Raw genomic sequence first — 44237 nt, forward strand, 5'->3', positions numbered from 1 at the left:
ATCAATTTGATTGTCTTTTTTTTATTTTATATCAATTTCAGTATGGTTATTCAACCAATCTTTTGCCATTTCGAATGCAGACAAATTTTTGCTCAATTCTAATGGTTGCTTCTTAAGTAATTTTAAAAACTGTTGATTAATCAAATCAATTGTGTAGCGTTCTGCTTGTTTTAACTGTTGTTTTTCTCTGTTTGATAGGTAATAATTATTTTCATTAATAAATTTGAAATAATCATTGACCAATTCCCAAAGTTCAGGAATTCCTTTTCCGATTAATCCAGAACCGATAATTGATTTTCTTTTCCATTGAGAAGATTTGGTTGGTAAAAATTGCAACGAACGAACAATGTCCAATTTTGCATCTTTCACTAATTTTTCTTGAAACGAATCTGATTTATTAACGAAAATCAAATCAGCCATTTCCATAATTCCGCGTTTTATTCCTTGTAAATCATCTCCAGAACCCGGAAGTTGAAGAAATAGGAAGAGATCTGAAATTTCATTTACTAAGGTCTCAGATTGTCCAACACCAACAGTTTCAATCAAAATATTTTCAAATCCTGCTGCTTCGCATAATAAAATTGCTTCATATGTGCGCGATGTAACACCGCCTAAAGAGCCATTAGAAGCGCTTGGACGTATATAAGCATTCTCTTCTCGCGATAAGTCCTCCATGCGCGTTTTGTCACCTAAAATACTTCCTTTGGAAAGTGAACTACTCGGGTCAATTGCTAAAATTGCTACTTTTTCATCTTTACTCAGAATATATTTCCCCAGAGATTCGATAAAAGTACTTTTCCCAACACCAGGAATTCCAGTAATGGCAATTCTTTTTGAAGTTTTGGAAACAGGTAATAAACTAATGATATGTTGCGCTAATTTTAAATCGTCTAAACGATTGCTTTCGGCAAGTGTAATAGCTCTTGATAAGGCAAAACGATCACCTTCTTTTATTTTTTGAGCAAGTATTTCGGGGTCAATTTTTCGCATAAGACACAATCTTACATTAAAGATAAAGTCTTAATTAAGAATAAAAAAATACAATCGAGATTTATGAAATTATTTTATATAGCTCTTGTATTAATTGGTGTAAAAAATAAAATGAATATAAATGATTATCTATTTAAAATTCAGTTATATAAATTTTATTAATTCGTAATTACGAATTTTTTTGTTCCGCTTTAATTCTTTTTACAAAAGCAGAAGGAGATTCGTTCATGATTTGAGTAAAAGTTGTGGTAAACGTACTATGAGAAGCAAATCCGCAATCGCTTGCTAAATAACTTACTTTCGTATTAATGTATTTTGGCTCATTTTGAAGGCGATTCACAATGTAATTTACTCTCAACTCATTTAAATAGGAATTAAATTGTTTTTGGCGATGCGTTTTAATGATTTCGGAAAGATATTTTGTATTCGTCTCAAATTGTTTGGATAATAAAGCAAGGTTAACATCTTTCTTTATAAATCCTTTATTTTTCTCGAACAATTCTAATTTTCGAAGTAAATCATTTTCGGTTTTAGATGAAATGCTAAGGTTATTCATTGGTTTTTCTTCAATGATGACCTCTGTTGATGGAGTTGGAGGAATTATTTTATTTGTAACCTCTTCTTTGATTGGTTCAGAAGGAATTTCTTTAATTTCTTTTACAGAATTAATTTTTTCAGTAGAAATCTCAGTTGATTGTTTAGTTTTTTTGGAAACAAAGTAAATAATTAATCCTAAGATAATTATAGCTAAAACTATTAATAAAATGATTAACCAAGTTTCCATTTTTGTAAAATTTATATTCCGAATTAATAAAATAAAACTAATTGATAATCATTAAAATAATTAATTTTTACTGATTATACTATTGTAAAAATAGTCCGAAATTTTGAAATAAAAAAGGCTAACTTTTAAGAGTTAGCCTTTTTTTGAAATTCATCTTTGCTTGGAGAACAACCACAGCCTTTTGAGCATCCGCCTCCTTTTGAGCTAAATGAGTTTCTAATTAATTTTACAACATACCAAACTGCAAATCCGAAAAGGAAAGCGATAAAAATATATTGTATCCAAATATTGTCCATACTACTATTTTAAAAAATGATATGCAATAAATGCAACTACATATGCCAAACCTGTCATAAACCCTGTCTGAATCAATGTCCATTTCCAAGAATTTGTTTCGCGTTTTACGATCGCAATTGTACTCATACATTGCATTGCGAATGCATAAAATAACAATAACGAAACTCCTGTAGCAAGGTTATATGCTGGTTCTCCTGTGTTTTGGTTAATCTCATTTTTCATACGATGAAGTAAACGATCTTTTTGACCATTGTCTTCAACATCAACTTCTCCTAAGCTGTAAACCGTTGACATTGTTCCAACAAAAACTTCACGCGCAGCGAATGATGAAATTAAACCAATTCCCATCTTCCAATCATATCCTAATGGCTCTACAACTGGCTCTATAACTGAACCTAATCTCCCTAAATATGAATGTTCTAATTTGTAAGAAGCAATTTCATTTGCTAAATCTTCTTCATTCATTTTTGGGTGATGAGCAGTTACAATTTCTTCTGCATTTTTGAATTGTTCTCCAGGTCCAAAAGTTCCTAAAACCCATAGAATAATCGAAATTGCAAATATGATTTTACCCGCATCAACTAAAAATCCTAACGTTTTTTCCCAAACATTAATTCCAACATTTTTCCAATCAGGAAGTTTGTACGTTGGCATTTCTAAAATTAGGTAACTTTTATGTTTTGCTTTAATGATTAAATTCAATAAAATAGCACTTCCCAATGCGCCTAAAACACCTAAAATGTACATCACAAATAACGCCAAAGCTTGGTAACTTAATCCAAAAATATGTTCGTCGGGAATTACCAAAGCGATCAAAACGATGTAAATTGGTAAACGAGCCGAACACGTCATAAAAGGTGTTACAAGTATCGTTAATAGACGTTCTTTATCATTTTCGATATTACGCACAGACATGATTGCAGGAACGGCGCAGGCAACACCAGAAATCAATGGAACGACACTTTTTCCGCTTAATCCAAACGGTTTTAACCATCTGTCCATTAAATAAACCACGCGGCTCATGTAGCCCGTTTCTTCCATTATTGAAATGAATAAAAACAAAATGGCAATTTGCGGAACGAAAACGGCAATTCCTTCTATACCTGGGATTATTGCGCCTCCAATAATTTCGTTGATAGGACCTTCTGGAATTAAACTAATTGCTTTTTCGTCGATCCAACCAAATAAATCTTCGACCATTGTCATTAATGGTGCAGACCATGCGTAAACAGCTTGAAAGATTAATAATAAAATTCCTAAAAAGATGATGTATCCAAAAACTGGATGAATCAATGTTTTATCAATTTTATCGGTTAACGTTTCATTTCCTTCAAAATTATACGAAATAATATCGTTTAATTTATCCTCTAAAATTTTATTTCGATCTAATGCTTCTTTAACTTGTAATCGTTTCGAAACAATAGAATTTTCTTTCTTAATTGTATCTAATTTACTTAGATTTTCTTTCGATTCGAACGGAACTTCTTTCTGAGAAAGATATTGCCAAGCTAAATAATCAGATTTAAGATTAAATTCATTCTTGATTTTTTCTACAATAGAAAGATGCTCTTTCGGAATTTCGTAATGACAATTATATGGAGTTGCTTCTTTTGTAAAAGCTTCTACCAATTCATCAATTCCTTCGCTTGTACGCGCGTTTGTTAAGTATATTTTTGTTTGAAGAAAATCTTCTAACTTTTTCAAATCAATATTTAATCCCTTGCTTTTGATTTCATCTTTCATATTGATGACAAAAATCGCAGGAACGTCTAAATCTCGAACTTGTTGGTACAACAAAATCGATCGTTTTAGATTAGATGGTTCACCAACAACAATCGCCAAATTTGGGTAATGGTTATTGGTTTTGTCTCCTAAAGTTTTGAAAACAATTTCTTCATCCAAAGAGCTTGGATAAATTGTATACGTTCCGGGAAAATCTGTAATTTGGAATTTATTTCCATTTCGTTCTATTTTACCTTCGCGTTTTTCTACCGTCACACCTGGATAATTCCCAACTTTTTGACGAAGATTTGTTAATTTATTAAATAACGAAGTTTTACCAACATTTGGGTTACCAATTAAGGCAATTTTATAATGATTCATTATTTTTTTGTTATCAAAATTTTATCGGCTTCGTTTCTTCTTAAAGCTAAAACAGACTTGTTAGAGATGATACTAATGCAAATAGGACCACCAAACGGAGCCTTATTTTTTACCAATAAACTTGTTCCCGGAATAAAGCCCATTTCGTAAAACTTAGCAGGTATATCTTCTGTACTAAATCCAGTTACAACTGCTTGTTCACCAATTTTTAAATCTTTTAAAGAATAATTTTCAACCATTTCTACCAATCTATCTATGATTTTACTATATGCAAAGATATTTATTTTTAATTAATCCAAATAGAAGATATGTCATAGTTTTTTTATCTTTCTAATTAAATTTCAATGAATTCAAGTATCTAAATTCAAAATTTTGATTATCTTTGCACTCAATTTTCATTTATAAACATTAATTTATGTACGCAATTGTAGAGATAGCAGGGCTTCAATACAAAGTTGAAAAAGACCAACAATTGTTTGTAAACCGTTTAGCTGGTGAAGCAGGTGATGAAGTAAAATTCGACCGTGTTTTATTAACAGATAACGGAGCAATCACTGTCGGCGCCCCAGTTATAGACGGAGTTACCGTAGTAGCTAAAATCGTTGAACACGTGAAAGGAGACAAAGTAATCGTTTTCAAAAAGAAAAGAAGAAAAGGTTACCAAAAGTCTAACGGTCATCGTCAACAATTCACTAAAATTGAAGTAGCTTCAATCGGTTAAGATTGAGCTGAGATTAATTATTAACTCTTAAAAACAAAACGAAATGGCACATAAGAAAGGGGTCGGAAGTTCGAAAAATGGTCGTGAATCACATTCGAAACGTTTAGGTGTTAAAATTTTTGGTGGACAAGCAGCAATCGCTGGTAACATTATTGTTCGTCAAAGAGGTACTCAACATCATCCTGGTGATAATGTAGGAATCGGTAAAGATCACACATTATTCGCTTTAATTGACGGAAAAGTAGTTTTCACTAAAAAACGTAACGATAGATCTTACGTTTCAGTTGAACCATTATCTTAATTGATAATTCGACAGCGAAAATGCTAACAATATAAAAGCTCGAACTTATTGGTTCGAGCTTTTTTTGTTTTTATAGTTTTTTAATACAGCAACAAGTATAAAAATAATGACACCAATAATTAAAGTTGGAAACCAAAAAACTAGACATATTTCAGAAATTTTCACAGAGAACTTACTGAAATTTCCTCTTGCTGTAAACATACTCATTGCATAAATAAACATTATGAATGATAATGATATCAAAACAATTCCTGTTGAGAATAACGTATTTTTTATTGAAAATTTTCTAGACATAATTTAAAAAATAAACTAAAATACAACTTATTTCAACTAAAAAAGCACTCAATTCCTTGAATGCTTTTGATTTTATATTTGATGAGAAACTGAAATAAATTCAGTCTAAAACTACTTCTTCGTCTTCTGTTTCAATTCCCCAACCTTGTGCTGTTAATGGAACCATTTGTTCGCTTCCACGTGTAATCAAATAGTTTTCTTCGTTTTTACCAGTTACATGACCAATCACCGTTAAATGCGGATTTCCTTTGATTTTTTCAAAATCTTTTTGATCAATTGTAAACAGCAATTCATAATCTTCTCCACCGCTTAATGCACATGTGATTGGATTAATTTTGAATTCTTCGGCTGTGCGAATCACAATAGAATCTAATGGAATTTTTTCTTCGTAAATATTAATTCCAACACCACTTTCTTTCGAAAGATGAATAATTTCCGAAGATAATCCGTCCGAAATATCAATCATAGAAGTTGGTTTAACTTTCAATTCTTTCAAGAGATTGATAATATCCAAACGTGCCTCAGGTTTTAATTGGCGTTCAATTAAATATGAATAGTTTTCGAAATCTGGTTGATTATTAGGATTTACTTTTGATACTTGCGCTTCGCGTTCTAAAACTTGCAAACCAAGAAAAGAAGCACCTAAATCACCAGAAAGAACAACCAAATCATTTTCTTTCGCACCATTTCTATAAGCCAAATCTTTTTCTGGAGCCGAACCAATCGCCGTCATACTTAGTACAAGTCCGCTAACAGAAGAAGTTGTATCGCCGCCTACAATATCAATATTGTATTTGTCGCAAGCGTATTTCATTCCGTTGTAAATTTCGTCCACAGCTTCTATCGTAAAACGATTCGAAATTGCCATCGAAACCAACAATTGTTTTGGAATAGCATTCATCGCCAAAATATCACTAATCGCTGTCACAACTGCTTTATAACCCAAATGGCGCAAAGGCATATACGACCAGCTAAAATTTACACCTTCTACCAACATATCAGTAGAAACGACAATTTTATCTTTTTTATAATCAAGAACAGCCGCATCGTCGCCAATTCCTTTGATAGAGCTTTCTAATTTGATCGGAAAACCTTCTTTGATTTGATTAATTAAACCAAATTCTCCAATTTCGGCTAAACTTGTTTTTGAAACGTTTTTATCTTCTAACATGATTTTATTTTTGAGTAAAGATTGAAGGATCTATATTTTCTGAACGAAAAGGTAAATTGATAATGTCTTGTTTCGACATTGTTTTCACGGTTTGTCCTTCAAATGATTTTTTAATGTTTTCTAACATTTCTGTTGGTGGTGCTTGCATTTTTCTTTTCGACATCGAAAACCAAACGCCTGTCAGTTCAGAATGGCAAAGATGTACACCATCTTGATTATATAGATTATGAATAAATTGATAAATCATTCCATCTTCCGACATTCCACCAATTTCTACCGAAATATAAATTTCTTCACCTTCCATTGCTTCCTTAAAAAAAGAAAATTGTTCGTGCAAAATAGCTGGTCCAATTCCGTATTCAGCCAAATTTTTCATCGAAATGCCATAATCTCTCAAAAAAGCAATACGTGCAAAACTTGTAAAATTCATATACGAAGCATTCGCTAAATGGCGATTAGCATCCAAATCTGACCATCGAACAATGGTTTTTTGAAAATATTTATTATTCATGAATTGAAAAATTATTTAAGGTACAAAGTTACGGATTACTATTTACACGAAAATGATAATATTTTTAATCATCGTAAATAATAAAAAAACAATAAGATTTAACATCAAATTAAAATATAAATAATTTTATAATTCGTATCTTTAAAGAGCTATTAAACAGACAGATTATGAAAAAAATATTATTTCCAACAGACTTTTCAGAAACAGCAAATAATGCGTTTTTGTATGCGTTAAATTTAGCCGAAAATCAGAATGCAGAATTGTATGTTTTGCACGCTTTTCAGTATCCAATGGTAAGTGGAGGAATCGATGCTGGTATTTTGCAAGATGTTTATAATACAATTGAATTAAATAATTTCGAGAATTTAAAAGATCATATTCCGTTCTTGAGAAAAATGGCTGAGGACAATGGTTTTGCAAATGTTGATTTGAAATTTTTCGTAAAAGAAGGAATGCTTTCGTTTGTGTTGCCAACATTTATCGAAGATGAAAAAGTAGATTTTGTGGTAATGGGAACGACTGGAAATACAGGATTTGATAAAGTTCTTTTTGGTTCGAATACGATGAATGCAATCAAACATCTTAAAATTCCGGTATTGAGCGTGCCAAATGGTTATAAATTCAAAGGAATAAATAACATCGGATTTACGACAATTTTCCAAGATAAAGACCGCAAAGCCTTAGATTATTTAACAGAAATCGCTTATCGTTACAAAGCAAAAGTGCATTGTTTACACGTTTCGAAAGATGGAAATTATGATATTCCGACGCTTAATCATTGGAAAGAATATTATAAAGACGAACCTGTAGATTTTTCTATTTATACTGCGGATGAATCTGTTGATGCAGTTTTGGAATTTATCAAAGAAGAAAAAATTGATTTGTTGACAGTAGTCAGCCGTAACAAAGGCTTCTTCGAGAAATTATTTTCACCAAGTTTTACAAAGAAAATTTTGACGCAACACAACGTGCCTTTGTTTGTTTTCCACGAATAAGATAATTTATACTGAATATACAAAGCTCAATCTGTAGAAATAGATTGAGCTTTTTTCGTGTTGAAATGAAATTATTCGTAACTTTTGAGTACAAAACACGAAAAGATGAAAAAAATATTGTTCCCAACAGATTTCTCAGAAACTGCCAATAACGCCTTCTTATATGCACTAAATCTTGCAAAAAGTATCGATGCACAAGTTTATGTGTTGCATGTTTATGAATTGCCAATGATTACTGGAAGTTTGAGTGCTGGATTGATTCAGAATGTATATGAAACGGTAGAATTAGGAAGTTTCGATAACTTTAAAGATAATATTCCGCAACTAAGACAAATTGCTGATGATAATGGTTTGAATGAAATTCCAATCAAATTTATTTTAGAAGAAGGAAATTTCTTATACATTCTACGCGAAATTATTGGTGAAGAAAGCGTTGATTTTGTAGTGATGGGAACGGATGGAAATTCAGGAATTGAGAAAATGCTTTTCGGTTCGAATACGATAAATGCGATTACATCGATGAAAGTTCCGATTCTTAGTGTTCCGCACGGAATGTCTTTCAAAGGATTTAAAAATATTGGTTTTACGACTGTTTTTGATCAAAAAGATAAAGATGCGTTAAAGTATTTGATTGAAATTGCAAATCGTCATCAGGCAAAAATTCATTGTATGCACGTTTCGAAAGATGGAAAATTTAATCAACAAGCAATGAAAGATTGGCAAGATCAGTTTGCTGGAGATCCAATTGTTTTTGAAATTTATCATGATTCTGATCCTGTAAATGCGGTGTTGGATTTTATTAATGAAAAACAAATTGATTTGTTGACGGTTGTGAGTCGCAATAAAGGGTTTTTTGATAAGATTTTTTCGCCAGGATTTACAAAGAAAATTGCAAATAAAAATATTACACCTTTGTTCGTTTTTCATGAACAAAAGTCTTAAAAGGAAATGTGAAAACATTTCCTTTTTTTGTCAAAAATTCTGTTAAAAATAAAACTTTACCTTTGCCCCGTGAAAAAAATAGCCATAGTAGGAGGTGGTGCCGCAGGATATTTTGTTGCAGCAAACCTTGGAAAAACTGTAGGACAACAAACTATATTGTTTGAACAAGCAAATCTGCCGCTTCAAAAAGTACGCATTTCGGGTGGAGGAAGATGTAATGTGACGCATGCATGTTTTGATCCGCTTGATTTGGTCGAGTTTTATCCACGCGGAAAAAAGGAATTATTAAGCGTTTTTTACACGTTTCAACCAGGTGATACAATGGCTTGGTTTGATGAGCGCGGAGTAGAATTGAAAATAGAAGACGATAACCGTATTTTTCCAGTTAGCGATTCTTCACTTTCGATTATAGAGGCTTTGACAAAAGCGGTTGATCAAAATAAAGTTCAGCTTAATTTCTCAGATGGTGTGCAAGAAATTAATAAAGTTGATGGTGGTTATGAATTGATAACAAAATCAGGAAAACATTTTTTCGAAACGGTGATTGTGACAACAGGAAGTACGCCTAAATTTTGGAAAAGTTTGAAAAATATAGGTTTGAAAATCGTTCAACCAGTTCCTTCTTTATTCACGTTTAATTGCAAAGATCCTCGAATTGAAGGATTGATGGGAATTTCTTTCGATAATGCTGAAGTCAAAATCAATCAACAAAAATTAGAAGAAGAAGGTCCGTTACTAATTACGCATTGGGGATTTAGTGGACCAGCGATTTTGAGATTATCGGCTTGGGGTGCTTTAAAATTGAATGAAAGCAATTATAAATTCGAAACTGAAATCAATTTTGTAAATCAATCTAAAGACGAAATCATTTCATTTTTGAATGATAAAAAACAAGTTGATGCTAAGAAAAATGTGCATAAAAATAATCCATTCGATTTTCCGAAGCGTTTTTGGTTTAGTATTCTGAGCTATTGTAATATAGATGAAAACAAGGTTTATGCAGATTTATCGAAAAAACACATCGAAGCAATTGCAATAGAATTGACGCAAGGAAAATACCAAATTAATGGAAAAAGTACGTTCAAAGATGAGTTTGTGACGGCTGGCGGTGTCGATTTGAAAGAGATTGATTTTCATTCGATGCAAGCAAAAAAAATCCCACAATTGTTTATGGCCGGTGAGGTTTTAAATATTGATGCCATAACAGGTGGGTTCAATTTTCAGGCGTGTTGGTCTGAAGGATATATTATATCTGAAAAAATCAAAGAAATTTATCAATAGTGTATATTTTACACAAATATTATTCTGGCTGAAAGCCTTAAGAATAAAGATTTTTTCAAGATTTATTATGTTAACATAACATTATTATAAAATTATGTTATTTTTGTTTAAAGGAATTATTAAAAACGAACAAAAAATATGAAGAAAATTTTCTTAACCTTAGCATTAATCGGCTTATCTTCTTCTGCATTCGCAGGTGGATACCGAGTTGCTTTACAAGGAGTTCGCCAAGCGGCATTGGGAGGGACTTCTGCAACACAAACTCACGATGCGAGTGTTGCGTTTTATAATCCTGCAGGTTTAGCTTTTGTTGATAGTAAATTGAGTATTGCTGTCGGAGGTTTTGGTGTAAAAACTGACGTAAAATGGCAAGATCCAATGACGTTACAAAAAGCAGAAACAGATAGTAAATTAGGAACACCAATGTATTTGGCAGTTAGTTACAAGCCTGTAGATGATTTAGCAATTGGATTGAGTGTTACGACGCCTTTTGGTAGTTCGGTTACGTGGCCAGAAGATTGGCAAAACAAAGCAAATATTACACATATTGACTTGAAAGCATTCAATATTCAGCCAACGGTTGCATATCGTTTTTCTGATTGGTTTAGTTTGGGTGTAGGTTTCATTTATACACACGGAACAGCTAAATTAGAGAAAGTACAAACAGTTGCTGGAAATGATATTAAACTTAAATTAGAGGATAAAGATGCTCATGGTTTAGGATTTAATGTTGGAGCAATGTTCAAGCCAACAGATAAATTTGGAGTTGGAATTGCGTACCGTTCTAATGTAGATGTTTCTGCAAACAAAGGTGATGTTACATGGTCGAATGTTCCTTCTGGAATTGCATCTAATGTGCCTTTTAATACAGATAAATGGAATACAACTTTACCATTACCATCAGAGTTTACATTTGGAATGTCTTACAAAGTTTTACCACAATTAGAACTTTTTGGAGATGTAGTTTGGCAAAACTGGACACGTTACAAAAGTTTAGATATCAATTTATATAATGATGCTTCTAATACTTTTTACACATCATCTTCTACGAAAAACTGGAAAGACAATACATTATTCCGTTTTGGAGCAGAGTATACTTTCAGCGAGATGATTGTTGGACGTGTTGGTTATTATCATGATAAATCACCAGTTCCATCAGCTTATTGGTCATCAGAAACACCAAGTTCTAACTTGAATTCAGTTTCAGCTGGATTAGGATTTAGATTTGAGTCAGGTTTTCATGTTGATTTATTTGGATCATATGTAAAAGGAGACGAAAGACATATTGATAATATTCAACAAAACTTCTCTGGAGATGTTAAAATGCGTGCTATAAACTTTGGTTTAGGCGTATCGTACAACCTAAAATAAGACAAAAATGAAACACTTAAATAAAATAGTATTAGTTGCATTAGCTGCTACGATGTTTAACTGTAGCGAAGATTTTGATCATCCAATTGAAGATATTCAAGTTTCTGCAGGTGAAGCTAATTTTAAAACATATATCGCATTAGGAAACTCGTTAACTTCTGGTTATAGAGATAATGCATTGTACAAATCTGGACAAGAAAATTCTTACCCAAACATGTTAGCTGGATTGATGAAAGCTGCAGGAGGAGGAGAATTTAAAATTCCTTATATGCAAAATGATACAGGTGGATTTACTGATTTACCAGGTTTTCCAGGTAAATTGAATTTACAAATTGTAAATGGAGCTTTAACACCAGTTCCAAGTCCTGCGGGTGGGGCTTTAGATATCTTAGCAGATAAAGGAAAGTTTCAAAATATGGGAGTTCCAGGTGCTAAGTCTTATCATTTAGTTGCGCCAGGTTATGGAAATCCAGCAGGATTAAAAACAGATCCAGTAACTGCGAATCCTTATTTTGTACGTTTCGCAAGTAATGCGACAACTTCTGTAGTTGGAGATGCAGTTGCGCAAAAACCAACATTCTTCTCTTATTGGATTGGAAATAATGATGTTTTAGGTTATGCAACATCTGGTGGAGTTGGAGTAGATCATAATGAAACAAATAATGTTGATCCAAGAACTTATGGAAGTTCAGATATTTCTAATGTAAATGTGGTAAAATCTACAATTAATGATGGATTAAAAGCATTAACAGCGGTAGGGGCGAAAGGAGTTATTGCAAATATTCCTTCTGTAACATCTATTCCATATTTTACAACGGTTCCATACGCGCCATTATCACCTGCAAACCCAAGTTTTGCATCAATGATTGATGAATTGAATGCAACTTATGCAGGATTAAATCAAGTATTTGATGCGGTTGGAGCTTCAGAAAGAAAAATCTTTTTTTCTAAGAATGCTGCAAGTGCTGTAGTAATTAAAGATAAAGATTTAGCAGATTTATCAGCTACAATCACTGCTGCACTTACTCCTAAAATTGGAGCTGCAAAAGCAACTTTATTTGGGATGATTTATGGTCAAGCTCGTCAAGCAACAGCGAAAGATTTATTGGTTTTAACTTCTTCTTCTGTAATTGGAAAAGTTGATACAAATCAAGTTGCAGCGTTAATGAAATTAGGATTAACTCAAGAAGAAGCTGGTAAATTAGCAGTAGTAGGTGTTAGTTATCCAATGACAGATAATTATGTATTAACAGCAAAAGAAACTGCGAAAGCAGAAGCAGCTGTAATTAAATACAATGCAGCAATTGCTGAATTAGCAACTGCTTATAATTTAGCTTTAGTTGATACATATTCTGAAATGAAAAAATTAAGTTCTCAATCAGGAATTAAATATTACGGACAAACATATACAACAACTTTCGTTTCTGGTGGAGCGTTCTCATTAGATGGAGTTCACTTAACAGGAACTGGATATGCAATTGTCGCAAATATGTTTGCTGATGCAATCAATAAAAAATATCATTCAACTTTAAGACATGTTTACCCAGGGAATTATCCAGGTATTGCAATTCCTTAATTGGATGTTTAGATAATAAAAAATCCGCTCATCGAGCGGATTTTTTTATTTGATTATTTTTTTAGAAATAATTATTTCAATTCTTCATTTCGCATAAATTCTTCTGCTTTTTCGACCATATTTTTCGATCCACAAAAGAAAGGAATGCGCTGGTGTAATTCTGTAGGTTCAATATCCATAATGCGTTGGAAACCGTCAGAAGCTTTTCCTCCAGCTTGTTCTGCAATAAAAGCCATTGGATTACATTCGTACAATAAACGTAATTTTCCGTTCGGATTATTTGTTCCAGAAGGATAAATATAAATTCCTCCTTTCAACATGTTTCGGTGAAAATCTGAACATAAAGAACCGATGTAACGAGAAGTGTACGGACGATCTTCTTCATCTGCCTGACAGTATTTGATGTAATTTTTAACTCCTTGAGGGAATTTCACGTAATTACCTTCGTTAACTGAATAAATGTGTCCATCTTCTGGAATACACATATTTGGATGAGACAAATAAAACGTTCCAATTCCTGGGTTCAAGGTAAATCCATTTACACCATTTCCTGTTGTGTAAACTAACATTGTAGATGTTCCATAAATTACATATCCTGCAGCAACTTGCTTGTTACCTGGTTGTAAAAAATCTTCTTTTGTAACAGGTGTTCCAGGTTCAGAAACACGGTGGTAGATAGAGAAAATTGTTCCAACAGAAACATTTACGTCGATGTTTGATGAACCATCAAGTGGATCAATCAACACAACATATTTACTGTTTTTTGAATTTATTGAAGGTTGAATTGCAATAAAATCTTCGTTTTCTTCCGAAGCAATACCACAAACAACTTCGCGTTGCGATAACGTTTCAATAAACGTATCGTTTGCGAAAACATCTAATTTTTGTTGTTTTTCTCCTTGGACATTTTCATTTCCGAATTCGCCTAAAATATTTACAAGTCCTGCTTTGTTTACTTTATAATTAACAACTTTTGTCGCTAATTTAATAGAACTCAGTAATCTAGATAATTCTCCAGATGAGTAAATAAAATCTGCTTGATTTTCTATGATAAACTCTCCAAGAGTTTGATGAGAATTAGTATTCATAATTATGTTTTGCTGGTCAAATATCGGAATAATAACTCAATTTTATATCATTTCAAACGTTTGAAATTAATCTAAATACGTGAAAATCATCACTCAAATTTATTTTTTATTTTAATTAAATTCGGTCAACATATAAAGTGTAGTTTAGTTATATTTGCAAGTTAAATATTTACAAAAAAAAGTTTTTATAGAAATGAAAGTTTTCAAATTCGGTGGTGCTTCGGTGAAAGATGCAGCCGGCGTTAGAAATGTTGCGAGTTTATTGCAATCTGTTGGTTACGAAAATACATGTATCATTGTTTCTGCTATGGGCAAGACAACAAATGCATTGGAAGAGGTAGTCAAACGCTATTTTGAAGAACAAGATTTCGAAAAAACAATTCACAAAGTTAAAGAACAACACATTGCTTTAGCGACGGAATTATTTGATAATCCAGCTGAGGTTTCGAACGAAATTTCGCAATTTTTTGATGATATCGTCTCGTTTTTAAGACGTAACAAATCACCAAATTATAGCTATGTGTACGATCAAGTGGTTTGTTGTGGAGAATTAATTTCGACAAAAATCATCAGTATGTATCTTAATTCGATACAAATTAATAATGAATGGTTAGATGTTCGCGATTATATCAAAACAGATAATACTTACCGCGAAGGGAAAGTTAATTGGGGGTTAACAGAAGAAAGTATTAAACGTTTACCAAACACAGGTTTGTTTATTACACAAGGTTTCTTAGGTTCTGATCCAAACTTTTTCACAACAACTTTAGGACGCGAAGGTTCAGATTATTCTGCGGCGATTTTTGCTTATTGTTTAAATGCGAATAGCATGACGATTTGGAAAGATGTTCCAGGTGTTTTGAATGCTGATCCACGTTATTTTGATAATGCAGAGCTGTTAAATCATATTTCATACGAAGAAGCGATAGAGTTGGCGTATTATGGTGCATCTGTTATTCACCCGAAAACGTTACAGCCGCTTCAACAAAAAGAAATTCCTTTCTTCGTAAAATCATTTATTAATCCTACAGAAGCAGGAACAGAGGTAGCGAAAGGTCAACCATTAGATCCAAAAGTACCATGTTTTATCTTAAAAAGAGAGCAACATTTGATTCGTTTATCAAGTAAAGATTTCTCGTTTATTACAGAAGATAAATTGAGCGGAATTTTCAATAAACTATATGATTATCAAATCAAAGTAAATTTGATGCAAAATTCAGCAATTTCATTATCTTTATGTTTGGAGGATAAATATGACAACTTAGAAAAGTTTGTTGCAGATATGAACGAAGAATATAAAGTGCAAGAAGAAAACAATGTTTTATTGTACACAATTCGCCATTTTGATGCAGATTCTGACAAAGTTGTTTCAAAAGAAAAAGAATTATTGCGACAAACTGTTCGCGAAACATTACAAATAGTTGTTAAAGCTTAAATGAGTTTAATTACGACACAAGATATCTATTCAGCTTCGGGTCTTTCTAAAATTGGTGTTTTAGGAAAGCCTGTGGCTTGGGCATTGAAAAAAGTTTTCAGTATAGATCAGTTAAACGATTTGTACAATCGTGGAAAGCATTTGCAATGCGAACCTTTTTTGGATTATTTGATTGATGATTTAGGAATGGATTACGAAATCCATGAAGAAGATTTGAAACGTATTCCAAAAGAAGGACCTTTTATTATTATTTCTAATCATCCGCTTGGTGCGTTGGACGGAATTATTTTGATGCATTTTATGTCAAAAATTCGTCCTGATTTCAAGGTGATGGGTAATTTTTTATTGCAAAAAATTAAACCATTAGAACCGATGATTATCCCAGTTAATCCTTTCGAAACTCGTAAAGATGCTTACAGTAGCCTTTCAGGAATGCGCGATGCGTTAAAATTGTTAAGAGCTGGAGGTTGTTTAGGAATTTTTCCTGCGGGCGAAGTTTCTTATCGTGATGAAGATAGCAAAATTATCGACAGAGAATGGCAAGAATCAGCGATGAAGTTGATCAAAAAAGCGAAAGTTCCTGTTGTTCCAATGTTTTTCAGAGCACGAAATAGTAATATTTTTTATCGTGTGGCGAAGATTCATCCAGATTTTCAAACGGCAATGTTGCCAGCTGAAATGATGAAGAAAAGAACACGTCCAATTCAGATTCGTATTGGAAAACCAATTTTACAGAAACAACAAGACGAGCATGTGTCTATAGAAGATTATTCTGAGTTTTTGAGAAAGAAAACGTACATGCTTTCGTCATATTACAAACAAAAAAGAAGTTTAACTCAAGTCTTGAAAAACCCTTCGAATATTGAATTGAAAATTCCGAATTTACCAAGCTTATCTTCTTCTAACAAAAAGGTTAAGCCGATTATTTCGGAAACTGCTTTAGGCTTATTAATTCAAGATATTGAGACTTTACGAAAAGATGAACAAGCATTATTATTTACGAATAATAATTACGAATGTTTCTTTTCTACAGCTCAACAAATTCCAAATATATTAAGAGAAATTGGTCGTTTACGCGAGATAACTTTCCGTGCAATTGGTGAAGGTACAAATGATGAAATTGACCTTGATCGCTTCGATAATCATTATCATCATTTATTTTTATGGGATAAGGATACCAATAAAATTGTTGGAGCATATCGTATGGCGATTGGTTCTGAGGTATACGAAAAATATGGAATTAATGGATTTTATGTTCATGAATTATTCAATTTTGATCCAGAAATTCATCCTTTCTTCAAGAAATGTATCGAAATGGGACGTGCTTTCGTTTCAGCTGAGTATCAACAAAAACCTATGCCATTGTTTTTATTATGGAGAGGAATTGTGCATGTCACGTTGAGAAATCCAAATCAGAAATTTATTATTGGAGGAGTGAGTATTAGTAATCAGTTTTCTGATTTCTCAAAATCGTTGATGATCGAATTTATGAAATCTCATTATTATGATTCTACTGTAGCGCAATATGTGAGAGCAAAAAATGAATTTAAAGTTAAGCTGAAAGAGGAAGATAAAGAATTTATTTTCGATGAATCTGAAGCTGATTTGAATAAATTTGATAAGTTAATTGATGAGCTTGAGCCCAATATGTTGAGATTACCTGTTTTGATTAAGAAATACATCAAACAAAACGCAAAAGTGATTGCTTTCAATGTTGATCCAAAATTTAATGATGCAATTGATGGCTTAATGTATATTAGAGTTTCGGATATTCCGGAATCTACTGTTCGTCCTGTTTTAGAGGATATTCAAGCAGAATTGGATAAGAAAATACAATCAGGAAAATTTGACGGAAATCTTATTTAAGATTCATAAAAATATAAATCATAAAAAATGCGCTCAACCTAGTTGAGCGCATTTATATTTTAGCTTCGCTATAAATTATTTAGCAACTGCTGTAGAATCTGCTGCTGGAGCTGCTACTGCTGCTGAATCAGCTACTGGAGCTGCTGCAGAGTCAACTACTGCTGCTGAATCAACTACTGCTGTAGCTGAATCTGTAGCTGGTGCTTCTTCTACTGGTGCTTCTTCAGTTTTCTCTCCACAAGATACTGCTCCTAATGATAAAGCTGCTACTGCAACTACTGCGAAAAATTTTTTCATCTTTTTAAATTTTAATCGATTAATTTGATGTGTCAAAGTTAGAATGATTTTGACCTGATATAATAAAAAATGATTGTAATTATTTTGTAAAACATGTTTTATTTTACAAAATACACTTAATCAATTTTTTAAACGTTGATATTTTCCGAAATTATAAAATTTATAAAATAAAAAAATCCTCAAATTCTATAAATTTGAGGATGATTTTTGATGTATTACAAGCGATTATTTTAAAACTTGTGCTTCTAATTTGAATTTTTCGATTTTATTTGAAATTAAATCCAATCTCAAATTATGAATACTTCCGATATGCGAAGTCTGAAATTCTTTGTGTGGTACATACGTTCCATTTTCTACAGACAAACCAACTTCTCTGTAAGCATCGCGGAATGGCGTTCCATTTTTAATCGCTTCATTAATATTTTCAACGGTATAAATCGGATCATATTTATCCTGATTCATATAGTTGTCTTTAATCTGAAGTTGAGGAATCGCAAATGTTAAGATGTCAATAATATTATCAAATTGAATCATTGGTTCGAATAATATTTCTTTCAATATTTGATAATCGCGGTGATATCCACTTGGAAGATTATTAATTGTCATCATAATATCATTCGGCAACGCCTGAATTCTATTGCAATGCGCACGTGTTAACTCAAAAACATCTGGATTTTTCTTGTGTGGCATAATCGATGAGCCTGTTGTCATTTCGTTTGGTAACTTGACAAAAGCTAAATCTTGAGAATTGTATAAAACCAAATCGTATGACATTTTAGACAACGTTCCACAAATCATTGCTAAAGCTGTCGCAACAGATTTTTCTGTTTTTCCTCTAAGCATTTGTGCACCAACAGAAGAAACTAAGATTTCTGAAAAACCTAATTCTTGCGTTGTTTGCAAACGATCAATTGGGAAGCTTGTTCCAAAACCTGCTCCAGAACCCAAAGGATTTTGATCAGAAATTTTATATGCAGCCTCAAAAAAGTATAAATCTGTCAACAAACTTTCTGCATAGGCAGAAAACCACATTCCAAAACTACTTGGCATCGCCGCCTGAAAATGCGTATATCCTGGTAATTGATGATTCTTAAATTCATCTGCTTTTTGTAAGAAAATCTCAATTAAATTGACAATTTTTTCGGTTGTATGTTTTAAATACTCTTTCTCAAAAAGTTGAATTGCAACCAAAACTTGATCGTTTCGTGAACGAGCAACGTGAATTTTTTTACCCGCATCACCCGTTTTCTCAATTAAGAAAGCTTCAATTTTTGAATGTATATCTTCGTAATTTTCGTCGACTTCGAAATTATTTTCCGCAATCAGAACCAAAATTTCATCCAAAGCAATTTGCAACGCATCATTCTCTTCATTGGTAATCAAACCTGTTTTTGCCAGCATATTTGCCTGCGCTTTCGACGCTAATGCATCGTATTTCGCAAGATGAGCATCTAATTCTCTGTCTTTTCCAACAGTAAATTTTTCGATTTTATCATTAATGGTAAAACCTTTGTCCCAAAGTTTCATATCTATAATAATGAATTAAGGGCGCAAAGTTAATGAAAACTTGTATTTTTTTACATAAAATACGTATAATTATAAATATTATTTAATATTTATTCAGAGATAATTTTTCACTTACTCAATAAATAAGTGTTGATTATATATTTTTAGATTCAAAAACAGATGAAGAAGTAAATGTTAAAAAATGTAGTTCAATTCAATTTCGTAAAAAACTATGCCAAAAATTATCAACTTCATATTCTGACTATCTATAATTTTTTAAGTTGAATTTTTTTTGTGTTAAATACTTGTAAAAGTGAAATTTAATACTCTTTTGTAATTAGTCTAAATTATTATATTATAACTAAAATATATCATTCTTTGATGAAAAATTATTAGTATAAACGTATTTTTGTCTACAAAATAAAAAATTAACAAACTCAATAATGAGAACTTGATTTGGTTGTTCGAAGGTGAAAAGTCTTTTGAAAAAATAAATAAAGTGTTATTGTAGTGATTTACAAGTTTATATGATGCTTGTTGAAGCATTAAATGATTTGTAAAATTAAAAAGATTAGAGAATTATGAGCCTTTACAAGGATTACATCAACGAAATTGAAGAAAGAAAAGGTCTTGGATTACATCCAAAACCAATTGATGGTGCAGAATTACTAAGTGAAGTAATTTCACAAATTAAAGATGTTAATAATGAATACCGTGTGGATTCTGTTAACTTTTTTATCTATAACACTTTGCCAGGTACAACACCTGCTGCAGGTGTAAAAGCAAAATTTTTAAAAGAGATTATTTTAGGAGAAGCTACAGTTGCTGAAATTACACCAACTTATGCTTTCGAATTGTTATCTCACATGAAAGGTGGACCATCAATTGAGGTTCTTTTAGATTTAGCTTTAGGAAATGACGAAGCAATTGCAAAGCAAGCTGCAGCAGTTCTTAAAACACAAGTTTTCTTATATGATGCAGATACTGCACGTTTAGCTGATGCTTTTAAAGCAGGAAATACAATCGCAAAAGATATTTTAGAAAGTTATGCAAAAGCGGAGTTCTTTACTGAATTACCAGCTGTTGCTGAAGAAATTAAAGTGGTTACTTACATTGCTGCTGAAGGTGATATCTCTACGGATTTATTATCTCCAGGTAACCAAGCGCACTCTCGTTCTGATAGAGAATTGCACGGTCAATGTATGATTACGCCAGCTGCTCAAGCGGAAATTAAAGCGTTACAAGCGCAACATCCAGATGCTTCTGTGATGTTAATCGCTGAAAAAGGTACAATGGGTGTTGGTTCTTCTCGTATGTCAGGTGTTAACAACGTGGCTTTATGGACAGGAAAACAAGCATCGCCTTATGTTCCTTTCGTAAATATTGCACCAATTGTAGCAGGTACAAACGGAATTTCTCCTATTTTCTTAACTACAGTAGACGTTACTGGTGGTATCGGTATTGATTTACAAAACTGGGTTAAAAAAGTTGATGAAAACGGAAACGTTATACGTGACGTAAACGGTGATGTAGTTTTAGAACAAGTATATTCTGTTGCGACAGGTACAGTTTTAACGATCAATACAAAAACAAAAAAATTATACAATGGAGACCAAGAGTTAATTGATATTTCAAGATCATTGACTCCTCAAAAAATGGAATTTATCAAAGCGGGTGGTTCTTACGCAATCGTTTTTGGTAAAAAAATCCAAACATTTGCTGCTCAAACTTTAGGTATCGAAGCACCAACAGTTTTCGCTCCTTCAAAAGAGATTTCGAATGATGGGCAAGGTTTAACTGCTGTTGAAAAAATCTTCAATAACAATGCAGTTGGATCTACTCCAGGAAAAGTTTTATATGCAGGTTCTGACGTTCGTGTTAAAGTAAATATCGTAGGTTCACAAGATACTACAGGTTTAATGACTGCTCAAGAGTTAGAAGCTATGGCTGCTACAGTTATCGCTCCAACGGTTGACGGTGCATACCAATCAGGATGTCATACAGCTTCTGTTTGGGATAAAAAAGCGCAAGCAAATATTCCTAAATTGATGAAATTTATGAATGATTTCGGTGTAATTACAGCTCGTGACCCTAAAGGTGTTTATCATTCAATGACTGACGTTATCCACAAAGTATTAAATGATATTACTGTTGACGAGTGGGCTATCATTATTGGTGGTGACTCTCATACACGTATGTCTAAAGGTGTAGCTTTTGGTGCTGACTCTGGTACTGTGGCTTTAGCTTTAGCTACTGGTGAGGCTTCTATGCCAATTCCAGAATCTGTAAAAGTAACATTCAAAGGTGAGATGAAACCTCACATGGATTTCCGTGATGTGGTTCATGCTACACAATTACAAATGTTACAACAGTTTGATGGTGAAAACGTATTCCAAGGTCGTATTATTGAGGTTCACATCGGAACATTATTAGCAGACCAAGCGTTTACATTCACAGACTGGACGGCAGAAATGAAAGCAAAAGCATCTATCTGTATTTCTCAAGACGAAACATTAATCGAATCGTTAGAAATTGCAAAATCTCGTATCCAAATCATGATCGAGAAAGGAATGGATAACAAAAATCAAGTGTTAAAAGGGTTAATCGATAAAGCAAACAAACGTATCGAAGAAATTAAATCGGGTGCAAAACCAGCTTTAACTCCAGATGCAAATGCAAAATATTATGCTGAAGTAGTGATTGACTTAGATATTATCGAAGAGCCAATGATTGCCGATCCAGACGTAAACAATGCTGATGTTTCTAAACGTTATACACACGATACAATCCGCGATTTAACTTACTACGGTGGTGATAAACATGTAGATTTAGGTTTCGTAGGATCTTGTATGGTACATAAAGACGATTTAAAAATCGTTTCTCAAATGTTACGTAATGTAGAAAAAGCAAATGGTAAAGTGGAATTCAAAGCTCCTTTAGTTGTTGCTGCACCTACTTACAACATTATCGACGAATTGAAAGCGGAAGGTGATTGGGAAATGTTACAAAAATACTCAGGATTTGAGTTTAGCGATTTATTACCAAAATCTACTGCACGTACAGAATACGAAAACATTATGTACTTAGAGCGTCCTGGTTGTAACTTATGTATGGGTAACCAAGAAAAAGCAGCAAAAGGAGATACAGTAATGGCGACATCTACACGTTTATTCCAAGGTCGTGTGGTTGAAGACCGTGATGGTAAAAAAGGAGAATCTTTATTAGCATCAACTCCAGTAGTTGTTTTATCAGCGATTTTAGGACGTATTCCTTCTATCGAAGAGTACAAAACTGCAGTTGAAGGTATTAACTTAACAAAGTTTAAACCAATTTCAATGAACTAATTGTTTGTAGAAAATGATATAATAAAGGCTAACATTTCGGTGTTAGCCTTTTTTTGTGATAAATATATAATATTGCAAATAAATAAGTTAGAATTGTTTTAAATAAGATTATTAGCACGGTAAAGAGTTAGTAGTTTACAAATAATTCAGTATATTGGGGTATGTTTTTTGATAAATTAAAACCAATTAAATAAATCAATTATTATGGCATTTGATATAAATATGATTAAAGGCGTTTATGCAAAAATGCAAGAACGTGTAGATGCTGCGAAAGCCATCGTAGGTCGCCCTTTGACTTATTCAGAGAAAATTTTATATGCTCACTTGTTTGACGGAAAACCTACACAAGCGTATACAAGAGGAGAATCTTATGTAGATTTTGCGCCAGATCGTGTAGCAATGCAAGATGCAACTGCTCAAATGGCTTTGTTGCAATTTATGCAAGCTGGAAAAACCAAAACGGCTGTTCCTTCTACGGTTCACTGTGATCACTTGATTCAAGCTAAAGTTGGTGCAAAAACCGATCTACAAGAGGCAATCAATAAATCTTCAGAAGTATTTAATTTCTTAGAATCAGTTTCTAATAAATATGGAATTGGATTCTGGAAACCAGGAGCAGGAATTATTCACCAAGTAGTTTTAGAAAACTATGCATTTCCAGGAGGAATGATGATTGGTACCGATTCTCACACGCCAAATGCAGGTGGATTAGGAATGGTAGCAATTGGTGTTGGTGGTGCTGATGCTGTTGATGTAATGTCTGGAATGGCTTGGGAATTAAAAATGCCAAAATTAATCGGAGTTAAATTAACGGGTAAATTATCTGGTTGGGCTGCTCCAAAAGACGTTATTTTAGAAGTTGCTGGACGTTTAACTGTAAAAGGTGGAACAGGAGCAATTGTAGAGTATTTTGGAGAAGGAGCAGAGTCTTTATCTGCAACAGGTAAAGGAACAATTTGTAATATGGGTGCAGAAATTGGAGCAACAACTTCAATCTTCGCTTATGATGATGCTTCAGAAAGATATTTAAGAGCGACTGATCGTAATGATGTTGCTGATGCTGCAAATGCTCACAAATCTTATTTACGTTCTGATGATGAAGTTTATGCAAATCCAGAAAACTTCTATGATCAATTAATTGAAATTAACTTATCTGAATTAGAGCCTCGTTTGAATGGTCCTTTTACGCCAGATTTAATGACACCAGTTTCTAAAATGAAAGAAACTGCTGCAGCTAATGGTTGGCCTTTAGATGTAGAATGGGGATTAATAGGGTCTTGTACAAACTCTTCTTACGAAGATTTAACACGTGCAGCTTCGATTGCGCAACAAGCTTTAGATAAAGGTTTAGAAGTGAAATCATCTTTTGGAATTAATCCTGGTTCTGAGGTAGTTCGTTATACTGCGGATCGTGATGGTTTATTAAAAACTTTCGAGGATTTAGATGCGGTTATCTTTACAAATGCTTGTGGACCTTGTATTGGTCAATGGGATCGTGAAGGTGCGGATAAAGAAGAAAAAAATACAATCGTTCATTCATTCAACCGTAATTTCAAAAAACGTGCGGACGGAAATCCAAATACATATGCTTTCGTAACATCGCCTGAAATGGTTGCGGCGATTGCAATTTCTGGACGTTTAGATTTTAATCCATTAACAGATAAATTAATCAATAAATTTGGTGAAGAAGTAATGTTAGATGCTCCAAAAGGAGAGGAATTACCAACAAAAGGTTATGCTTATGAAGATAATGGATATCAAGCACCTGTAGAAGATGGTTCTCGTGTAGAAGTGATCGTAAATCCAAATTCTGAGCGTTTACAATTATTAGAAGGTTTCAAACCTTGGAATGGTGAAAATATTACTGGAGCTAAATTATTAATCAAAGCATTTGGTAAATGTACAACTGACCATATTTCTATGGCTGGACCTTGGTTACGTTTCCGTGGACACTTAGATAATATTTCGAATAATACATTGATTGGTGCCGTAAATGCATTCAACCAAGAAACAAATTCAGTTAAAAATCAATTAACAGGAGAATACGGACCAGTTCCAGATACTGCACGTGCATATAAAGCGGCAGGTGTACCTTCTGTAATTGTTGGTGACGAAAACTATGGAGAAGGTTCTTCTCGTGAGCATGCGGCGATGCAACCACGTCATTTAGGAGCTGTTGCAGTTTTAGTACGTTCTTTTGCACGTATCCACGAAACAAATCTTAAAAAGCAAGGAATGTTAGCGTTGACATTTGCTGACAAAGCAGATTATGATAAAGTACAAGAAGATGATACAATCAACTTTATTGATTTAACGGAATTTGCGCCAGAAAAACCTTTAACAATCGAGTTTGTTCATGCAGATGGATCTAAAGATTTAGTTGTAGCAAATCATACATACAATACACAACAAATTGAATGGTTCAAAGCTGGTTCAGCATTAAATTTAATTAAAGCGCAACAAGCGTAATAATTAATTCAATTATAAAAGTAAAAGCCGATCTAGAAATACATCGGCTTTTTTTATTAAAAATATTTTTTCCTATTTAAAATTGAATAATATTTAAAAATAGTTACTTTTTTCTTAATTTTTTATGTTTGTTGTTGTTGAATTATTAAGTTTACAGTTAAACACATAATAATATGATTAAAAATTTATTTTTTATAGGATGTCTATTTTTGACTCCTCAACTTTTTGCACAAACAATCGTTTTTGAAGAAAACTTTGATACCCCAGAAAGACAAGCATTGTGGACGATTGGAGAATTAGATGGAGACGAAGATACTTGGGAGTTTGTAGATGCTGCAGAAGCTGAAACTCCTTCTTTTAGTGGTTCTTTTGCTTGGTCTTGGTCATGGTTTTTTGAGGCTTTAACACCTGATAATACATTAACAAGTCCAGTTTTTAAAATTCCTGAAGGAAACAAAACAGAATTGACTTTTAAGGTTTCTGCAGCAGATAATGAAGAAGGTTTTTTTGAAGAACATTACGCGGTTTATGTAATTTCTGCAAATTCAACTTTTACTGGTACAGAAACAGCAGCTTTTGAAGAAACATTAGATGCTGGATATTTTGATGTTGCTAAGACAGTTAATGTAGATATTTCAAAATATGCTGGACAAGATGTTCAATTGGTATTCAGACATTATAAATGTACAGATATTTTATACATTGGTTTAGATGATGTAAAAGTCACGCAAGAAAAATTAGCAACTTCTGATCTTAATAAATCAACTATTTCTGTTTATCAAGATAATGGATTGGTTAAAGTTTCAGGAATAAACGATGTCAAAAAAATTAAAATATTTGACATGTCAGGTAATCTCGTTAGAGAGGTTGATCAGTCAGAGGCAAATATTTCCGCTTTACCAAAAGGAATTTATATTGTTAATTTTTATTCTGGAGATAATGTTATTTCAAGAAAAATTGTAAAATAATAAAATAATAAAACGAGCTTTAAAATAGAGCTCGTTTTATTTTTCTACAAATTCTTCAAATTTTCTAAAGCCATTAAAAGTGTTTCATCCTTTTTAGCAAAACAAAATCGAATTACTTTGTTATCTGTTTTATCATGGTAAAATGCTGAAATTGGTATCGTCGCAACTTTATTTTTGATGGTTAACTGTTTTGCAAACTCATCATCAGATAAATCACTTATTTTAGCATAATTTGCACTTACAAAATAAGTTCCTTCGCAAGGCAAAACTTCAAAATTTGTTGAAGCTAAACCTTTAACAAATAAATCTCTTTTTTGTTGAAAAAAATCATTCAAATGCAAGTAATGATCAGGTTTTTCTAAATAATCTGCAATTGCATATTGTGATGGTGTATGCGTAGAAAAAGTATTGAATTGGTGACATTTTCTAAACTCTTTCATCAATTCTTTTTCGGCTAAAATATAACCGATTTTCCAACCAGTTATGTGAAATAATTTTCCGAAAGAACCTACGATGAAAATCTTGTCTTTTACTGATTTTAATTTTGCAAAACTTTGATGCGATTTTCCATCAAATGTAATGTGCTCATAAACTTCATCTGCAAGCAAATAACAATTTGAATCTTTTAGGATTTGTTCAAATTGTTTTAAATCATTTTCGGATAAAATTTTTCCAGTTGGATTATTCGGATTATTAACGATAATCAATTTCGTTTTATCATTAATTTTTTTCTTCAATTCTTCAAAATCGATAGAATATTCAGGATATTTTAGCTGAATTGGAACAATTTTTCCTCCAAATAATTCAACCGTTGGTTGATATAAATCGTAAGCAGGTTCAAAAATAATTACTTCATCATTTGGATGAATTAATGTAGAAACAACATTAAAAATCGCTTGACTTGCACCACTCGTAATGTTAATTTCATTCTGAAAATCGTAATCAGATTGATAAAGATTAGAATATTTTTCTGAAAGTAATACACGCAATTTTTCGACGCCAGTCATTGGCGCGTACTGATTGTAATTTTGTGTTGAATAATAATTTAAACGACTAATTAATTCAGAATCTGCATTAAAGTCAGGAAAACCTTGCGCTAAATTAATCGCTTGATGTTCATTTGCCAATTGACTCATTACCGAAAAAATGGTTGTCGAAACATTGGGTAGTTTAGATTTTATCATATTGGTAAATTAGGTCGTTTTTGCTCAAAATCAAAACAATGAACCTTAATATTTTTAGGAAATTTTTTCTTATTTTTGTAAAACTCGTTTAACACTCAACAACTCAAATGTCAGAATTAGATCAACAAGTAAATTATACGGAAGACAATATCAAAACCCTTGATTGGCGCGAACATATTCGCATGCGACCTGGGATGTATATTGGGAAGCTGGGAGATGGTTCGTCTCAAGATGATGGAATTTATATTTTGTTGAAGGAGATTGTAGATAACTGTATCGATGAATTTGTGATGGGTGCAGGAAAAACAATCGAAATTAATCTGCGCGAAGATGAGGTAACGGTTCGTGATTATGGACGTGGAATTCCGCTTGGAAAAATGGTTGACGCCGTTTCTAAGATGAATACAGGTGGTAAATATGATTCACAAGCTTTCAAAAAATCGGTTGGTTTAAATGGTGTTGGTACAAAAGCTGTAAATGCGTTGTCAACATCGTTTCGAGTGCAATCTATTCGAGATGGAAAAACACGTATTGCAGAGTTTGAGCAAGGGATTTTAGCAAATCAAGAAGATGAAAAAGAAACATCTTTACGAAAAGGAACTAAAATTACATTTATCCCAGATAAATCGATTTTCTTGAATTTTAAATTCAGAAAAGAATATGTAGACAAAATGTTGAAAAACTATGTTTACTTAAATCCAGGATTGAAAATTATTTTCAATGGAGAAGAATTCTTTTCGAAAGACGGATTGAAAGATTTATTGAATGATAATATCGAGGAAGAAACAATTTATGATATCATCCATTTGAAAGGAGAAGATATCGAAATTGCGATGACGCACAGCTCGAAATCATATTCGGAAACGTATTATTCTTTTGTGAATGGTCAAAATACAACGCAAGGAGGAACACATTTAACAGCTTTTAAAGAGGCTGTTGTGAAAACTGTTCGCGAATTTTATAATAAAAATTATGATCCTGCGGATATTAGAAAATCAATTATTGGAGCAATTTCGATCAAAGTAATTGAGCCAGTTTTTGAATCGCAAACAAAAACTAAACTTGGTTCGAATGAAATTGGACCAGGAATGACAACGGTTCGCACGTTTGTAAATGATTTTATCAAAACGAATCTTGACAACTTTTTACATAAAAATACAGAAGTTGCGCAAGCATTAGAACGCAAGATTAAACAATCAGAAACGGAACGAAAAGAGCTTTCTGGAATTCGAAAATTAGCGCGTGATCGCGCCAAAAAAGTTAGTTTACATAACAAGAAATTGCGCGATTGTCGTCAACATTATAATGATCCGAAAGCTGAATTACGTTTAGATACAACTATTTTTATTACCGAGGGAGATTCGGCAAGTGGATCGATTACCAAAAGTAGAAGTGTAGAAACGCAAGCGGTTTTTAGTTTGAGAGGAAAACCGTTGAATTCATACGGTTTGACAAAGAAAATTGTTTATGAAAACGAAGAATTTAATCTTTTACAAGCGGCATTAAACATCGAAGAAGGATTAGAAGATTTACGTTATAATAACGTTGTAATTGCAACTGATGCTGACGTTGATGGAATGCATATTCGCTTGTTGATTATTACATTTTTCTTGCAATTTTTCCCAGAACTGATCAAAGAAGGTCATTTGTATATTTTGCAAACGCCACTTTTTCGTGTGAGAAATAAAAAGGAAACACGTTATTGTTATTCTGAGCCTGAACGTATAAAAGCGTTGGAAGAAGTTAAAAATCCTGAAATTACACGATTCAAAGGATTAGGTGAAATTTCGCCAGACGAGTTCAAGCATTTTATCGGAAAAGATATTCGTTTAGAGCCTGTAATGATCGGAAAAGATCAAACCATCGAAAGTCTTTTAGAATTTTACATGGGAAAAAATACACCAACAAGACAAGAATTTATTATTAACAATTTAGCCATAGAATCTATTAAAAATTAAATAAAAACCAAACCAATCTTAACCTAAAACCTATTTTAAATTATGAAGAAAAATAATAAAAAGGTGATTCAGTTATTCAAAATGCTGAATCTCGCCATCGTTATTTTAATCATTCTAAACCTTATTATGTATACAGGTGTTTTACCGCACAAATATCACATAATACCACCTTATGTTGTTACGATTTTTATAGCGTTGCTAATATATGTAAGCTATAAAAGCGGAAATCAATTTTTTGCGATGGACACAAAAGGTGAAACCATAACTTTTGAAACGAAGAATGTTGGATTTTTATCCTTCTTAGATTCAAAAACAAACAAAATCGATTTACCGAAATATAAATTGATTAAATACGAATTTCAGAAAGGAATTCTTTCAAAAAGTATTGTCTTTTATATTGACAGTAAAAAGAATCCAACTAATTTAATAAAAGTCAAATTTCGTTTAGCATTTATTTCTAATCGAAATATTAATATTATTTTGACTGAATTAGACAAAATTGTGGAGTCTAATTATGTAGTCAAAGACAATGTAGAAGTAGCTATTTAACATGATGCAAGACAATCAAGAGAGCATCAAGAAGGTTTCTGGTATGTACCAAGAATGGTTTCTTGACTATGCCTCTTATGTAATTTTAGAACGAGCAATTCCATCTATTTATGATGGTTTGAAACCAGTTCAGCGTAGAATTTTACATTCAATGCGCGAGTTGGAAGACGGACGATATAACAAAGTTGCGAACATTGTAGGAAATACGATGAAATATCACCCGCATGGTGATATGGCGATTTCTGATGCAATGGTTCAAATTGGTCAAAAAGAATTGTTGATCGATATGCAAGGAAACTGGGGAAATATCTATACTGGTGACCGAGCGGCTGCGTCGCGTTATATCGAAGCTCGATTGACTAAATTTGCGTTAGAAGTTGTCTATAATCCAAAAACTACAAAATGGCAACCTTCTTATGATGGTCGAAATAAAGAACCAATCGATCTTCCAATCAAATTTCCTTTGCTTTTGGCACAAGGAGTTGAAGGAATTGCAGTTGGTTTGTCAACAAAGATTTTACCGCATAATTTCAATGAGTTAATTGATGCGTCAATTTTACATCTGAAAGGAAAGAAATTTCAAATTTTCCCAGATTTTTTAACTTCTGGTTTGGTTGATGTTTCTGACTATAATGATGGATTGCGTGGAGGTAAAGTGCGCATTCGTGCAAAGATTTTGCAAGAAGATAAAACGACGCTAAAAATTACGGAAATTCCTTACGGAACAACGACAGGATCTTTGATTGATTCGGTTTTGAAAGCCAATGATAAAGGTAAAATCAAGATCAAAAAGATTGAAGATAATACAGCGGCTGAGGTGGAGATTTTAATTCATCTTGTTCCGGGAAGTAGTCCAGATAAAACGATTGACGCATTGTATGCATTCACGGATTGTGAGATATCTGTTTCGCCAAATGCTTGTGTGATTAATGAGCAAACACCTGAATTTTTAACAGTTTCTGAAATTTTAATTCACAATACAAACAATACAGTTGAATTGTTGAAAAAAGAATTAGAAATTGAGTTAGATGAATTGCAGGAACAATGGCATTTTTCTTCGTTGGAAAGAATTTTTATCGAGAATAGAATTTATCACGATATCGAAGAAGAAGAAACATGGGAAGGTGTAATTTCTGCAATTGATAAAGGATTAAAACCGCATATTGCGCATTTAGTTCGTCCAGTTACGGAAGAAGATATTACACGTTTAACAGAAATTCGAATCAAACGTATTTCTAAATTTGATTTAGATAAAGCGCAACAATTCATAGAATCGTTAGAAGATAAAATCGAAAATGTAAAACATCATTTAGCAAATTTGATTGACTACGCGATTGATTATTTCAAAAATCTAAAGACAAAATACGGAAAAGGAAAAGAACGTAAAACAGAAATTAGAACATTTGATACGATTGATGCGACTAAAGTTGCCGTTGCAAATACACGTTTTTATGTGGATAGAAACGAAGGTTTTATCGGAACTTCATTGAAAAAAGATGAATATTTATTCGAATGTTCTGATATTGATGATATTGTGGTTTTCAAACATGATGGTTCGATGATTGTGACAAAAGTTGATGCAAAAACGTTTGTTGGAAAAGGAATTATTCATGTCGGAATTTGGCACAAAAATGATAAACGTACTATCTATAACTTGATTTATCGCGATGGTAAAAATGGTCCGGCTTATCAAAAACGTTTTGCTGTAACAGGAATTACGCGAGACAAAGAATACGATTTAACGGCTGGTAACAAAGGTTCGGAAGTGTTGTATTTTTCAGCGAATCCAAATGGTGAAGCCGAAGTTGTATCAATTATTCTGAAAACTCATCAACGAATCAAAAAGTTAAAATTCGATATTAATTTTGCTGATTTAGCGATTAAAGGTCGTGCATCAAAAGGTAATTTAGTAACAAAATATCCAATCAAAAAAGTAGAATTGAAAGAGGAAGGAGTTTCGACTTTAGCTCCTCGTCAAATTTGGTTTGATACGGATACAAAACGTCTAAATGCTGATGGATTGGGACTTTTATTAGGTTCTTTCAAAGGTGATGATAAAATTTTAACGATTAATAAAAAAGGTGAAGCGAAATTGGTTTCGTTTGATTTGAGTAATCGTTTTGACGAAGATTTAGAGATTATCGAGAAATGGAAACCTGCAAAACCGATTTCTTGCGTGTATTATGATGCAGAAAAAGATCGTTATTTTGTGAAACGTTTCCTTTTAGAAGATACGTTTTCTCCACAAGCTTTTTATACGTTAGAAGATGGTAAATCATCAATCAAAGTTGTTTCGACCGATTACTTACCAGTTATTGAGTTGATTTTCCCGAAAGTAAAAGGTTTAGAAAAAGAACCAGAAGTGATAAATTTAGAAGAATTTATTACTGTTAAAGGAATTAAAGCGCAAGGAAATCAGTTGACAACGTATAAATTAAAACAAATTAATGTGTTGGAACCGCTTCCTTTCGAAGAGCCAGAAGAAGAGGAAGAACCAGAAGAAGAGCCGCAGCCGACGCTATTTGATGCAATCGAGGAGAATAATAATGAAGAAGAAAATATAGAAGAATAATGGGAGACATCTCTATTGTGGCATTAGTCGTTATTGGACTAAATGTTTTGGTAAGTTGGAAAGGTTTTAACGATTTAGCTTTTTTTGAAAAATATAAATTCCAAGTTGGGTCGATATTATATAATAAGGAATACTATAGAATTTTAAGTTCAGGATTTTTACATGTTGATTTTACTCATTTGTTATTCAATATGTTAACTCTTTACTTTTTTGCGAATCCTGTTATCGGTTTTTTTGCAAGTCCAGAAGGATTTTTATTAGGAGACTTTTCGAATGCTAAACTAAATGTAGGTTACGGAATGTTTCTTTTAGTTTTTTTTGTAGCGGTTATTGGCGGAAATATTTTGTCGTTGTTGATTCACAAGAAAGAAACTTTTTATTCGGCAGTAGGAGCTTCTGGTGGAGTGACAGGGGTTTTATTCGCTGCAATTGCAGCTTTTCCTGAAATGGAATTAAGATTATTTTTTGCTTTACCAATTCCAGCCTGGATTTTCGGGATCTTATATTTAGGATATTCAGTTTATGGAATGAAAACTAATTTAGGGAACATCGGACATTCAGCGCATTTAGGTGGAGCAATTGTGGGATTATTATCTGCAATATTATTTTACCCAACTATTTTACAAATCAATACATATTATATTTTAGGAATGATTGTTCCATTAATTGTATTGTTTGTGATGATTTTGAGAGAACATCGAAAATAAAAAATAAGACAAAAAAAGCATCAAGTAATCTTGATGCTTTTTTTTATGATAATGAAATTATACTATTATTATAATATTCTTTTTACGTATAAGAATTTTGGTCCCCAATATCTATCATTCAAAGAAGATACCATAACACCTTGAGAAGTAGATGAATGAATAAATTCTAAAACTCCATCTTTATTTCTTCCATGAACAATTCCTACATGCGAAACTCTACCACGACCTCTTGTTGCAAAGAAAACTAAATCTCCTTCTTTTGCTTCGTCTGTACTAACTGTAAAGCCTTCTCTTGCCTGATCAGCAGATACACGAGGTAAATTTTTATTGAAAGTTTCGAAAACGTTTCTAACAAAGGCAGAACAATCAATACCACTTCTTGTTGTGCCTCCGTATCGGTAAGGTGTACCAATATACGTTTCTGCTTCTTTTAATAAAAACCCTGCAAACAATTCATTCGTTTCTTCTAAAACGCTGTTTAACACAACCATAGATTTCGCTTCATCGTTAATTTCTATTGGTGTAACATCTAAATTGGCATGTTTATTGATTATTTTAGCTTGAGCTTCAATAGCTCTTGGTTTCGGTACGAAACTTCTCGAAGAATATTCTGTAGCTTCACTAACTGGGGTTAAAGATGAACATGATGTAATAAACATCGTGCAAACCACTGCAGCTACACCTAATATCGATGCTTTCATATATTGAGTATTCGTTTGTATAAATTTTAATAGCACCGCTAAAGTAATTGTTAAAATTATAACTCATTATATATAAGAGTTGTTTTGACAAAATATTAACTTCCTTAACATTTTTTAACAAAAACATATTCAAAAAAACTTTTAAATATATTTGGAAGTCCAAAAAATTGTTCTACATTTGCACTCGCTTTTCACAACAAGTGGTTAAGCCGTCATGCGGCCCATTCGTCTAGTGGTTAGGACATCAGGTTTTCATCCTGGAAACAGGAGTTCGATTCTCCTATGGGCTACATAAAAGTGTTTTAGAAAATTATTAAATTAATTTGGCGAGATAAAATATTTGTTTATATCTTTGCCGAACTAAAATAGAAAGAGATTTAAGTTATGGCAAATCATAAGTCAGCATTAAAAAGAATTAGACAGTCAGCGGTAAGACGCGATCGTAATAAATATTATCACAAATCAGCTCGTACAGCTATTAAAGCTTTAAGATCTGAGTCTGATAAAAATGAAGCAGAAACAGTTTTTCCGAAAGTTTCTTCAATGATTGATAAGTTAGCAAAAAGAAACATTATTCACAAGAATAAAGCTTCAAACTTAAAATCAAAGTTAGCGAAACATATTGCGGGATTAGCTTAATAAAATAAAAGTGGTCCCTTCGTCTATCGGTTAGGACACTAGATTTTCATTCTAGAAAGAGGGGTTCGATTCCCCTAGGGACTACAAATTAATAGATGGATTGCATTATTGCAATCTTTTTTTTCCTTGTTCATAGTTGTTGATTTTTTAAACAACCAGTAGAATACTGTGTAAAGGAAATTGTTTTTTGTGTTTTGTTTGTAAAGGTTAATCATAATGTTTAGATGATTAATCGGGAATGAAAATGTCGCTGTATAATTCAACTTGGTTCAAATTATTAGAATTATACATCGACTTTTCTACAACTCCCAACACAAAATGACGTTCATTCAAAATAAATAATATTCGAATTAATTAATTCATATTAAGTGGTCCCTTCGTCTATCGGTTAGGACACTAGATTTTCATTCTAGAAAGAGGGGTTCGATTCCCCTAGGGACTACAATTTGACTTGATTAAAAAAAATAGTATAAATTTTTCGAAAATTGTTTGGTAATAAAAAATAAACGTTTATTTTTGCACCACAATAATACGAAAGGAGGTCCCTTCGTCTATCGGTTAGGACACTAGATTTTCATTCTAGAAAGAGGGGTTCGATTCCCCTAGGGACTACTAAAAAGCATTCAGATTTGGATGCTTTTTTTATTTTGAAATAGTTTAGTTTATATTGATTTATTGCGATCAATAAAAAAGCGTTTGAGGAAATAAACTTCAAACGCTTTTTGCTTTTATAAAAGATCCTTTTATAGCTTTGGAATAGCTTCTATCAATTCTTTGGTATAGTTTGTTGTCGGATGCGCATAAACCTTGTCTGCATCGTTCAATTCTTTCATTTCTCCGTGTTGCATCACCAATAATTGATCGCTCATATATTTTACAACCGCCAAATCGTGCGAGATAAATATATAGGTAAATCCAAATTCTGTTTTCAAATCATTTAATAAATTCAAAACTTGTGCCTGAACAGAAACATCCAACGCAGAAACAGATTCATCACAAATGATAAATTTAGGATTTAAAGCCAAAGCACGAGCAATCCCGATACGTTGACGTTGCCCACCAGAGAATTCGTGCGGATATTTGTTCAAATCTTGATCTGATAAACCCACTTTTTGTAAAAGAGATGAAGCCGTTTTTAATCGCTCAGCTTTATTCAGACCAATATTATGCACTTGCATTGGTTCTGTAATAATTTGCGCAATGGTTTGGCGAGGATTTAAACTTGAATATGGATCTTGGAAAATAATCTGAATTTCTCTTCTTAATTTACGAATTTGCTCTTTTTTTAGTTTCGTAATATCTATACCATTATAATAAATTTCGCCGGCAGTTGATTTTTCTAATAACAAAACCGTTCTACTCAAGGTTGTTTTTCCAGAACCCGATTCGCCAACCAAGCCCATTGTTTCACCTGGATATACTTTGAATGAAATATCATCGACAGCTTTTACATTCGGGATTGTAGCGTTTCCAAATAGAGTCGAAGGATAGAAATATTTCTTCAAGTTCTTAACCTCTAAAATTGGAGGATTTACATAAATTTTTTCGTGAAAAGCTTCTCGTTCCTCTTCTGTATAGATTTCAGTTTTGAAATTTGGATTTTCTAAGAAATCTTTCACCGTAGGTAAACGTTTTGCGCGTTCATCCAATCGAGGTCGACAAGCAATTAAACCTTTTGTATAATTTTCTTTCGGATGATTAAAAATAGTTTCCACATTTCCTTGTTCTACAACATCACCACGAAACATCACCAAAACTTCTTCGCAAACATTTGCAATTACGCCCAAATCGTGAGAAATAAACAACATGCTCATGTTATTTTTTTCTTGTAATTCTTTCAATAAATCTAACGTTGCTTTTTGTACCGTAACGTCCAAAGCTGTTGTTGGTTCGTCAGCAATCAATAATTTCGGCTCGCAAGAAATCGCCATTGCAATCATTACACGTTGCTTTTGTCCACCAGATAATTCGTGCGGATAGGCTTTATAAATACGTTCGGGATTTGGTAATTTTACTTGTTCAAAAAGATGAAGAACTTTCTTTTTAGCTTCTTCTTTCGATAAATTTTGATGCAAACGAATCTCTTCTTCCACTTGTTCCCCGCAACGTAAACTTGGATTTAGAGAAGTCATTGGTTCTTGAAAAATCATTCCGATTTCATTTCCTCTTATTTCCTCCAGTTCTTTAGGCGAAAGTTTAAGCAAATCGATCATTTTATCATCTTGACGAAAAAGAATTTCACTTTCGGGATGAATTGTCACATTAGGAGACAATAAACCCATAATTGCCAATGAAGTTAATGACTTTCCAGAGCCGGATTCTCCAACAATTCCTAATGTATCACCTTGTTCTACTTTGAAATTGATGTTATTCAAAACTTGTTTATCTCCAAAAGAAATCGATAATTTTTTGATCTCGATAATATAATGTAAATCTTGCTTTTGCATGGCAAATTGTTGCTTGATAAATGAAGTGGAAATTTAGTGATTTTTTAATCATTTTCTCGAATCAATAATTTCTAAGATTTTGTATTTATAAATTTTGTAATTTTGCTACGAATCAAAACGTTGTGATTTTTATTTTTTTTTATTAATTTAGATGTATTGATTTACTGGCTTATAAAAACTTATAACAAGTCAGTTTTTTAAATTCGAAGAATGGATACATACTCCCAGATTTCGACATTGTTTTTAGTCGCTAATCACAATGTCGCCGATGAAATTTCTGTAGCAAAACTTTTGCTTACAATTTTCCTTGTTTTATTAAATGGTTTTTTCGTTGCAGCCGAGTTTGCAATTGTAAAAGTACGTTCGTCACAAATTGAAGTTAATCAAGATATTAACGAAAGAACTTCAAATGCTGCAAAACGAATCGTTAATCATTTAGATTCTTATCTTGCCGCAACACAATTAGGTATTACATTAGCTTCGCTTGGTCTTGGTTGGGTTGGAGAAAGCTCTTTAACACCTGTAATCGTAAAACTTTTTGAAGTAGTTGGTTTAACTTCTCCTTCTTGGACAGCGATTGCGCATAATGTTGCGTTTCCAGCAGCTTTCGTTATCATTACTATTTTGCACATTGTTTTTGGTGAATTAGCACCGAAATCTATTGCGATTCAGTATCCAACAAAAACTACTTTTACAGTAGCTTGGCCTCTTCGTGCATTTTATTTTGTTTTCAAACCTCTTATTGTTTTAATGAATGGTTTGGCAAATGTAATTCTTCGTGCGATTGGAATTCATCCTATTCATGGAGGTGAAATTCACACAGAAGAAGAGTTGAAAATGATTATTACAGAAAGTTCTGAAGGTGGAGCAATTGAAGAATCTGAGCGTAATTTAATTCAAAATGTGTTTGAGTTTGATGATCGTCGAGTGATGAATATTCAAACATTACGTAAAAATGTTTCTGCAATTAATATTAATACTTCTGTAAAAGATGCGTTAGATTATGCGATTAATGAAGGTTATTCGCGTTATCCTGTTTACGAAGAAGAATTTGATAATATAAAAGGTATCATTTACGCTAAGGATTTAATCAAGCAATTATTGGAAAATCCAAATCAAACTGAAATTGAAGGATTGTTGCGAGAGCCAATTTTTATCTCAGAAAATGCATTGATTAAGAATGTAATGAAACAATTTCAGAAAAAACATATGCAAATTGCAATTGTAACAAATGAAGTTGGTGAAGTTGCAGGAATTGTTTCGATGGAAGATATTTTGGAGGAGTTGGTTGGAGAAATTCAAGACGAATATGATAACGAAGATCCGATAGTTTCTCGTGTTTCTGAAGGTGTTTATAATATAAATGCACACAACGCGATAAGCGATATTAATCGTTTAGTACCGTTTAGATTCGAAGAAAGTGAACATTATGATACGTTGGCTGGATTGATTTCTGAATGTTATCCTGATAAAGAATTAACGGAAGGAGATTTGATTGATTTGGAAGAATATACAGGAACAATTATCAAAATGTACCGAAATTCTGTTGAGCAAGTTCAATTGAAAGTGAAAGATGAATTGATTGAAAACTTTCGCGATGAACCAGATTCAGCCGAAGATGATGAAAATTAATCATTAGAAAATATAGAATAAAAAATCCGCTCATTAGCGGATTTTTTCGTTTTTATAAATCTTCTTTTCGTTGTAAAGGTTGATCGTAGCGCATTTTTCGGAAAACATTAATCAAGGTTACAACATCTTTTTCACAATAATCTTTGATGCGTTCTACATTGTTTTCATCGTAATAAACTCGTGCAACTTGTGAACCATCGATATCATCTTTTGGTGTTGGAATTTCGAAAACATTTGCCAATAAATCTAACGATGTAAAGTTCTTGTAATCGCCAAATTTCCATAATTCCATTGTATCCAAATGCTGAACTTCCCATGGCTTTTTACCAAATAATTGCAAAATAGCTGGAATTTCAATTTGATTAATCATCATTCGGCGAGCGATGTACGGAAAATCAAACTCTTTTCCGTTGTGTGCACATAAAATATGATCAGGCTTGAAAAAATTTTCAATCAACATTGAATTAAAATCTTCTAACAATTTCTTTTCGTCGTGACCATAAAAACTTTTGATATGAATAAAAGAATCTTTAACTACAATTCCGACTGAAATGCATACAATTTTTCCAAATTCAGCCATGATTCCAGCACGTTCGTGATAAAATTCTTCAGGAGAAATTTCATTATTATTGCGTTGATAAGCTGTTTTCTTTTCCCAAAGAGCTTGTGTTCTTTCAGACAAAAGATTCCAATCATCGGTTTGTGGAACCGTTTCGATATCTAAAAATAATATTTTACTGTAAGGAATTCGTTGGATCATTTTCTTTCACTTTTTGATTAATTCGCATTGCTTCGTCTACCAATCGGTAAACATCGCCATCTGCAATTGGATGATTGTTTGGTTGATCATTATGCGTTTTTCCAGTTCGAACAATAACTAATTTTTCTGAAGGAATTACAATGATACGTTGTCCCAAATGTCCTAACATTGCATAAAAAGGCGTTTTGTAATTGTAATCCATCCAAACTGAATAACCATAAATTTGTGGCTCATTTGGTCCGAATGCTTTTTTGTTTGGTAAAACCATTTTCTGAACAAATGCTGAATCTAAAATTTGTTTACCGTACCAATTTCCATCATTCAATAATAATTGTCCAAGTTTGGCAAAATCTCGCGCTGTTGCATTGAAGCAACAATAGGTTTTCTCCATTCCTTTCGGATTATCTTTCGACCATTGCGCATCTAATTCCATACCCATTGGTTGCCAAAATTCTTCTTGAAAATATTGTGATAACGATTTATTTTTTAACGCGCGTTCAATCACAATTCCTAATAATTGTGTGTCACTCGATTGATATTTGAAATGGCCTCCTGGTTGAGAAACAAATTTTCGAGCTAACATTTGTTTAACGATATCATCGCCATAATATGCTTTTGCAGTAGGATTTAGAGGAAAATAATAATCTTCGTCCCAATCATAACCAGAAGTCATCGCAGATAAATCACCAACGGTGCATTCAGCTCCAAATTTATCGTTTTTAAATTCGGGAATAAAATCTGTTATTTTTTGATCTAAACCTTTGATATAACCTTGTTCAATCGCTTTTCCTAACATCATTGTCGTGAATGTTTTCGCCATCGAAAAAGAATTGGTAATATCATTTTGCGCATATCCATTGAAATAATATTCGCTCAAAATTTGATTATCTTTTATAATAACTAACCCAGCAGTTCCGAAATCGTTCATCTCCTTTTCGAAATTAGCTGACAACGGAAATTGATTATAATCTAAATGTTGATGCCAAACTCGCGGTGCACCTGCCAAAATTACATTGTTATCAAAATCTTTGTAATCGTTGATATTTGCAGTGCTTTCACCTTTCATATAGGTTAATTTTACGCCACGAAAAATGTAGTCATTCCCTGTTGCATAAAGAATTAGGATTAATACACAAATGATTATGATGAACCATTTTATTATTTTCCAAAGTATTTTCATTTCAAAAATTTAGAATCTTTTACTAAAATAAGCTTTTACTATTAAATAATGTTAAAATTCTATCATTTCGGAATCATATTTGTTGAGTTATTGTGTATCTTTATACAAGAAAATTAAATCTAAAAAATAAATATTATGGCTTTTGAATTAGCAAAATTACCTTATGCATTTGATGCATTAGAACCTCATATTGACGCAAAAACAATGGAAATTCACCATGACAAACACCATGCTGCGTACACAAATAACTTGAATGCTGCTATTGAAGGAACTGATTTAGCAAATGCTACAATCGAAGAAATTTTAGCAAAAGGAACTGACAAACCAGCTGTTCGTAACAATGGTGGTGGTTTCTATAATCACAATTTATTCTGGGAAATTTTAACTCCAGGTGGTGCTAATCAACCAACTGCAGAAGTTGCTGATGCAATTAACGCTGCTTTTGGATCTTTTGAAGCTTTCAAAGATGAGTTTTCTAAAGCTGCTGCAACACGCTTTGGTTCTGGATGGGCTTGGTTAATCGTAAAAGATGGAAAATTAGTTGTAACATCAACTCCAAATCAAGATTCTACTTTGATGCCTGTTGCTGATGTACAAGGATTTCCAGTTTTAGGATTAGATGTTTGGGAACATGCTTATTACTTAAATTACCAAAACCGTCGTCCTGATTATATCGAGGCTTTCTTCTCTGTAATTAACTGGGATAAAGTTGCGGAAAGATTTGCATCTGCTAAATAATAAGGTTTAAAAAATTAAACAATACAAGACTTGTGTAGAAATACGCAAGTCTTTTTTTATCTTTGGACTATGGGTGTAATAATTTTAGAAAATATAAAAATATATTCGAATCACGGATGTTTAGACGAAGAAGCACGTATTGGTTCTGATTATTTGGTTGATTTGGAAGCGCATGCAGACTTTACGAAAGCAACAGAATCGGATGAATTGGTTGATGCTTTGGATTATGTTTCGTTAAATAAAATTGTGAAGGAAGAAGTAGGTATTCGTTCAAAACTTTTGGAACATGTTTGCAAAAGAGTGTTAGATCGTATAGGTCAAGAACTTACGAATGTCACGTATGCAAAAGTAAAATTATCAAAGCTGAATCCTCCTATTGGTGGGCATGTAGAAAAAGTGAGTGTTATTTTAGAAAAATCGTATTAAACTTTTTTTTTCTGAAATTATTGCTATATTTGCAATCCAAAACAACGGGAATGGTTCCTTGACCGAGAGGCTAGGTAGCGGTCTGCAAAACCGTCCACAGCGGTTCGAATCCGCTAGGAACCTCAAGATTAATTGATGATCAACAAGTTAAAAGACGTTTATGCATATTTTTTGCATAACGTCTTTTTTTTTATGCTTCAGTTTTATTTTCATAATTTATTATATTTGATGAATACTAATATGAATCATATTTGGATTGATGTTTAGGAACAATAATTGGCTCATAGCTCTCTTTATGATCTTGTGGAACATCTATCGTAGATTCTCCATATTAGCTTTTAAACGTTTTGAAGTTGTACCATTACGTGCATTTGGATTATTACTTTTCTCATTTTTTGGAATAACCTAAATGTACTTGAAGTTAGCCTTGCAGCATGGCTTCTGATAAATCAGAATGCAATTCTTTTATTTTAAAGAAAAGTCTTGATGATTTTGATATAGGGGAGTATATCTAACAACAATGATTTAATAATTAAAATACAGAATATTCAAAACTCATATTGAATAAAGAAAGACATTTTTTAATCCTCCATTTTTATATAACCTTCGCCATAATTATCAAAAAATAATTTACGATAAGTAGAACCTATTGCAATCGCAACATCATCGATGTACAACGTGTTATAATCAAAAGAAGTGATATGATTCTTGTTTACAATATATGATTTGCTTACTCTGTAAAAGCTTGTATTTGGAAGTTTTGTATGTATCGTTTTTAGATTCATAGCCGTTATCAACTTTTGCTTGTCTGTATAAATAATAACATAATCTTTCAACGCTTCGATATGCGTAATATCCTCAAAATTTAGTTTATGAAATCTTCGGTCTGCTTTGATAAACATAAACTGCTCTGAATTTGATTCAATTGTTGATTTTATGGTGTTATCTGATAATAATTGATGCAATAATTCTGCTTTTGAAATCGCTTTTTTTAGCCGTTCTTGCGAAATAGGTTTCAATAAATAATCTATCGCATCTAACTCGTAGCCATCAATCGCAAACTGTGGATAAGCCGTCGTAAAAATAAATAATGTAATCGTAGGCAATTGTTTTGCGAGTTCGAGACCATTTATGGATGGCATCTCAATATCCAAAAAAACTAAATCGACGTGATTATTTTTAGTAAAATCAAGCGCTTTGGTTGCATTACCAAAACTTCCAATAATTTCAATAGATTCAAAACCATTTAGTTCCTCCGATAATTCCTCACGCGCAAGAGGTTCATCATCAATTATAATACATTTCATAAAGGCAGATTTAAAGTGACAACAAATTCTTTTTCTTTCTTTTTTAGTTTCAACTCGTAGCTGTCGCCGTACAAAAGCTCTAATCTTCTTTTGATATTCGTAAGCCCGATTCCTTTATTTTTTGTATCAGAAATTTTAAAATCTGGACAGATAGAATTGCTACATTCAAAATGCAACATAAGATTTGTTATGCTAAAATTAATATTGATATAAGACGCATTATCATTAACATCGACACTATGTTTAACTGCATTTTCGATAAAAACGGTAAATAAGTTTGAAGGAATTAAACGTCGGTTAAGTGATTCCGAATTAATTGTATTGTTGATTTTTACTGTAAAATCGTCCCGCCTTTTTTGCTCTAATTCCAAATAATTGGTAAGAAATAAAATCTCTTGACACAAATTGTTTTTATTGTTTCGATTTTCATACAACTGAAAACGCAGAAATTCAGACAACTTCACAACTGTATTCACAGCTTCTTCTGGATTTTTTTGGATAAGTGCTTTTACACTGTTCAAATTATTGAATAAAAAATGGGGATTAATTTGATTTTTTAATTCCGCTAATTCCATTTTATGCGTTAGTTTTTCTAGTTCGATAATCTTCTCTTTATCAATAATCCAATTCTGCGCTAATCTTGTTGTTGTTGTAATCATGATAAAACTAATCGAAGTAAAAATTCCATAGATTGGCTGTAGCATAAAGAATTCACCTTTTGGAGTATTTAAATGTAGGATATATCGATTCGTTAAAAGCACGATACTTAGGGTTACAATAACTAAACAGATTAAAAGCGAGAAATAGGTCAGGTATTTTCTGTCCAAAAATTTAGGAACCAAATAATAGGTGTTGATGTAAAACATGATGACAAAAAAAGTGTACACGCTAACAAACCAATAAATACGGTCTTCTTTGGGAAATCTGATGTAAAATCCTGAGCAATACAAGAAAATGAAGAAAAATAGTAGAAAAATGATTTGCCTAACCAATTTCAATTTCTTGTTCAATAAAAAAGCTATAATTTTCTCCTCCATTTCGATTTATTTAGAGATAGTAATTACTCAAAATATTTAGATTGCTAAATTACTTCTTTATAAAAGACAACCCGTAGTGCATTTGTATTA

General features: G+C 32.5%; 36 protein-coding genes and 5 tRNA genes. 25 read left to right on the top strand and 16 right to left on the bottom strand.

The window, feature by feature from the left end:
* Window positions 1-21: 21 nt before the first annotated feature.
* The 4 genes from meaB to B3J26_RS12640 form a co-directional block, all read right to left on the bottom strand.
* The gene (gene meaB / locus B3J26_RS12625; RefSeq protein WP_291074743.1) at window positions 22-990 is read right to left on the bottom strand and encodes a methylmalonyl Co-A mutase-associated GTPase MeaB; all 969 of its coding nucleotides are present in this window, start codon (window positions 988-990) and stop codon (window positions 22-24) included.
* A gap of 169 nt (window positions 991-1159) precedes the next feature.
* Window positions 1160-1774, bottom strand: a complete 615-nt coding sequence (locus B3J26_RS12630; RefSeq protein ID WP_280037686.1) for a helix-turn-helix domain-containing protein — start codon at window positions 1772-1774, stop codon at window positions 1160-1162.
* A gap of 300 nt (window positions 1775-2074) precedes the next feature.
* Entirely contained in the window at window positions 2075-4174 is a 2100-nt protein-coding gene (gene feoB / locus B3J26_RS12635) for a ferrous iron transport protein B (RefSeq protein ID WP_291074744.1), read from the bottom strand.
* Complete coding sequence (locus tag B3J26_RS12640) at window positions 4174-4413, bottom strand: FeoA family protein (RefSeq protein WP_038334874.1); 240 nt, start codon at window positions 4411-4413, stop codon at window positions 4174-4176. The genes feoB and B3J26_RS12640 overlap by 1 nt, the downstream gene beginning before the upstream one ends.
* Before the next feature lie 176 nt (window positions 4414-4589).
* Between B3J26_RS12640 and rplU the strand changes: the two genes are divergently transcribed.
* Window positions 4590-4895 (top strand): 50S ribosomal protein L21, encoded by a 306-nt coding sequence (rplU, locus tag B3J26_RS12645; protein WP_019975660.1) that lies wholly within the window; start codon window positions 4590-4592, stop codon window positions 4893-4895.
* Between the two features lie 43 nt (window positions 4896-4938).
* The gene (rpmA, locus tag B3J26_RS12650) at window positions 4939-5196 is read left to right on the top strand and encodes a 50S ribosomal protein L27 (protein ID WP_038334883.1); all 258 of its coding nucleotides are present in this window, start codon (window positions 4939-4941) and stop codon (window positions 5194-5196) included.
* A 394-nt stretch (window positions 5197-5590) separates the two neighbouring features.
* On the opposite strand, the gene thiL is transcribed toward rpmA, so the two are convergent.
* Both thiL and B3J26_RS12660 read right to left on the bottom strand, forming a co-directional pair.
* A complete protein-coding gene (gene thiL / locus B3J26_RS12655; protein WP_291074745.1) occupies window positions 5591-6661 on the bottom strand; it encodes a thiamine-phosphate kinase in 1071 nt (356 codons plus the stop codon).
* 4 nt (window positions 6662-6665) lie between these two features.
* Window positions 6666-7172, bottom strand: coding sequence for an acyl-CoA thioesterase (locus tag B3J26_RS12660; protein WP_038334897.1), 507 nt, complete (start codon window positions 7170-7172; stop codon window positions 6666-6668).
* A gap of 167 nt (window positions 7173-7339) precedes the next feature.
* Between B3J26_RS12660 and B3J26_RS12665 the strand changes: the two genes are divergently transcribed.
* The 5 genes from B3J26_RS12665 (at window position 7340) to B3J26_RS12685 (ending at window position 13337) form a co-directional block, all read left to right on the top strand.
* On the top strand, window positions 7340-8167 hold the full coding sequence (locus tag B3J26_RS12665) for a universal stress protein (RefSeq protein ID WP_180905676.1): 828 nt from the start codon (window positions 7340-7342) through the stop codon (window positions 8165-8167).
* 105 nt (window positions 8168-8272) lie between these two features.
* Window positions 8273-9109, top strand: coding sequence for a universal stress protein (locus tag B3J26_RS12670; RefSeq protein ID WP_291074746.1), 837 nt, complete (start codon window positions 8273-8275; stop codon window positions 9107-9109).
* 69 nt (window positions 9110-9178) lie between these two features.
* Complete coding sequence (locus B3J26_RS12675; RefSeq protein WP_291074747.1) at window positions 9179-10390, top strand: NAD(P)/FAD-dependent oxidoreductase; 1212 nt, start codon at window positions 9179-9181, stop codon at window positions 10388-10390.
* A 138-nt stretch (window positions 10391-10528) separates the two neighbouring features.
* Window positions 10529-11761 (top strand): OmpP1/FadL family transporter, encoded by a 1233-nt coding sequence (locus tag B3J26_RS12680; RefSeq protein ID WP_038334921.1) that lies wholly within the window; start codon window positions 10529-10531, stop codon window positions 11759-11761.
* 7 nt (window positions 11762-11768) lie between these two features.
* Window positions 11769-13337 carry a lipase gene (locus B3J26_RS12685; protein ID WP_038334928.1) on the top strand — a complete coding sequence of 523 codons (1569 nt, stop codon included), beginning with the start codon at window positions 11769-11771 and terminating at the stop codon, window positions 13335-13337.
* A gap of 71 nt (window positions 13338-13408) precedes the next feature.
* Here the strand turns inward: B3J26_RS12685 and fbp are convergent, their stop codons facing one another.
* The gene (gene fbp / locus B3J26_RS12690; protein ID WP_038334934.1) at window positions 13409-14425 is read right to left on the bottom strand and encodes a class 1 fructose-bisphosphatase; all 1017 of its coding nucleotides are present in this window, start codon (window positions 14423-14425) and stop codon (window positions 13409-13411) included.
* Between the two features lie 193 nt (window positions 14426-14618).
* Here fbp and B3J26_RS12695 point away from each other — a divergent pair, with 193 nt between their 5' ends.
* Both B3J26_RS12695 and B3J26_RS12700 read left to right on the top strand, forming a co-directional pair.
* A complete protein-coding gene (locus tag B3J26_RS12695) occupies window positions 14619-15860 on the top strand; it encodes an aspartate kinase (protein WP_291074748.1) in 1242 nt (413 codons plus the stop codon).
* Window positions 15861-17726, top strand: coding sequence for a lysophospholipid acyltransferase family protein (locus B3J26_RS12700; protein WP_291074749.1), 1866 nt, complete (start codon window positions 15861-15863; stop codon window positions 17724-17726).
* A 75-nt stretch (window positions 17727-17801) separates the two neighbouring features.
* On the opposite strand, the gene B3J26_RS12705 is transcribed toward B3J26_RS12700, so the two are convergent.
* Entirely contained in the window at window positions 17802-18023 is a 222-nt protein-coding gene (locus B3J26_RS12705; protein ID WP_114998299.1) for a hypothetical protein, read from the bottom strand.
* A 225-nt stretch (window positions 18024-18248) separates the two neighbouring features.
* A complete protein-coding gene (argH, locus tag B3J26_RS12710; RefSeq protein ID WP_291074750.1) occupies window positions 18249-19550 on the bottom strand; it encodes an argininosuccinate lyase in 1302 nt (433 codons plus the stop codon).
* A 560-nt stretch (window positions 19551-20110) separates the two neighbouring features.
* Between argH and B3J26_RS12715 the strand changes: the two genes are divergently transcribed.
* The 3 genes from B3J26_RS12715 (at window position 20111) to B3J26_RS12725 (ending at window position 26310) form a co-directional block, all read left to right on the top strand.
* Window positions 20111-22873: a bifunctional aconitate hydratase 2/2-methylisocitrate dehydratase gene (locus B3J26_RS12715; protein ID WP_291074751.1), complete on the top strand. Its 2763-nt coding sequence runs from the start codon at window positions 20111-20113 to the stop codon at window positions 22871-22873.
* A gap of 204 nt (window positions 22874-23077) precedes the next feature.
* Window positions 23078-25342, top strand: a complete 2265-nt coding sequence (locus B3J26_RS12720; RefSeq protein WP_125349916.1) for an aconitate hydratase — start codon at window positions 23078-23080, stop codon at window positions 25340-25342.
* Window positions 25343-25515: 173 nt separating this feature from the next.
* Entirely contained in the window at window positions 25516-26310 is a 795-nt protein-coding gene (locus B3J26_RS12725) for a T9SS-dependent choice-of-anchor J family protein (RefSeq protein WP_291074752.1), read from the top strand.
* A 44-nt stretch (window positions 26311-26354) separates the two neighbouring features.
* On the opposite strand, the gene B3J26_RS12730 is transcribed toward B3J26_RS12725, so the two are convergent.
* Complete coding sequence (locus tag B3J26_RS12730) at window positions 26355-27494, bottom strand: methionine aminotransferase (protein ID WP_291074753.1); 1140 nt, start codon at window positions 27492-27494, stop codon at window positions 26355-26357.
* Window positions 27495-27601: 107 nt separating this feature from the next.
* Between B3J26_RS12730 and B3J26_RS12735 the strand changes: the two genes are divergently transcribed.
* The 4 genes from B3J26_RS12735 to B3J26_RS12750 are packed head-to-tail and all read left to right on the top strand — an operon-like array spanning window position 27602 to window position 33280.
* Window positions 27602-29452, top strand: a complete 1851-nt coding sequence (locus B3J26_RS12735; RefSeq protein ID WP_114998288.1) for a DNA topoisomerase IV subunit B — start codon at window positions 27602-27604, stop codon at window positions 29450-29452.
* 42 nt (window positions 29453-29494) lie between these two features.
* Window positions 29495-30001 carry a hypothetical protein gene (locus B3J26_RS12740; RefSeq protein ID WP_147279950.1) on the top strand — a complete coding sequence of 169 codons (507 nt, stop codon included), beginning with the start codon at window positions 29495-29497 and terminating at the stop codon, window positions 29999-30001.
* Between the two features lie 4 nt (window positions 30002-30005).
* Window positions 30006-32573, top strand: coding sequence for a DNA gyrase/topoisomerase IV subunit A (locus tag B3J26_RS12745; protein ID WP_038335009.1), 2568 nt, complete (start codon window positions 30006-30008; stop codon window positions 32571-32573).
* Window positions 32573-33280: a rhomboid family intramembrane serine protease gene (locus B3J26_RS12750; RefSeq protein ID WP_221854410.1), complete on the top strand. Its 708-nt coding sequence runs from the start codon at window positions 32573-32575 to the stop codon at window positions 33278-33280. The genes B3J26_RS12745 and B3J26_RS12750 overlap by 1 nt, the downstream gene beginning before the upstream one ends.
* Before the next feature lie 68 nt (window positions 33281-33348).
* Here B3J26_RS12750 and B3J26_RS12755 read toward each other — a convergent pair whose 3' ends face one another.
* Window positions 33349-33981, bottom strand: coding sequence for a C40 family peptidase (locus tag B3J26_RS12755; protein ID WP_038334971.1), 633 nt, complete (start codon window positions 33979-33981; stop codon window positions 33349-33351).
* Between the two features lie 218 nt (window positions 33982-34199).
* On the opposite strand from B3J26_RS12755, the gene B3J26_RS12760 reads away from it, so the two are divergent.
* From B3J26_RS12760 to B3J26_RS12780, 5 genes are all read left to right on the top strand, one after another.
* Window positions 34200-34271: transfer RNA gene (locus B3J26_RS12760), tRNA-Glu, on the top strand.
* 94 nt (window positions 34272-34365) lie between these two features.
* Window positions 34366-34620 (top strand): 30S ribosomal protein S20, encoded by a 255-nt coding sequence (gene rpsT, locus B3J26_RS12765; RefSeq protein WP_038334974.1) that lies wholly within the window; start codon window positions 34366-34368, stop codon window positions 34618-34620.
* Window positions 34621-34632: 12 nt separating this feature from the next.
* A tRNA-Glu gene (locus tag B3J26_RS12770) sits at window positions 34633-34704 on the top strand.
* 286 nt (window positions 34705-34990) lie between these two features.
* Window positions 34991-35062: transfer RNA gene (locus tag B3J26_RS12775), tRNA-Glu, on the top strand.
* A 98-nt stretch (window positions 35063-35160) separates the two neighbouring features.
* Window positions 35161-35232: transfer RNA gene (locus tag B3J26_RS12780), tRNA-Glu, on the top strand.
* A 131-nt stretch (window positions 35233-35363) separates the two neighbouring features.
* Here B3J26_RS12780 and B3J26_RS12785 read toward each other — a convergent pair.
* Window positions 35364-37085: an ABC transporter ATP-binding protein gene (locus tag B3J26_RS12785; protein ID WP_291074757.1), complete on the bottom strand. Its 1722-nt coding sequence runs from the start codon at window positions 37083-37085 to the stop codon at window positions 35364-35366.
* A 192-nt stretch (window positions 37086-37277) separates the two neighbouring features.
* On the opposite strand from B3J26_RS12785, the gene B3J26_RS12790 reads away from it, so the two are divergent.
* A complete protein-coding gene (locus B3J26_RS12790; RefSeq protein ID WP_114998216.1) occupies window positions 37278-38699 on the top strand; it encodes a hemolysin family protein in 1422 nt (473 codons plus the stop codon).
* Window positions 38700-38751: 52 nt separating this feature from the next.
* On the opposite strand, the gene B3J26_RS12795 is transcribed toward B3J26_RS12790, so the two are convergent.
* Together B3J26_RS12795 and B3J26_RS12800 are read right to left on the bottom strand one after the other, a co-directional pair.
* Window positions 38752-39459 (bottom strand): 3'-5' exonuclease, encoded by a 708-nt coding sequence (locus tag B3J26_RS12795; protein WP_038334981.1) that lies wholly within the window; start codon window positions 39457-39459, stop codon window positions 38752-38754.
* Window positions 39434-40639: a serine hydrolase domain-containing protein gene (locus B3J26_RS12800; protein WP_291074754.1), complete on the bottom strand. Its 1206-nt coding sequence runs from the start codon at window positions 40637-40639 to the stop codon at window positions 39434-39436. The genes B3J26_RS12795 and B3J26_RS12800 overlap by 26 nt, the downstream gene beginning before the upstream one ends.
* Before the next feature lie 135 nt (window positions 40640-40774).
* Here B3J26_RS12800 and B3J26_RS12805 point away from each other — a divergent pair, with 135 nt between their 5' ends.
* The 3 genes from B3J26_RS12805 to B3J26_RS12815 all read left to right on the top strand — a co-directional run bounded on the left by B3J26_RS12805 (window position 40775) and on the right by B3J26_RS12815 (window position 41926).
* Window positions 40775-41377 (top strand): superoxide dismutase, encoded by a 603-nt coding sequence (locus B3J26_RS12805; protein WP_038334988.1) that lies wholly within the window; start codon window positions 40775-40777, stop codon window positions 41375-41377.
* A gap of 69 nt (window positions 41378-41446) precedes the next feature.
* Window positions 41447-41803 carry a dihydroneopterin aldolase gene (gene folB / locus B3J26_RS12810; protein ID WP_038334989.1) on the top strand — a complete coding sequence of 119 codons (357 nt, stop codon included), beginning with the start codon at window positions 41447-41449 and terminating at the stop codon, window positions 41801-41803.
* A 52-nt stretch (window positions 41804-41855) separates the two neighbouring features.
* Window positions 41856-41926: transfer RNA gene (locus tag B3J26_RS12815), tRNA-Cys, on the top strand.
* Between the two features lie 458 nt (window positions 41927-42384).
* On the opposite strand, the gene B3J26_RS12820 is transcribed toward B3J26_RS12815, so the two are convergent.
* A complete protein-coding gene (locus B3J26_RS12820) occupies window positions 42385-43110 on the bottom strand; it encodes a LytR/AlgR family response regulator transcription factor (protein ID WP_291074755.1) in 726 nt (241 codons plus the stop codon).
* On the bottom strand, window positions 43107-43814 hold the full coding sequence (locus B3J26_RS12825) for a sensor histidine kinase (RefSeq protein WP_291074756.1): 708 nt from the start codon (window positions 43812-43814) through the stop codon (window positions 43107-43109). The genes B3J26_RS12820 and B3J26_RS12825 overlap by 4 nt, the downstream gene beginning before the upstream one ends.
* Window positions 43815-44237: the final 423 nt, after the last annotated feature.

This window comes from Empedobacter sp. UBA5987 (assembly GCF_002429865.1).
In the GTDB taxonomy this organism is placed as follows: domain Bacteria; phylum Bacteroidota; class Bacteroidia; order Flavobacteriales; family Weeksellaceae; genus Empedobacter; species Empedobacter falsenii_B.

Excerpts from the sequence above, each read along its gene's own strand:
- meaB (WP_291074743.1), bottom strand. The coding sequence starts at position 990 with ATGCGAAAAATTGACCCCGAAATACTTGCTCAAAAAATAAAAGAAGGT.
- B3J26_RS12630 (WP_280037686.1), bottom strand. The coding sequence starts at position 1,774 with ATGGAAACTTGGTTAATCATTTTATTAATAGTTTTAGCTATAATTATC.
- feoB (WP_291074744.1), bottom strand. The coding sequence starts at position 4,174 with ATGAATCATTATAAAATTGCCTTAATTGGTAACCCAAATGTTGGTAAA.
- B3J26_RS12640 (WP_038334874.1), bottom strand. The coding sequence starts at position 4,413 with ATGGTTGAAAATTATTCTTTAAAAGATTTAAAAATTGGTGAACAAGCA.
- rplU (WP_019975660.1), top strand. The coding sequence starts at position 4,590 with ATGTACGCAATTGTAGAGATAGCAGGGCTTCAATACAAAGTTGAAAAA.
- rpmA (WP_038334883.1), top strand. The coding sequence starts at position 4,939 with ATGGCACATAAGAAAGGGGTCGGAAGTTCGAAAAATGGTCGTGAATCA.
- thiL (WP_291074745.1), bottom strand. The coding sequence starts at position 6,661 with ATGTTAGAAGATAAAAACGTTTCAAAAACAAGTTTAGCCGAAATTGGA.
- B3J26_RS12660 (WP_038334897.1), bottom strand. The coding sequence starts at position 7,172 with ATGAATAATAAATATTTTCAAAAAACCATTGTTCGATGGTCAGATTTG.
- B3J26_RS12665 (WP_180905676.1), top strand. The coding sequence starts at position 7,340 with ATGAAAAAAATATTATTTCCAACAGACTTTTCAGAAACAGCAAATAAT.
- B3J26_RS12670 (WP_291074746.1), top strand. The coding sequence starts at position 8,273 with ATGAAAAAAATATTGTTCCCAACAGATTTCTCAGAAACTGCCAATAAC.
- B3J26_RS12680 (WP_038334921.1), top strand. The coding sequence starts at position 10,529 with ATGAAGAAAATTTTCTTAACCTTAGCATTAATCGGCTTATCTTCTTCT.
- B3J26_RS12685 (WP_038334928.1), top strand. The coding sequence starts at position 11,769 with ATGAAACACTTAAATAAAATAGTATTAGTTGCATTAGCTGCTACGATG.
- fbp (WP_038334934.1), bottom strand. The coding sequence starts at position 14,425 with ATGAATACTAATTCTCATCAAACTCTTGGAGAGTTTATCATAGAAAAT.
- B3J26_RS12695 (WP_291074748.1), top strand. The coding sequence starts at position 14,619 with ATGAAAGTTTTCAAATTCGGTGGTGCTTCGGTGAAAGATGCAGCCGGC.
- B3J26_RS12700 (WP_291074749.1), top strand. The coding sequence starts at position 15,861 with ATGAGTTTAATTACGACACAAGATATCTATTCAGCTTCGGGTCTTTCT.
- B3J26_RS12705 (WP_114998299.1), bottom strand. The coding sequence starts at position 18,023 with ATGAAAAAATTTTTCGCAGTAGTTGCAGTAGCAGCTTTATCATTAGGA.
- argH (WP_291074750.1), bottom strand. The coding sequence starts at position 19,550 with ATGAAACTTTGGGACAAAGGTTTTACCATTAATGATAAAATCGAAAAA.
- B3J26_RS12715 (WP_291074751.1), top strand. The coding sequence starts at position 20,111 with ATGAGCCTTTACAAGGATTACATCAACGAAATTGAAGAAAGAAAAGGT.
- B3J26_RS12720 (WP_125349916.1), top strand. The coding sequence starts at position 23,078 with ATGGCATTTGATATAAATATGATTAAAGGCGTTTATGCAAAAATGCAA.
- B3J26_RS12725 (WP_291074752.1), top strand. The coding sequence starts at position 25,516 with ATGATTAAAAATTTATTTTTTATAGGATGTCTATTTTTGACTCCTCAA.
- B3J26_RS12730 (WP_291074753.1), bottom strand. The coding sequence starts at position 27,494 with ATGATAAAATCTAAACTACCCAATGTTTCGACAACCATTTTTTCGGTA.
- B3J26_RS12735 (WP_114998288.1), top strand. The coding sequence starts at position 27,602 with ATGTCAGAATTAGATCAACAAGTAAATTATACGGAAGACAATATCAAA.
- B3J26_RS12740 (WP_147279950.1), top strand. The coding sequence starts at position 29,495 with ATGAAGAAAAATAATAAAAAGGTGATTCAGTTATTCAAAATGCTGAAT.
- B3J26_RS12745 (WP_038335009.1), top strand. The coding sequence starts at position 30,006 with ATGCAAGACAATCAAGAGAGCATCAAGAAGGTTTCTGGTATGTACCAA.
- B3J26_RS12750 (WP_221854410.1), top strand. The coding sequence starts at position 32,573 with ATGGGAGACATCTCTATTGTGGCATTAGTCGTTATTGGACTAAATGTT.
- B3J26_RS12755 (WP_038334971.1), bottom strand. The coding sequence starts at position 33,981 with ATGAAAGCATCGATATTAGGTGTAGCTGCAGTGGTTTGCACGATGTTT.
- rpsT (WP_038334974.1), top strand. The coding sequence starts at position 34,366 with ATGGCAAATCATAAGTCAGCATTAAAAAGAATTAGACAGTCAGCGGTA.
- B3J26_RS12790 (WP_114998216.1), top strand. The coding sequence starts at position 37,278 with ATGGATACATACTCCCAGATTTCGACATTGTTTTTAGTCGCTAATCAC.
- B3J26_RS12795 (WP_038334981.1), bottom strand. The coding sequence starts at position 39,459 with ATGATCCAACGAATTCCTTACAGTAAAATATTATTTTTAGATATCGAA.
- B3J26_RS12800 (WP_291074754.1), bottom strand. The coding sequence starts at position 40,639 with ATGAAAATACTTTGGAAAATAATAAAATGGTTCATCATAATCATTTGT.
- B3J26_RS12805 (WP_038334988.1), top strand. The coding sequence starts at position 40,775 with ATGGCTTTTGAATTAGCAAAATTACCTTATGCATTTGATGCATTAGAA.
- folB (WP_038334989.1), top strand. The coding sequence starts at position 41,447 with ATGGGTGTAATAATTTTAGAAAATATAAAAATATATTCGAATCACGGA.
- B3J26_RS12820 (WP_291074755.1), bottom strand. The coding sequence starts at position 43,110 with ATGAAATGTATTATAATTGATGATGAACCTCTTGCGCGTGAGGAATTA.
- B3J26_RS12825 (WP_291074756.1), bottom strand. The coding sequence starts at position 43,814 with ATGCTACAGCCAATCTATGGAATTTTTACTTCGATTAGTTTTATCATG.